Annotated in this window: 41 protein-coding genes and 2 tRNA genes; 21 read left to right on the top strand and 22 right to left on the bottom strand. The window is 48.1% G+C overall.

Going from position 1 to position 43,485, the window contains the following annotated elements; genetic code table 11:
* Positions 1–841: 841 nt before the first annotated feature.
* From ACFS7Z_RS24650 to ACFS7Z_RS24625, 6 genes are all read left to right on the top strand, one after another.
* Positions 842–1,576, top strand: coding sequence for a 3-keto-disaccharide hydrolase (locus tag ACFS7Z_RS24650; RefSeq protein WP_377491176.1), 735 nt, complete (start codon positions 842–844; stop codon positions 1,574–1,576).
* 1,105 nt (positions 1,577–2,681) lie between these two features.
* Positions 2,682–3,938: a BNR repeat-containing protein gene (locus tag ACFS7Z_RS24645; protein ID WP_377491173.1), complete on the top strand. Its 1,257-nt coding sequence runs from the start codon at positions 2,682–2,684 to the stop codon at positions 3,936–3,938.
* Positions 3,939–3,959: 21 nt separating this feature from the next.
* Complete coding sequence (locus ACFS7Z_RS24640; RefSeq protein ID WP_377491170.1) at positions 3,960–4,598, top strand: hypothetical protein; 639 nt, start codon at positions 3,960–3,962, stop codon at positions 4,596–4,598.
* 217 nt (positions 4,599–4,815) lie between these two features.
* Positions 4,816–5,685: a helix-turn-helix domain-containing protein gene (locus ACFS7Z_RS24635; RefSeq protein WP_377491167.1), complete on the top strand. Its 870-nt coding sequence runs from the start codon at positions 4,816–4,818 to the stop codon at positions 5,683–5,685.
* 69 nt (positions 5,686–5,754) lie between these two features.
* Complete coding sequence (locus ACFS7Z_RS24630; protein ID WP_377491164.1) at positions 5,755–6,123, top strand: MBL fold metallo-hydrolase; 369 nt, start codon at positions 5,755–5,757, stop codon at positions 6,121–6,123.
* Positions 6,124–6,267: 144 nt separating this feature from the next.
* Positions 6,268–6,543, top strand: coding sequence for a hypothetical protein (locus ACFS7Z_RS24625; RefSeq protein ID WP_377491161.1), 276 nt, complete (start codon positions 6,268–6,270; stop codon positions 6,541–6,543).
* Between the two features lie 588 nt (positions 6,544–7,131).
* Here ACFS7Z_RS24625 and ACFS7Z_RS24620 read toward each other — a convergent pair.
* The 11 genes from ACFS7Z_RS24620 to ACFS7Z_RS24570 form a co-directional block, all read right to left on the bottom strand.
* A complete protein-coding gene (locus ACFS7Z_RS24620; RefSeq protein ID WP_377491158.1) occupies positions 7,132–10,203 on the bottom strand; it encodes a beta-L-arabinofuranosidase domain-containing protein in 3,072 nt (1,023 codons plus the stop codon).
* Between the two features lie 319 nt (positions 10,204–10,522).
* A complete protein-coding gene (locus ACFS7Z_RS24615) occupies positions 10,523–10,681 on the bottom strand; it encodes a hypothetical protein (RefSeq protein ID WP_377491155.1) in 159 nt (52 codons plus the stop codon).
* A gap of 250 nt (positions 10,682–10,931) precedes the next feature.
* Positions 10,932–11,022: transfer RNA gene (locus tag ACFS7Z_RS24610), tRNA-Ser, on the bottom strand.
* A gap of 77 nt (positions 11,023–11,099) precedes the next feature.
* Positions 11,100–12,167 (bottom strand): asparaginase, encoded by a 1,068-nt coding sequence (locus ACFS7Z_RS24605; RefSeq protein ID WP_377491152.1) that lies wholly within the window; start codon positions 12,165–12,167, stop codon positions 11,100–11,102.
* 2 nt (positions 12,168–12,169) lie between these two features.
* Positions 12,170–12,937, bottom strand: coding sequence for a TatD family hydrolase (locus tag ACFS7Z_RS24600; protein ID WP_377491149.1), 768 nt, complete (start codon positions 12,935–12,937; stop codon positions 12,170–12,172).
* Positions 12,938–13,228: 291 nt separating this feature from the next.
* Positions 13,229–14,320 carry a glycosyltransferase gene (locus ACFS7Z_RS24595; protein ID WP_377491146.1) on the bottom strand — a complete coding sequence of 364 codons (1,092 nt, stop codon included), beginning with the start codon at positions 14,318–14,320 and terminating at the stop codon, positions 13,229–13,231.
* Positions 14,317–14,907 carry a polysaccharide deacetylase family protein gene (locus ACFS7Z_RS24590; RefSeq protein WP_377491143.1) on the bottom strand — a complete coding sequence of 197 codons (591 nt, stop codon included), beginning with the start codon at positions 14,905–14,907 and terminating at the stop codon, positions 14,317–14,319. The genes ACFS7Z_RS24595 and ACFS7Z_RS24590 overlap by 4 nt, the downstream gene beginning before the upstream one ends.
* A gap of 146 nt (positions 14,908–15,053) precedes the next feature.
* The gene (locus ACFS7Z_RS24585) at positions 15,054–16,277 is read right to left on the bottom strand and encodes a PP2C family protein-serine/threonine phosphatase (protein ID WP_377491140.1); all 1,224 of its coding nucleotides are present in this window, start codon (positions 16,275–16,277) and stop codon (positions 15,054–15,056) included.
* Positions 16,278–16,521: 244 nt separating this feature from the next.
* Positions 16,522–16,779, bottom strand: a complete 258-nt coding sequence (locus tag ACFS7Z_RS24580) for a hypothetical protein (RefSeq protein WP_377491137.1) — start codon at positions 16,777–16,779, stop codon at positions 16,522–16,524.
* Positions 16,776–17,909, bottom strand: coding sequence for a glycosyltransferase (locus ACFS7Z_RS24575; protein ID WP_377491134.1), 1,134 nt, complete (start codon positions 17,907–17,909; stop codon positions 16,776–16,778). The genes ACFS7Z_RS24580 and ACFS7Z_RS24575 overlap by 4 nt, the downstream gene beginning before the upstream one ends.
* A complete protein-coding gene (locus ACFS7Z_RS24570; RefSeq protein WP_377491131.1) occupies positions 17,906–18,895 on the bottom strand; it encodes a lysylphosphatidylglycerol synthase domain-containing protein in 990 nt (329 codons plus the stop codon). Before ACFS7Z_RS24570 ends, ACFS7Z_RS24575 begins: the two co-directional genes overlap by 4 nt.
* Before the next feature lie 25 nt (positions 18,896–18,920).
* Here ACFS7Z_RS24570 and ruvC point away from each other — a divergent pair, with 25 nt between their 5' ends.
* From ruvC to ACFS7Z_RS24550, 4 genes are all read left to right on the top strand, one after another.
* The gene (ruvC, locus tag ACFS7Z_RS24565) at positions 18,921–19,493 is read left to right on the top strand and encodes a crossover junction endodeoxyribonuclease RuvC (RefSeq protein WP_377491128.1); all 573 of its coding nucleotides are present in this window, start codon (positions 18,921–18,923) and stop codon (positions 19,491–19,493) included.
* A gap of 548 nt (positions 19,494–20,041) precedes the next feature.
* Positions 20,042–20,860: an MlaE family ABC transporter permease gene (locus ACFS7Z_RS24560; RefSeq protein WP_377491125.1), complete on the top strand. Its 819-nt coding sequence runs from the start codon at positions 20,042–20,044 to the stop codon at positions 20,858–20,860.
* Positions 20,861–20,863: 3 nt separating this feature from the next.
* The gene (locus tag ACFS7Z_RS24555; RefSeq protein ID WP_377491122.1) at positions 20,864–21,643 is read left to right on the top strand and encodes an ABC transporter ATP-binding protein; all 780 of its coding nucleotides are present in this window, start codon (positions 20,864–20,866) and stop codon (positions 21,641–21,643) included.
* Entirely contained in the window at positions 21,644–22,681 is a 1,038-nt protein-coding gene (locus tag ACFS7Z_RS24550; protein WP_377491119.1) for an MlaD family protein, read from the top strand.
* Positions 22,682–22,869: 188 nt separating this feature from the next.
* On the opposite strand, the gene ACFS7Z_RS24545 is transcribed toward ACFS7Z_RS24550, so the two are convergent.
* From ACFS7Z_RS24545 to rsmA, 5 genes are all read right to left on the bottom strand, one after another.
* Positions 22,870–23,268 carry an HIT family protein gene (locus ACFS7Z_RS24545; protein WP_377491116.1) on the bottom strand — a complete coding sequence of 133 codons (399 nt, stop codon included), beginning with the start codon at positions 23,266–23,268 and terminating at the stop codon, positions 22,870–22,872.
* 3 nt (positions 23,269–23,271) lie between these two features.
* Positions 23,272–23,745 carry a transcription elongation factor GreA gene (gene greA / locus ACFS7Z_RS24540; protein WP_377491113.1) on the bottom strand — a complete coding sequence of 158 codons (474 nt, stop codon included), beginning with the start codon at positions 23,743–23,745 and terminating at the stop codon, positions 23,272–23,274.
* Positions 23,746–24,153: 408 nt separating this feature from the next.
* Complete coding sequence (locus tag ACFS7Z_RS24535) at positions 24,154–25,104, bottom strand: NAD(P)-dependent oxidoreductase (RefSeq protein ID WP_377491110.1); 951 nt, start codon at positions 25,102–25,104, stop codon at positions 24,154–24,156.
* Positions 25,105–25,336: 232 nt separating this feature from the next.
* A complete protein-coding gene (gene mgtE / locus ACFS7Z_RS24530) occupies positions 25,337–26,692 on the bottom strand; it encodes a magnesium transporter (protein WP_377491107.1) in 1,356 nt (451 codons plus the stop codon).
* Positions 26,693–26,696: 4 nt separating this feature from the next.
* Positions 26,697–27,476 carry a 16S rRNA (adenine(1518)-N(6)/adenine(1519)-N(6))-dimethyltransferase RsmA gene (gene rsmA, locus ACFS7Z_RS24525; protein ID WP_377491104.1) on the bottom strand — a complete coding sequence of 260 codons (780 nt, stop codon included), beginning with the start codon at positions 27,474–27,476 and terminating at the stop codon, positions 26,697–26,699.
* A 156-nt stretch (positions 27,477–27,632) separates the two neighbouring features.
* Here rsmA and ACFS7Z_RS24520 point away from each other — a divergent pair, with 156 nt between their 5' ends.
* The 6 genes from ACFS7Z_RS24520 to ACFS7Z_RS24495 all read left to right on the top strand — a co-directional run bounded on the left by ACFS7Z_RS24520 (position 27,633) and on the right by ACFS7Z_RS24495 (position 33,095).
* Positions 27,633–29,066, top strand: coding sequence for a leucyl aminopeptidase family protein (locus ACFS7Z_RS24520; RefSeq protein ID WP_377491101.1), 1,434 nt, complete (start codon positions 27,633–27,635; stop codon positions 29,064–29,066).
* Between the two features lie 7 nt (positions 29,067–29,073).
* On the top strand, positions 29,074–30,096 hold the full coding sequence (gene pdxA / locus ACFS7Z_RS24515; RefSeq protein ID WP_377491098.1) for a 4-hydroxythreonine-4-phosphate dehydrogenase PdxA: 1,023 nt from the start codon (positions 29,074–29,076) through the stop codon (positions 30,094–30,096).
* Positions 30,097–30,163: 67 nt separating this feature from the next.
* The gene (locus tag ACFS7Z_RS24510; RefSeq protein ID WP_377491095.1) at positions 30,164–30,709 is read left to right on the top strand and encodes a YceD family protein; all 546 of its coding nucleotides are present in this window, start codon (positions 30,164–30,166) and stop codon (positions 30,707–30,709) included.
* 47 nt (positions 30,710–30,756) lie between these two features.
* Positions 30,757–30,954: a 50S ribosomal protein L32 gene (gene rpmF, locus ACFS7Z_RS24505; protein WP_377491092.1), complete on the top strand. Its 198-nt coding sequence runs from the start codon at positions 30,757–30,759 to the stop codon at positions 30,952–30,954.
* A 52-nt stretch (positions 30,955–31,006) separates the two neighbouring features.
* Positions 31,007–31,948: a phosphate acyltransferase PlsX gene (gene plsX / locus ACFS7Z_RS24500; RefSeq protein ID WP_377491089.1), complete on the top strand. Its 942-nt coding sequence runs from the start codon at positions 31,007–31,009 to the stop codon at positions 31,946–31,948.
* Positions 31,949–32,090: 142 nt separating this feature from the next.
* A complete protein-coding gene (locus tag ACFS7Z_RS24495; RefSeq protein ID WP_377491086.1) occupies positions 32,091–33,095 on the top strand; it encodes a beta-ketoacyl-ACP synthase III in 1,005 nt (334 codons plus the stop codon).
* 637 nt (positions 33,096–33,732) lie between these two features.
* Here ACFS7Z_RS24495 and ACFS7Z_RS24490 read toward each other — a convergent pair.
* Both ACFS7Z_RS24490 and ACFS7Z_RS24485 read right to left on the bottom strand, forming a co-directional pair.
* Positions 33,733–34,701, bottom strand: coding sequence for a DPBB and LysM peptidoglycan-binding domain-containing protein (locus ACFS7Z_RS24490; RefSeq protein ID WP_377491083.1), 969 nt, complete (start codon positions 34,699–34,701; stop codon positions 33,733–33,735).
* A 9-nt stretch (positions 34,702–34,710) separates the two neighbouring features.
* Positions 34,711–35,490 carry a DUF4905 domain-containing protein gene (locus tag ACFS7Z_RS24485; RefSeq protein ID WP_377491080.1) on the bottom strand — a complete coding sequence of 260 codons (780 nt, stop codon included), beginning with the start codon at positions 35,488–35,490 and terminating at the stop codon, positions 34,711–34,713.
* Positions 35,491–35,586: 96 nt separating this feature from the next.
* On the opposite strand from ACFS7Z_RS24485, the gene ACFS7Z_RS24480 reads away from it, so the two are divergent.
* The 3 genes from ACFS7Z_RS24480 to kdsB all read left to right on the top strand — a co-directional run bounded on the left by ACFS7Z_RS24480 (position 35,587) and on the right by kdsB (position 38,397).
* Positions 35,587–36,942, top strand: coding sequence for an NfeD family protein (locus ACFS7Z_RS24480; protein WP_377491077.1), 1,356 nt, complete (start codon positions 35,587–35,589; stop codon positions 36,940–36,942).
* 34 nt (positions 36,943–36,976) lie between these two features.
* On the top strand, positions 36,977–37,318 hold the full coding sequence (locus ACFS7Z_RS24475) for a hypothetical protein (RefSeq protein ID WP_377491074.1): 342 nt from the start codon (positions 36,977–36,979) through the stop codon (positions 37,316–37,318).
* 344 nt (positions 37,319–37,662) lie between these two features.
* Positions 37,663–38,397, top strand: coding sequence for a 3-deoxy-manno-octulosonate cytidylyltransferase (kdsB, locus tag ACFS7Z_RS24470; protein WP_377491071.1), 735 nt, complete (start codon positions 37,663–37,665; stop codon positions 38,395–38,397).
* Positions 38,398–38,618: 221 nt separating this feature from the next.
* Here kdsB and ACFS7Z_RS24465 read toward each other — a convergent pair whose 3' ends face one another.
* The 4 genes from ACFS7Z_RS24465 to gap form a co-directional block, all read right to left on the bottom strand.
* Positions 38,619–38,966, bottom strand: coding sequence for a translation initiation factor (locus tag ACFS7Z_RS24465; protein WP_377491068.1), 348 nt, complete (start codon positions 38,964–38,966; stop codon positions 38,619–38,621).
* Between the two features lie 2 nt (positions 38,967–38,968).
* Positions 38,969–39,859: a diacylglycerol/lipid kinase family protein gene (locus ACFS7Z_RS24460; RefSeq protein WP_377491065.1), complete on the bottom strand. Its 891-nt coding sequence runs from the start codon at positions 39,857–39,859 to the stop codon at positions 38,969–38,971.
* Between the two features lie 224 nt (positions 39,860–40,083).
* Positions 40,084–40,935: a universal stress protein gene (locus ACFS7Z_RS24455; protein ID WP_377491062.1), complete on the bottom strand. Its 852-nt coding sequence runs from the start codon at positions 40,933–40,935 to the stop codon at positions 40,084–40,086.
* A gap of 176 nt (positions 40,936–41,111) precedes the next feature.
* The gene (gap, locus tag ACFS7Z_RS24450) at positions 41,112–42,104 is read right to left on the bottom strand and encodes a type I glyceraldehyde-3-phosphate dehydrogenase (protein WP_377491059.1); all 993 of its coding nucleotides are present in this window, start codon (positions 42,102–42,104) and stop codon (positions 41,112–41,114) included.
* Between the two features lie 177 nt (positions 42,105–42,281).
* Between gap and ACFS7Z_RS24445 the strand changes: the two genes are divergently transcribed.
* A tRNA-Glu gene (locus ACFS7Z_RS24445) sits at positions 42,282–42,353 on the top strand.
* Between the two features lie 990 nt (positions 42,354–43,343).
* On the top strand, positions 43,344–43,485 hold a 142-nt coding region (locus tag ACFS7Z_RS24440), incomplete at its 3' end, for a transposase (RefSeq protein WP_377485143.1).

The following is a 43,485-nucleotide window of genomic DNA, read 5'->3' as shown; positions in this document are numbered from 1 at the left end:
CTCAGCCATATGAGACATACATGACGGCCTACACCTACAAATACAATGGCGAAGGCTTCCCGACTGAGGTCACTGAGGAAGAAGATGATGGTGAGTTAGAAACAACCACTTTCACTTACGATTGCAAGTAGCCTGTTAAAGTTGTAGGTGCATCAACACTTGCTTCATCAGTATTCAATTTTTACAAAAAAGAGGGAAGCAGACGCTCCCTCTTTTTTTGTGCCTTATTTGGCGTCTTGCAAAGCAGAATTCAGGCACATAAATATCACCTCTTGCCAGGCGCTGCCTGATATTAGCGTCTTCGAGGTGGGTTTTCTGGTGCGACTGAATGCAAACCATAGCGTTTCCCCCGGGCTGATATGAGCAGATGGGAAAGTAGAGCACATGCCCCAAAAGGAACTCTTTACCCACCTCAGGGGCTTTGACTTTATTGTAGGAGTGGATACAGAGGTCCCCGCGTGAGGTCTTACGACGTATACCAACCCGACCAGCAGCGCAGGGAAATCTGTAAGGAGGCGAAAGCCAGACACTGGCAGGGGGAGGAGTGCTTTCGCGCCATCAATCAGGAGTGCCATCCCCAGCAATTATTTGCCAGGCAGCCGCAGGCCATAGAGGATCATATCTCTTGCATGCTAGGGGCTTTTCAAAGGCGCACGAGTATGAGTCAGGACAGCATCATTGCGGATGTCCATGCGCTGCAGAGAAAACTTTTCCTTCAAGTTCAAAGTGAATTCATATACAACTAATCGTAACTCCTACTATATTAGAGACTTCAAAATTATTTTATCAATTGCTTTCATCTCTTTTCTAAATAAAATTTTAAAAAAATTCCCAAATTCCCATGAACAAAATTCTTCTGCTATATATACTCTTGCTGGGTTCATTGCCTTTTACAATTTCTTTCCAAAGTCCAGCTTTACCCTCTGAAAAATTGGGTGAAAAGCCAAAGTCTAAAAGTCTTTTCAACGGGAAAGATTTAACCGGCTGGCATGTGGATGTACCTAAAATGGATAATGACCCTACTGCGCATAATCCTTTCATTGTCCGGAATGGGTTGCTGGTTAGTTTAGGTACGCCCGGTGGCCACCTGATAACCAATGACAGCTATAAAAACTACCGCCTGGAAATAGAGTACCGGTTTGCCGACAAGCCCGGCAACTGTGGGGCGCTGGTGCATGTTTCTACCCCGCGGGCGCTGTACGAGATGTTCCCCCAATCAATTGAAGTACAAATGATGCACGGGAATGCAGGTGATTTTTGGTGCATACAAGAAGACATTGTCGTACCGGATATGGAAAAAAGGCGCGGGCCAAAAGAAAAGTGGGGAGTAAACGGCGATAAATTGCGCCGGATTCCGAATTTAACTGATGGTTCGGAAAAACCGCTGGGAGAATGGAATGCCATGACGATTGAATGCGTGGGTAAGGAGGTAAAAGTTTGGGTAAATAACGAGTTGGTAAATCATGGTTTTGATGCTACCGTGCAACATGGCCAGATTGCATTGCAGGCCGAAGGCGCCGAAGTTGAATTCAGAAAACTCTTATTAACTCCGATATCTAAATTGGAAGAAAAATAAAACCTCTAATGAGCAGCAGCACACAGTCGCTGTCATTGACCTGTTTCATGAAATCCTTGATGTTCTGCTTGTATTCCAGGTCACGCACGTCTCAGACAAGCTTATGTCAGACCGCCTCCCAACACTTATCCAGTGTATCGGCAACGTCCTTGTTCTTCCAGTTGTAGGAGATGAGTATCTGTGGCTGCATGCTTACAAGTTTTTCTATTGTTTGATTTTTATTAATAATATAAAAGCACCTCTTAAATGGCTGTGTTTTGTTCAACAAAGGGCGCAACAGAAAGCTTTGGCTAGAGGAAGTTACAAGTTAAGCAACAAGAAGCAACCTTTAAATTGTTACTCGACTCGTCTATGAAACAAGCGGTAACTTAAACGTTTTCTGTGCATCCACATGCCGTCCAGTCCGCTCAACCCGCCGCTTCTGAACTGTACAAAACAGCACCCCTTCCACACCCCAAGTGAGTTCCGCTTCCCGAAATATTCTCTTGACACATATTATACAATCGCGGCTCGTTAATTAAAATAGGATTTTTAGCTCAAGAGGCTGTTCGAAGAGGGCAGTCTGCTTTGTATATCACAAGCCAGGAAAGCGGCAGCTTTCAAGGCCGTATAATGTCATTATAGTAAGTAACTGTTACAGGGTCGGCTCTCTGGCTACAGGAGTACCAGGAAGTGTGATGGTGATCTCAGAAGTCTGTAATAAAGCGGGAGATGTTGAGGTCTTTGAACATGCAGGCCAAGGTAGGAAGGGAGCCCCCAGCTACTCCTGCAGCCCGTGCAGGCGGCGCATGAAACAGGTCTTGCCTTTCATCCGCACCCCTTGGTGCTGCCGCAGGTAGCAGCAGACCGAGTGGAGGTTGTCGTGCAAGGAGCGGGCAACCAGAGGCGCCGGAATCAAAAGCTCAGCGTCTGATAGCTTACAGTGCGCGACATCTTTCTGACCACGTCAATCAAAAAGTCGTCGATAAAACAGTATATTGCTATGGTCTGTTCTAGCATGACTCTGGGTTTGCGGTAACTCAAAATCGTGTAAGGGCAAATGGCAGAATAGATTGCTGAAGCCGCAAGCATTATCTCATAACTTAAAGTTAGTGATTGATTTTATATGAATAGGACCGTTTTTCTTTTACTCTTTTATTTTACAGTAGCCATAAGCTCATTTAGTCAGAGCACTTCTTCGGATGTTCCCACCCCAGATTTTCAGACCAACACCATCACAGATAAGGGAGCCTGGTGCTGGTTTGCCGATCCGCGGGCAGTTCATTTCAAAAATAAGAAAGGGACCATTGATAACACCTATATCGGCTACATCGATACGCACAGGAACATCAAAGCAACGCAAATCAACCATTTAACAAATACAACTAACGAAGTACTGGTCCGATCCTATTTTCAGCCGGATGATCATAACAATCCTACCTTCCTTGTTTTGCCCGATGAGCGTATCATGATCTTCTACTCCCGTCATACGGATGAACCCTGTTTTTACTACCGCATTTCCAGCAAAAAGGGTGACATTACAACACTGGGAAAAGAAGTAAGGCTGGTAACAGCAGACAACACCACCTATCCCTCTCCTTTTATTCTGTCGGATGATCCGGAACATATTTATCTGGCCTGGAGGGGAATTAACTGGCACCCCACCATTGCACGGCTAACCTTGCCTGATGCCGACGGGAACGTAAAATTTGACTGGGGGCCTTACCAGATGGTGCGTTCCAAGAAAGGGCAGGGTGGCACAAGACCTTATGCAAAGTACTTATCGAATGGTAAGGACAAAATTTACCTGGCGTACACCACTACGCATCCTGACAACCAAAGCGTTAATTATATATATTTTAATTATTTAGATATAAACACAAAAGAGCTGAAGGATGTGAAAGGAAACAGCCTCTCTGTTATTGGCGGTGCTGAACTGCATGACATTGACGCGACAAAGGCTTACAAGGACAGCCATCCCTATGCTGTTGTAGATGATAGCCCTTTCCGCAACTGGCTTTGGGAATTATCGGCAGACAAAGCGGGAAAGCCTGTGATTGCGATGGTAAGCATCAGTGAAAACAAAAAATCGCACGATTACCACCATGTCAGATGGACCGGGAGCGAGTGGCAGAAAACATTTATTGCAAATGGAGGTGGACATTTTCATCAAACACCCGAGATAGAACAGTGCTACAGCGGTGGTATGGCGATTGATAAGACAAACCCGCAGGTAGTTTACGGTTCTGTCCCTGTAGACGGCAAGTATGGGCGTGTGTATGAACTGAAGAAGTACACAGTAGGAACTGATGGAAAAGTGGGCGCGGTACAGCAGCTAACGTTCGATTCTCCGAAAAACAATGTTCGCCCCTATATGACGTAAGGTGCGAAGGGCGACAAATCATTGAGCTGGATGTACGGTGACTATTACGACTGGATTGTCAGTGCGTCCCGGCCCAAAGGCTATGCTACCGGGATACGTACCAATATGGCCATTCCTACAGGCAATATAGACTTGAAAAAAAGGCTACTGAAAACCAAAACTTTTGCGAAGGTTACTCCAGAAGACAAGTATAAAATAGCGGTGCCCAAAACCAAAGCATTTTCGCTGACTTTAACCTTGTTGCTTGACTCTGCTGCTTATTATGGCCAGCTTGTAAAGTTTGCAGGTCTCACCTATCATGTTCCTAAAGAAGAGCGGGCAAAACCTTACCTGCAGTCAGGAGGCAAAATATACGCCAGCACCAATGTCCTGGGAAACTCTGATGGGTGGCAAAAAAAGGCAAGAGGAACCGGTGGGCAGTGGTACGCGCCAGAGAAATTGGAAACATTCCAATTAGCGATTTCTTACCAGGACGGGGTGCTCAGGACTTATATCAATGGATTAGTAGATCAGTTTGTAGAAATACCAGCCTTGCAACTTTCTGAAGTAACGGTTGGCGGGTTTACAGGTGCTGTTCATGATGTAAAGATTTACGGTCGCGTGCTTTCTCAGGATGAAATAAAAGCCTTGAGAAAGAATCAGATTCCAACAATTAACTGATGTTACGCTTAATAACAGTATCGCAGCGTAGCTAACCTTGTAGGGGAAAGTCTGCACTGGCAACCATTGCCTTCGCTCCCATGCAATGCTCGTTGTAGTGGTTTTACTTTGTAAGGGCGCTACAATGGGTTATTCTTCCGAGCTGTTATCTGGTGTTCAAAGCATTTTTAGGTGCTATGACTGTGTTAGAGGCTACAGGAAAAAAAGATTTTGAAGCTTGAAAACAGTTAAATTCAATAAAACAGAATGCGGTGTTGATTTCTTAATCAACGTCATCAACGGCGCGGACGTGGCATTGGAATATTTACTGCCCTCTGTTCATAACGCGGACTATTTTGAAATCCTGATTTTTCGTAGTGGCAATGGGCAGCTTCTTTTAGATAATAAGCTGCTTCAGATTGAAGACAATACAATTCTGTTTGTTTCCACTTTCCAGCGAAAGAAGTGGAACGTTGCGCTCTCCGCTTTGGATTTCACTATCCTGATATTTCAGGAAGACTTTTTAAACGAGTTCTTCACCGACAAGTTGTTTACTTACCGCCTGCTATACTTCTACCAGCACGACTATCCGCTCATTCTTCATCCTACCCATGAACAGATTCAAAGCATCTATAACATTCTGGCAGAAATAAAATCAGAGCTTGTTCAACCTAACCTAGATAGTGCCCATATCATCCGTTCGCTGATATATTATTTATTGCAACGCCTGAATCGTGAATACGCGCTCCAAAACAACTTGCCTTTCCAGATTGACACATCCAATCATGCCTATGAGTTTAAACGATTGATGGAATCGCACATAAAAGAAGCAAAGCGCATAAACGATTATTGCAAGTTGTTAGGTATAAGCCGCATTACGCTGAATGCAGCTGTAAAAAAGCAATTCAACCTCACTGCCACAGAACTTTTAAAGCAGCGGTTACTCACAGAGATAAAGAACGAGTTGATTTACTCTGATAAAACAATTAGTGAAGTCGCGTATGAGTTTGGCTATGCGGGGCCCAACCATTTGATGCGGTTTTTCAAGAACCAAACCCGTATGACCACTTCCGAGTTTTTAGCTGCTTATCAAAAAGGTATTAATTGAGTTATAACTGGTAGCAACCTCCTTTGATTGGTGAAGTAACTTTGCATTAGTAAATTAAAAAAGAAAGTTATGTCATCGAATATTCAATTTATCAGGAACGCTACCGTAGTTTTAAACTATGCAGGCAAAAGATTATTGATGGACCCCTTCTTTGCCGAAAAGGGAAGATACCCTGGATTTCCAGGAACCGCCAATTCACATTTGAGCAATCCCTTGGTGGAAATGCCGGTCAAGCCAGAAATCCTTATTGATGTAGATGCAGTTCTGGTTTCGCATTTGCATCCTGATCATTGGGATGAAGTTGCGGTACAGACTCTTCCCAAAGGCATTAAGATTCTGGCTCAGAACGAAGACGATGCCAAAGTCATCCAGTCCCAAGGCTTTACGAATGTCGAGGCACTGGGAGAGGACGCCAGTTTTGAAGGCTTGGATTTTTAGAAAACATACTGCCAGCACGGAACAGACGCTGCCTATTCTATCCCTGACTTAGAAAGTTTTCTGGGATATCCTTCAGGTTATTTCTTTGATGCCGAAGGCGAGAAGTCCATCTATTTCCTGGGAGATACGCTTCTGATTGATGAGGTGGAGAACAATCTGAAAACGTGGCAACCGGATGTCGTGGTGGTAAATGCCGGATACGCGAGTTTAGCCATTGACGAATTAGGGCCTGTGACCATGGGCAAAGAAGACGTCGAAAGAATTAACTATCTATTGCCTGATGCTACCATAGTAGCCATTCACATGGAGGCATTAAACCACTGTGTCTTGAGTAGAAATGAACTGAAAGACTTTGTTGCGGAAAAGGGAATCGAGGACAAAGTTATTATTCCTGAAGACGGCCAACTGATTTCTCTTTAAGCCGCCTTGCATTGCCAAATGAATACTGAGGATAATAAAGAACTGGTTCGTAAATTTAATGCGCGCTGGAAAAAGAAGATTATGACACGGTAGCTAGCTTTTGCCATGAAGACTTTGTCTTCTACTTTCAGGTTGATAGCCCTCTATAAGGTGCTGAAGGCTTCGTGGGTTTGAGAGAAAGAACTTCAATTCATTCAAGAGCTTTAGGATGCGGATTTACCAATTACTCGCTGAAAACGACAAAGTAGCCACCTATATGATTTTTGAAGGCAGGCATATCAGTGCTCCTATTTTCGGCACTGAGCTAAAGGAAATTTAGTCCGACCTTTCTTTCTGCGCAATACTCGAGACATTTGCCGCGGGTTTCAGGCTGGCTACCCAAACAGGATCCGGTCGTCCGTAAAGACAAAAATACAACCGTCGTTGCGCTGCTTCTGAATGTAATAACCTGTCCGCTGTACCGAAAATAAGTGGATAGGTTAGTGCTAACGCCCATCTTCGGTCTAGTTCTACATGACGGACAGCAACGCTAGAGGAAGTTGTCGCTTCTTGAGCTACGACCCCATCTAGCATTGCTGTCCTCAATGCCTATTTTAGCTTAACATCCAGGTAAACAGAATGACGCCCGTACGTTTTATAAAATGGTTTGAAAACCACATCATCAATTGTGAATTGTAACTGCTGTGGATCTCCTTTAATGGATTTGCCTAAATCTTCAGCATCCAAAGTTACTTTACGCCATTCTTTTCTTGCTTCTGGCTCCTGCGCGGCCAGCAATACCGGTCCGTAAAACAGACTGGCTATGTTCTGCTGATCCATCACCGAATCTAGGTGAAACTGGAAGGGCATTTTCAGCTCTATAACATCGCCATCTTTCCATCTGCGGCTTATTTTCATGTAACTGCCCGGCTTAGCCTGAAGCTTTTGCTCTTTGCCATTTATCTTCACAAAGAACCCTTTGGTAGCCCAGCCTGGCACCCGCACATTCAACTCAAACTTCCCATTCCCCTTGATAGTGAGCCGGGTGTTGTCTTCCTGTGGAAAATTTGTCTTCTGCTCCACCGTTATGTCGCGTTCTGTCCATTCCAGAGTTGAGGGTATGTAAAGATTGACGTAAAGCGCTTGGTTATCCTTGCTTTTAAAGTAGATTGTATTTTGCAGTTTGGTACTACTCTCTATTGCTGTACCGTTACAACACGTAAAGCCTGCCATGTTCGGATTGCCAAATTGTTTGGTAGCCCCTGGTCTGAGCGGTACGTGATAAGTATTGGCAGGACTATTCTCGGCTACAGAAGCCAGAATATGGTTGTACAAGGCCCGCTCGTAATAGTCCATAAATTCTGCCCGCTGGTCGAAGAGAAACAGGTCGCTGGTCAGTTTCAGCATATTGTAGGTGGCACAAGTTTCGTTCTGTCCTCCAGCGGCGAAGCCGTTTTCATACAACGTTCCCGGCTGAGCAGTAAAACATTCCGCGTTGTTTGGATTACGTGCACCTGCAACACCTCCTATGCTGTACATATAATCATTGACCATCTTATACCAGAAGTTATCAGCCACTCTGTAATACTCTGGGTTGTTGGAGACACGGTACATTTCCATACTCCCGACAATCTGAGGAATATGCTGGTTGGCATGCAATCCACGAAAAAGGTCAACGTTTTTAGCCAGCCCATGCGAATGTGCAGTATCGCCAAAGAACACTCTGATGTTATCAAATAATTGCGCTGTTTTCAGGTGATTCGGATTACCGGTAACCCGGTACAGACGGGCCATTGCCTCATTCATGCCTCCAAATTCACCGGCAATATAGGTGTTCCACATTTTTATTAACGTATCTGTAGGCACCTGGCTCAAGCGTGCATGTACCCAATCGCCCATGCCGGCAGCTGTTTCAAGGGCTTTTTTATTGCCGCTCACTTCATGTACATCCATCAGGCCAGCCAGAATCTTGTGCAAGGTATAATACGGTGCCCAGACCTGGTGCTTCTGTCCTCCGTACTTGGCTCCGTTTTCCAGCATGATAAACTGATCCGGGGGATATGCGCTGATATATCCCTCTCCCCAATTCCAATAGTCAGTACGGATGCCCGCATCACTCAAATCTGAATCATATGTAGATTTTCCAGGGCCATGCGGCACTGCTGTCGGATCGGACACATGAGTGCCTCCTGCTTCTTTCGCCTTTCCGGACAATAGGGATAGCTCGTAGAGAGTATTAACCATATACTCCATTTTATTGGAGAAACTGGACTGAAGTGCCTTGTCATACCCAGTGCCGGCATAGGCTTGTGCAATGGCCGTGAGGTAGTGACCTGTGGCATGCCCTCTTAATTTGGTGTCCTGGCTGTCCCATACACCCAAAGGCTTTGCTCCTTCAGGTTGTTTCTGCCCAAAGGCATGGCGGAACATATAGAGAAAGGAGTTAGGGTCGGTTTTAGTCAAGGTATTAATAAACTTGTCGCGATTCTCAATAAACTGGGTTTCATGACCATGGGCATCGGTTTTTAGAGAAACCTGGGACAAGGCAAATGCCTGCAGCTTTAAACCTGGTGTAGTTGATTTCTTGCTCGCTTTTACTGTGACAAATGCCTTTGGTTGGAAATCCGTTCCGGCAACACGCCCCGTAACGGTATAGCGTCCGGGGGTAAGCACTGCGCTGTTATCGATAGCAGCAGGCCACAGCACACGTACTTTCGGACCTTTTCCCTGCATCTCATTTTTGTACGTTCCCTGTACGTAACCTGGCAATCGTGGCAGATTTCCTACATCTGTTTCCACTTCCACATCGGATACCTGAACTAAGTAGGTCGTATACAGTTGTGCCTCGGTTGGCGAAAAACGAGGAAGATCATCCTCAACTTGCTTACCCGCCGTATTAACCGAACCTTCGTTCACGCCTCTGCCTTTCTGGCCATTGGTATAGATTCCGGCGATCTGTCTGCCACTCAGGGGAACACGGTAAATACGAAAATCATGTACCATGGCATCCAGATTGGGATCTTGCGGCACAAGCGATTTTCCGATATAAAGCACTGGTTGCTGCCCGAATACCGCTGTTAACTCCTGTGGTATATCCTTAGCTTCGCCCACAGGCTTACCATCAACATACGTAATTATAGCTTTTGAAGGAACATCTATCACGATGGTAAGATAAACCCACTTATTCACTTCTATGGCCGGAGAAACCGCTCCGGTTTTACTACCTTTTCCCGCTGTTATCAATGCCTGGTAGCCCTTATAGGCCTTTGTGCCTACAGGGGCCGCAAAGAAGTGTTTGGTGGCATCCTTTCCGAAATCAAAAAAGCGTTGGCCAGGTTGCTTTGAACGCAGGTATATCCATCCTGATATACTAAGCGATTCCAAATCCCTTAGCGCTTCTCTTGGGATTGTAACAAAAGCATTGTTATCCCCGGAAAGCGACAGAACCTTTCCAAACCGGTTGTCATGGACAAAGGTGGGTTTGGTGCCTTGATATCTCGCGTGCAGATTATTCCGGGACCAGTCTTTAAGGTCTCCGTTAAACACGTAGCGCGCCATCATTCCCGTTTCACCAATCCCATCCAATATCTGGTCTCCGCCTTGTGCCTGAGCGGTGTTAATACCCTGGGTCAGAACAGCAACAAACAGGATGAAACGCAAGAATACTTTGTGTATTTTCATATTTAAAACATATTTTTTATCACTTAACACCAGGATAAGAGTAGATGTAATCCAAATGCATTGAACAAATATTTTTTGCTCTACATATTTACTTTAAGAAGGAGTGATTTCACAGGATTTTACCATCTAGAGGTTTTCGATTAAAACCACAAATAAAGGAACAGGCTTATGTAAATCAATCGATTCAAGTGGATAATCCATTGGTTGTTAGTTCTCGATAAAACTATAAAGAATCTGTGTGTTTCAATAAGCCTATTTTAGCTGATAATCATATGATATTAACAAGTGTCCTATCCCAGAGCCAAAGTCACGTGTTGGTTTAGACTTCATGAGGATACAATGCTTTCAAAGACGTCACACAAGCCGGGATTTCGAACAGCTTTCCGTCGATGGTGACACGCAGGAAGCTGGGCAATAGGTTGTCGCTGGTGGTCCTAGATTTTTTGCCGTAGAAAAGGATGCTGATTATCGTGTCCATTTTACTTGCTCCTTTCACTGTTCAAGTAGACATTCATTTTACAAGCGCCTCAAGTTGTATAAACGCTTCACATCTTGCTGTAAAACAAAAGGATATATCAAACTCGGACACCAAAAGCAGAAGCCGCCCTTGATACCTGAATCTGGCCTCCTTAGGAATGAGATAAGCTGAATGATTTAGCAGGGGGGCAGAAACGAAAAGCACGCAAATCGCTGATTTGCGTGCTTTTAACTCTTTTTAGTATTGCTACTGGCAGAGAGAGCGGGATTCGAACCCGCGATACCCTTTTGAGGTATACACACTTTCCAGGCGTGCTCCTTCAACCACTCGGACACCTCTCTAATTGGTAATGCAAATATACAGCAATTGCCGGCAACTTTGCAAATGTAATGTGTGGGCTCTTTTCTATTAGAGCGTATTATAGCGTTATTTCGCCGCGCAGGTTCTGCATGAGCAGGTCTATGGTTTGAGCCGGAGCCAAATCCTGCCCCAGTACGAACATTAATTTAGTAATAGCAGCCTCCGTTGTGATGTCGGCTCCCCCAATCACGCCCATCTCCAACAAGTACCTGCTGGTTTCATAATGGCCTTGGTCCACACGCCCCTCATCACACTGCGACACATTCATGATCAGGATGCCGCGTTTGATGGCATCCTGCAGTAAGTCCAGCAACCACTCCGAGGTCGGGGCATTACCGGCACCAAAGGTCTCCAGCACTACACCCCGCAGGTCAGGAGTTGTTAAAATGCTTTTGACCACCTGGGGCGTAATTCCCGGAAAGAGCTTTAGAATCGCTACTCTGTAATCAAGGTTATAATGCGCTTTGAAAGGTTTTTTAGGTTGCGGCCGTATAGCGGTCCAGTAATAATCCATGTTTACGCCTGCTTTGGCCAGTATGGGGTGATTTTCTGACTTAAAGGCGCTGAACTGCGTACTCTCTACTTTTTTAGCCCGGTTGCCCCGTAACAGCAGGTTGTGGAAGTAAATGCACACCTCTGGCACTGTCCCTCCCCCATCATCCTTTGTAGCGGCAATCTGAAGAGCTGATATCAGGTTTTCCCTTGCATCTGTACGCACACGACCAATCGGTACCTGGGCCCCGGTAAAAATCACCGGCTTCTGTAAGTTCTCCAACATGTAGCTTAGGGCGGAGGCGCTATAGGCCATGGTATCCGTGCCGTGCAGAATCACAAAACCGTCGAAGTCGTTATAGTTCTCCTCCACCAGGCGGGCCATCATCATCCAGTCGCCCAGATTTACATTAGACGAATCGATAGCAGGCTCTATACTAACTACCGTAAGCAGGTAATTGAACTGCTTCAGTTCCGGCATTTTCTGCAGAATCTGGCTGAAGTTGAAAGGAACCAGGTGCTTGTGCTCCTCATCGAATACCATACCGATGGTTCCGCCGGTATAGATGATCATGATGGAAGCCTCCGGGTCCTGGGGTGTTGACGGGCCTATGTTTACTCTTACAATTTTCATGGCTAAAGCTTAAATAGATTAAGCGCATTGGCAGCTGTTTTCTCTGCCACCTCTTCCACTGGCTTCTGCATCAGTTCCGAGATCCGTTTGGCTACCAAAGGCAGGAAAAATGGTTCATTGCGCTTTCCACGGTGCGGGGCAGGTGCTAAATAGGGGCAATCCGTTTCGAGCACCAGGCTGTCCAGCGACACATGCGGCAGCACTTTGTCCAGGCCGCCGTTCCTGAAGGTAGCCACACCGCCTATTCCCATCAGAAAGCCCAGCTCCTTCACCTTCTCCGCCTCCTCCTGTGATCCTGAAAAGCAATGAAAGACACCTTCCAAGGTGCCATCCTGCTCAGCCGCAATAATTTCGTAGGTCTCATCAAAAGAGTCGCGGGTATGCAGCACGATAGGCAACTGGTGTTTCTTTGCCAGCGCCACCTGCACCCGCAAGGCCTCCTGTTGTTGCGGCAGAAAGGTCTTGTCCCAGTACAGGTCAATACCACATTCGCCCACCGCCGCAAATTTTCGTTTCTCCAGCCACTCCTCAACCAGGTATAACTCCCGCTCAAAATCTTTGTTCACAGAAGTGGGATGCAGGCCCATCATCGGTATACAGTGCTGCGGGTACTTAACCTCCGCCTCCAGCATGGCATCTATGGAAGTGTGGTCAATGTTGGGCATGTAGATGCGGGATACTCCTTCCTGCTGCGCCCTTGCCATAGCATCGGCTCTGTCTCCGTCAAACTTTTCTGAATAGATGTGTGCATGCGAGTCAATTAAATTCATTGGGTGCGTAATTTTATTACCAGGCGATGTTCACAGGCAAAGGTCATACCTACGGCTGAAGCGTGCAAGTAGCCAGCCGTCTGACTGAAGATTAAAATTAATGTAGCTACCCGAATATTGCTATCTATTATTCCTTTTCCCGCAAAACATGACCAGAACAGTTTTTTTGTCCTTATGTTAGAGGCCAATTATAATTAGCTGCAGCTGGTAATTCACTCATCAGCAGGAGGCTCTTCCTGTGGTATTTCCCTGTCTAATTTTCTATCCCTCAAACTCTCTCGATTCTGACTCTTAATACTTTCTCCCTTTCCAGGAGATACGAAGCGGCAGGAAGAAATAAACGATGAGGATGACAGAGGAAACAACAAGGTAAATTTCAAAAGCAATGTATAACCACCAGGGAGCCGACTGCCCTACCCTACGCAGGCAAACGTTTACGTACAGGCTTTGCAGCAACAGCTTGAACATAAATATAGCAAAAGCCAGCCCTACTGATGTATACGCAAAGAATGGCAGCAATACCGGGTAGTAAGCAGAATGCAGTATAAAGATGATTGCCATATAGAGTGGCAGGTGCATGGAGCCGCGCATCCAGCGCCTGCGCTGGTGCAGGTAGTCTTTAAAGCTGATAGTAGGTGTTGAAAGCGCTAAAACACTTTTGTCGTAGATGTTCCGGAAGTCCCAGCCCTTTTTGATGATGGCATTGAAGATGGCAATGTCTTCAGTAATGGAAAAGTTAACACCTTCAAAACCTCCCACTCCCTCATATGCCTGTCGGCGCAGCAGCATATTATTCCCCATTGTGGAAACAGGCAGTTTCAGGTCCGACACCACCTGCATCAGGCCGAGTGCGTACAGCCAGTCCATGGCTTGGAGCCGTGCCCAGAAACCATCTCCCGCTATAGAGGTAATCCCTGTCACCACTCCTGTGTTTTCCTTTACCTCCGATAGCATGGCCCGCACCCACTGGGGTGGTACGGCAATGTCGGCATCAGTATAAAAGAAGAAGTCGGAGGTGGCAAAGGTTGCCAGTTGCGCCAGCACATTTGCTTTTCCTTTTGTGCCTGCTGTGTTTTGTTTGATGGAAATGCAGCAGTAGCCGGGCCTGCCTTGAATAAATTCCTCCACCACGGCACGCGTGGCATCCGTGGAGGCATCATCTCCGATAAGCACTTCTATTTTCTCAGCAGGGTAATCGAGTGCGGCTATTGCCTGCAGGCAGCGTAGAATGGTATGTTCTTCGTTCCGGGCGGCAATCAGGATGCTGATGCGCGGCTGGTGCGACAGTTCTAGGTTGTAGCGCTTGCGGTTAAGGATCAGAAGGCTCAGCAGCCCTAGGAAAAGCAGAAAATAAAGTATAAAGTAGACTACAGATACGATCATAAAGTTTCGAAGGCATAACCCAGCCGTGAGAAGTGCTCCAGGAAGCGCGGCAGGGCATACATCATATTCCGTTTTGCTTTCAAGCTGTCGTGAAATACGATGATACTGCCGCTTTGGGTATACTTAATCGCCATCTGCAGACATTTTTCCGGTGAAAGGGCGGCATCGTAGTCGTTTGTGAGCATGTCCCACATAATGAGCTCGTACTCTTCCCGGAGTGCTGCGGCCTGTGCTTTGGAGATGCGCCCGTAAGGTGGCCTAAAAAGCTTTGAACTTTGATTTGGTTGTAGTCGCTCCAGCACCTCCTGGCACTGCGCCGTATTCTGCAGGTATGCCTTCAAAGAAGCTCTCCAGCCCTTCAGGTGATTGTGCGTGTGGTTGGCCAGCAGGTGCCCCTGCGCCAGCGCCTGCTGCGCCACCTCCGGGTGTTTTATGAGGTTCTCGCCTACACAAAAAAAAGTGGCTTTTGCGCCATACTTCGCCAACTGTTCCAATACCCAGGGCGTCACCTCCGGAATTGGCCCGTCATCAAAAGTCAGGTAAAGCTTTTTATCCTGCCCCAGCCGGTGCCAGGTATATCCGGGCATCAGTTTCTTCAGTAGGTATGGGGTTTTGTAAAGGCGGATCAAGACTTAACTGTTGATGGTTTAATTGTTATCAATGGACAAGAAGTAAGACCTGTCCAAACATGCTGAACCAACAATTAAACAATCCAGCAATTAATCAATGTAGGTTACTTAAAACGGCAGGAGAGCAGCGTGATATCATCGTTGAAGCGAACTTCTTCGTTGTAGAGGTTTATTTCGCGAAGCAGTTGCAGGTGCATCATCTTTGAGCTCAGAAAACGGTTGCGCTTCAGGAACTCAATGGTGCCCTCGATGCCAAACTCCGCCTCGTCCTCATCAAATACCTCTGTCAGGCCATCGGTGTAGCAAAGCAACACGGCATTCTTAGGCACCGTGACTTTGGCCACAGACATAAACGGCAGCACATCGAACACCCCCAGCATAGTGCAGCCTTCGTTCAAGAGCAGGTGGGTGTTGTTCTCGTACAGCAGAATAGGCGAGTTGTGGCCGGCGTTCACATAAGACAGCTCCCGCGTCTGCCGGTTGTAGAGGGCCAGAAAGGTGGTGATGAACTTCTCGGCAATCGCGTTTCGGTAAATCAGGTTATTCAACTCCGCCACTACCGTGTTCAAATCTGAGGTCTGCCGGAGAATAGTCCGCAGCCCTGCCTGGAAGTTTGACATCAGCAGGGAGGCAGGCACACCCTTACCAGATACGTCGGCCACACAGAAAAGGAACTGGTCCTGGTCTATTTCGATAAAGTCGTAGTAATCGCCACCTATGGAGGAGTGCGGGATATAGCTGGCATGTATGGCTACATCAGAATCATTGGGGAGCGACTTCGGAAACAACATCGTCTGCACCTCGCGCGCAATCTCTATTTCTCTTCTGATAGACTCCTGCGCCAGTCGCTGCCGTGCCATTTTATGATTCTCGATGGCTACCAGCATGATATTACTCACCGTCTGCACAAAGCCTAATGCACCCAGGTTATGGTAGTAAGGCTGTATTTTCCCTATCATCACAAAGGCCAGTACTTTGCCATTGTGCACAATCGGAATCACGATATCGAAGGTGCGCCACTTTTTATCTACCTGCAGCTTCGCCGTTTTGGTTATCTCTCTCAGATTCCGGATAACGTCAGGGAGCGGCTGCTTCGTGAAATCCTGCTCTGTACCGAAACACACTTTACACTCCCAGCTTTCATCGTGCACAAAGAGTACCAGGCGGCTTATCTGCAGCTGTGCCAGCAGCGTGAAGCGGTAAATCTTATATAGCGCCGGCTCCGGCAGGTTATCGTTGATAGCTTGCGTGATTTCAAGAAGAGCCGAAAGCTCCAACTTCTTAAGATTCAGTTCCTGCTGTGTATTCGGAGTAGTGATATCAGGCATTAGTATTCATTCTATTTGAAAGGTGTGTGCCGCTGCAGCAATTGATCCATTAACTGAAAGTAACTACTCCCACAGGAGGGCATACACCCAGTAAAACTACTAAAAAAAGATTAGCACCGGCAGCATTCAACCAAAAACCTTCGCACCTTTTCATTCCAACTCCCAAAACAGTGCCTTGCTTACTAGCTGTAACAGGAGGCTGCACATGAACAATAGACATCTTCTCTTTTCTTAAAAGAAAACCTTAGATGGAGTTATGTACGACCAAGCCAGCCTTGGTTGCCAGAAAGTAGTAGTCCTGGCAATGCTGCCCAAAGGTTGCCTCCTCATAGTCATGCTCTGTATCCTGGTCAGGGTATAAGATTTTCACATAGCCACGCCTTATCAGCGACTGCAGCGCTGTACAAAGCTCTTCATCTGTGAGGGAGAGGGTGCTCCTGAGATCGGGGTAGGAGACGACAAAGTATAGTTCGTCCAGTACATCGAATTCGTTATCTGTCATGAGTTACGGATTATTCTTCCTTTCCAGCGGTAACGGCCCAGCAGGCCGCAGGTACCGGTAAATACTACATAGGGAACGTATACAAGTTGCAGCGGCAGCATATACCACAGGTACTGTTGTTTGCCCAGAAAGCCGAGTATGCGCTTTAAAAATAAGAAATCAACAGCAAATTTGGTAGCATAGGCCCCTATAAACATCCATAGGGGAATGCTATCGGTTATGACAAGCGGGATGGTTAGGAACAGCAGGAAGTTGACCAGGAAAACCACCACGGCAATCAGCTGCACCGGCAGGCTCTGATAAGACTTCCACTTGCTGGCCCACCTCACCCGCTGCGACACAAAAGAAATCAGTGTTTTACAGGCCGATGTATAGACTATCGCTTTAGGGTTTTTCAGGAAGGCGACCCGCCCCGGATACAGCTCGTGCACCTTGTGCAGCAGGAACTCATCGTCGCCACTGGCAATGCCTTCGTTGCCGGCAAAGCCTGCTACGCTGTTAAAAATATCTTTGCGGTAGGCCAGATTGGCCCCGTTGCACATATTAGGGGCTCCCACACCAATAGAGGCTCCTCCTATCCCTATCAGGCTGGAGAACTCCACCAGCTGCATCTTCTCAAAAGCTGAACTAGTTTGATGGAAGCTCACAGGGCCGCTGATGAAGTAAGGTTGCTGCATCCGGTACACGTACGCATACTGCCGCAGCCACTCCGGCCCCACCCGGCAATCGCCATCGGTTAGCACCAGCAGTTCCCCCTGTGCCAGCTCCACCCCTTTCTGCACCCCGGCTTTTTTAAGCTGCATAGCAGGGTACTCCTTCAGCTGCAGGATCCTGATACTCATTGTGGAACCTGCCTTGTATTCACTTACCAGTTCAACGGTGCTATCTTCTGAATGATCGTCCACTACCAGCACCTCCACGAGCTCTTTCGGGTACTGCTGGGCTTCCAAATCGCGTAAGAGCAGAAGGATGTTCTTGGCCTCGTTCCGGACAGGTATGATGACAGAGAGCCTTACATCGGGATAGTAAGAAGCTGGGGCATCCGAGACTGGCAAATCCTGCCAGGCATCCCATCGGCGCAGGATAATCCAGGCATAGGATAGCAGTGCCACAGAAAGCAATACAATCATGCCGCCACTCCCTTCTTCCTTAACCGGAGGCGCAGCACAAAGACAAGCCCTACCGCACTTGGCACCGCTATGTTCAGCAGCCAGAGGCTAAGGCTGGCACTCAGTACCTGCAGGCGCATCTGCCCCAATAATCCGAACAGGTACATGGCAGAAAGCTCCCGCACACCCAGGTCTGAGATCAGGCTGATAGAAGGGACGACAGACTTGAGGAAGAAGGTGCCTGACACACCACTGATGTACTCCAGGGGCGTGAGTTGCACTCCAAACAGCACCAGTAACAGCACAAACTGCAACAGGAACACAAAATAGCGACCCAAAGAAAGCACCAGCAGCCTCGTCATCTCCTCTGAAGTATAAGCGGACATAACAGACACATATGGTACGAACTTCCGCAAAGGCTTAATGGCGCCTACTACCGCCACCATGGCATTCGCATTGTAAAGCAGCAACACCGCAGCTACACTTAGCACCAGCAGCAAGAACATAACACTCATGGAAACAGCAGGATACTCCATCAAGTAAAAGCGAAAGATGAAGTAAACCAGACCAGATGAGCCAGCCAGAATTGTGGCTACCAACTGGCAGAACCTGCCGATAAAGATTGCCCCGATGGACTTCAGGCGATCTTCACTCTTTAGCTCCAGCACCCGCCCGGCATAGTCGCCGATGCGGTTGGGTGTTACAAAGCCCAGTGTCAGGCCCACCATCACAGCGCGGTAGGCCCGCAGAAAAGAAATCTTCTCGATCTTCTTTCCGAGCAACTGCCACTTTCTCGCCTCAAAGGCCCAGTTAACAGGTATAAGTATTGCCGACAGGAACACAAGGAAACGCAGCGGACTCTCGATGGCATGCTGCAGAATGCCTTCCCAGGTCAGGAGGGTGTCCGGTTCCGTGAAAATAGTGGAATAGAGCAGGTAGAACGTGAGCAGCACGACCAGCGCCTTCGCCGAGAGCAAAAGGAATTTTTTATTGAGATTGATGTTCAAGATAATGTCTTAATTTTGCAGACCTATGGTTTACTCTTCCGCACTACCCCCTAACAAGTTTATTCTTGGCATTGACCCCGGCACGCAGGTAATGGGCTACGGCCTCATTGAGGTGACTGGTTCAAAGGTACAGGTAGTGCAGTATGGTGTTATCCATTTGAAGAGCTACAGCAACCACGCCATCAAGTTAAAGAAAATTTTTGACCGCATGATACAGCTCATCGACGAATACCTCCCCGATGAACTGGCTATCGAGTCGCCATTCTATGGCACAAACGTGCAAAGCATGCTGAAGTTAGGCAGGGCCCAAGGTGTGGCCATTGCCGCTGCCCTCTCCCGCGACATCCCGTATGTGGAGTATGCCCCAAAAAAGATAAAGCAGTCTATAACCGGAAACGGGAATGCTTCCAAGGAACAGGTGGCGAGCATGCTGATGCAAATCCTGAAAATACAGGACGCGCCAAAGCTGCTCGACGCAACCGATGCCTTGGGAGTAGCCCTTTGTCACCACTACCAGAAGGGCAACAATGCCAAGCAGGGCGGAAAGTCCTGGAAGAGTTTCCTTACCGACAACCCGGAGCGGCTGGCCAGCAAGTAAGAAAATTACAGCCGTTTCAGAAGCGCCCATTTAGGTTCTCACTGGTGCACACCATACCTCCCGCGCCACTTCCTTTAACCCACAGCAAGTCAGTGCTCTGACGAGCAACCGCTGCAGTAAATATGGAAGTACTTTTCCTCTTCTGCCCTTCCCTTACAGATTGCGTAAAGCAACTTTATCTTTTGGTTAATGCGACCATAGCCCTTATTTTTCCAAATACAGATACACCATAACTGTTCCAGTTAAGCCCAAATAGGGTGCTCGTTCTATTTGAAAATCAGCCTTTCCTGTACCTGCAGGTAACATCAGGGGAAGGCATACGTTAGGTTTGGTAGAAACAAAATTCGAAAAATACGCTGTTGGCTTTTCCAAGTATCATTTCAGCCATACATAAATTTCTGTTACATTTACGCTATTTCATATACAGCCGTCGTCTTTTAAACCCTGTGCTTCGCCGAAGTAGTAAGCAGAGGTGGCTTTTTTTTAGAAGATGAAGCCTGTTGTTACCGGTTTTATTACTGATAAAAACGGCCATCATTAAACAGCTAATGGATCAAAGAGATAAGAAGACAGATACCAGCACCCGAACGCGCCGCTACTTCGTTTCAAGAAGAGTAGACCGCTTCTTTCTGAATCTGTACCAGATCTGGGCTTTCAATGCCCGCTTTTTCAGGGAAGTACTCTTCCCGCCGTATGAGTTCAGAGAAGTCATCAAGCAATGCTATGAAGTTGGGGTCCGTTCACTCCCGCTCATTTCAATCACCGGATTCATCATAGGCATTGTATTCACAAACCAGTCCCGGCCATCCCTTGCAGACTTTGGGGCAACCTCCTTGTTACCTGCCCTTATTTCTGTGGCAATTGTGCGAGCCATGGGCCCGCTGGTTACCGCCATTATTGCTGCAGGCCGCGTCGGCTCCAGTATAGGGGCCGAGTTAGGCTCTATGCGCGTTACAGAGCAGATAGATGCTATGGAGGTATCGGCCACCAATCCCTTTAAGTTTCTGGTAGTAACACGTGTGCTTGCTACCACCTTCATGATCCCGGCCTTGACAATGTATACCACGCTGGTCTCGTTGTTGGGCGGCTACCTAAACGTGCACCAGAACGAGCAAACAACCATTACCACTTTCTTCACCCAGGTGTTCGATGCCGTTACGTTCCTTGACATCATTGCTTCTTCTGTGAAATCAGTTTTGTTCGGGTACACCATCGGCATGGTGGGTTGCTACAAAGGCTTTTACTCCTCCAAAGGGACAGAAGGCGTAGGAAAGGCCGCCAACACCTCAGTGGTTACAGCCATGTTCCTCCTCTTTATAGAAGAGCTTCTGGTGATGCAGGTAATTAATGCTATTCGGGGCATATAGACTATGACAGAGAAAGAACTAAATCCAAATATCGACAGAAGCAAGAAGGTTATCTCTATAAAGGGGCTTGAGAAAGCCTTCGACGATAACGTGATTCTGAGAGGGGTTGACCTGGATCTGTACAAAGGCGAAAACCTGGTCGTGCTGGGCCGTTCCGGAACAGGTAAGTCGGTATTGATAAAGATCATTTCAGGTTTGTTGCGTGCAGACTCCGGGGAAGTGAATGTGCTTGGGCAGGATGTCTGCTGCATCACACCCAAAGAAATGGATGCACTGCGGCTAAAGATCGGTTTCTCCTTCCAGAACAGCGCCCTGTACGATAGCATGACTGTGAAGGAGAATCTCGAATTCCCCCTGGTACGGCATGCAAAAGGCATGGGCCTGGCTGAAAGAGACAAACTAATCGATGTGGTACTGGATGCGGTAGGACTAAGAAAGGCTATCAACCAGATGCCCTCTGAGCTATCAGGCGGGCAGCGCAAGCGCATAGGCATCGCCCGCACCCTTATCCTGCGGCCAGACATCATGCTATATGATGAGCCCACAGCAGGCCTCGACCCTATTACGTGCATAGAGATCAATAACCTGATAAACGAGGTGCAACGGCGGTTTAACACCTCCTCCATTATTATTACACACGACCTTACCTGTGCCCGGGCGGTAGGCGACCGCCTGGTGATGCTGCTGGACGGGGAGTTTAAGCGGGAAGGTACCTTTGAGGAGGTTTTCGCTACAGATGACGAGCGAGTTCAAGCATTTTACAATTACAACTTTTCAGAATAAATGAGCACTGCAGATAATAAACGTTCTATCATAGTAGGAATTTTCGTGTTCCTGGGTATCGTGATTTTGGTAACCGCTATTTTCACACTGGCTGGTCAGCAAAAGCGTTTTATCAGTTCTATTTCCCTCAATGCTGTGTTCGATGATGTAGGGGGACTGAAGGCAGGAAACAACGTGTGGTTCTCCGGCGTGAAGGTAGGTACCGTTAAAAGAATACAGTTGTTTGACGAGGCACAGGTGCTGGTAACCATCAACGTGGAGGAAAGCGCACAAAAATATATCCGTAAAAACGCCGTTGCCAGGATCAGCTCTGAAAGCTTTATCGGAAACAAGACCATCGTGATTGAAGGAGGAACGCTGGAGGCGCCCCCTGTAGAAGATGGCGATAGGATTCTGGCAGTGAACCCGCTCGACACCGATGACCTGATGGAAACGCTGCAGCGGAACAATGAGAACCTGGTGGAAATTACAGGTGACCTGAAGCAACTGACTTCCAGGCTCGTGCAGGGGCAGGGCACCATCGGCAAACTGCTGACAGACTCTACCATGGCAAATGATTTTGAAGCGATGGTTAATAACCTGCAGCAGACCTCCCGAAACGCAGTTGGTGCATCTAGGGAACTGACGCAATTCACTTCTAAATTGAACACCTCTGGTGGCCTGGCAGATAACTTACTCACAGATACAACCGTCTATAGCCAGCTCAGAAGGTCTATGGCACAATTAGAGGAAGCGACTACCTCAGCAGCAGCCCTGGCAGATAACCTCCGCGAAACAAGCACCAAGCTCAATAATGAAAACAATGCCGTCGGTGTTTTGCTTAGCGATGAGGAATTTGCCCGCAACCTGAAAGGCACGCTTCAGAATCTGGAGACCAGCACAGAGAAGTTCGACGAGAACATGGAGGCGCTCCAGAGCAACATCCTGTTCAGGGGCTTCTTCAGGAAAAGAGCAAAGGAGGAAGCCAAACAGCTGGAAGAGCTACAGGAACAGCAACAGATACAGCCGCAGCAAATACAGCAGCCGCAGGAACAGTAATGGTTCAGCATATAAAAGAGAAAGGGCTGGCATGTAGTTACATGCCAGCCCTTTCTCTTTTAGGGACTTGCGTCTGTAATACTCTCAAATTCGTAAAACTACCTGGCTGTCTCAGAAAACTGTTGTTGAAAGCAAACATCAGCTGTAGTTAACTATTCTGACTATATGCTTTTATTACACGTCGGCCATCAGCCTTTGTAGGCAGCTTTAATTTTTTCTGCTGTTTCCTCAAACTCTTCCTTGGTGAACTTCTGCTTATTGGCAAAGTTCATGTCCTGCATGCTGTTCAGCGGGATAAGGTGTACATGTGCGTGCGGCACCTCCAGGCCTACCACCGCTACTCCGATTCGTTTGCAGGGAACGGCCTTTTCAACAGCAACTGCCACTTTTTTGGCAAAAGCCATCAGGCCAAGGTACAGGTCATCTTCCAGGTCGAAGAGGTAGTTAATCTGTTGCTTCGGTATTACCAGTGTATGGCCTTTGGTAGTAGGGAACACATCTAAGAAGGCGAGGTAGCGGTCGTCTTCTGCTATTTTATAAGCAGGAATCTCGCCGTTCACAATCTTTGTGAATATCGAAGTTTCCATGGCTTAGCGGCTTATCTCTAATATTTTAAACTCAATTTTACCGGCAGGCACCGTAATCTCGGCTACATCGCCCACCGACTTACCCAGCAGGCCTTTTCCGATGGGCGACTTTACAGAGATTTTGCCTGCCGCCAGGTTCGCCTCTTCTTCCGCCACCAGGATATAATCTACCACCATGTTGTTCTTCAGGTTCTTCAGCTTCACCTTCGACAGGATCAGCGCTTTGCTGGAGTCCAGGTTTGACTCGTCAATCAGGCGGGCGTTACCGACAATCTCTTCCATTTTGGCAATCTTCAGCTCGAGGTGGCCCTGTGCATCTTTTGCGGCATCGTACTCCGCATTCTCACTCAAATCACCTTTGTCGCGCGCTTCAGCCAGCTGCCGCGCCACCTCTGAACGGCCTTTTGTTTTGAGCTCAGCCAGTTCGTCTTTCAGTTTCTGCAAACCCTCTGCTGTGTAATAGGAAATCTTGCTCATAGTAGTTCTAACGTTTAAAACACAAAAGCAAAAAGAACGGTTATGGCCTGCATAACCGTTCTTTTTGCCAACTATTTAAGTTTCTTTAATTAATCTTCGTGGCGGCAGGCATCGTGTAATGCACAGCCGACAACGTATAACATACGTTTTGAATTAATCCGACAATATAGCCATGGGCAACTCCCAAAGGCTCGCTGTTTAGCAAATATACAAAATTTGGAACACAAGTAGCAAGGGGCTAAAATTATTGTTGGTTGTTGGTTGCTGGTTGTTGGTTGTTGGTTGTTGGTTGTTGGTTGTTAAGTTATATGTTTAGATGGTGCAATAGATTCTGTATCGAAACTTCGTGTTGTCTTTGGCATGCTTTGCTCCATCCCTCCCGTAACAAACAGTCCCGGCAATCAAAAACTAAAAACCGGCAACCAATGCTTTGATTTTCTCCACCAGCACCTCGTTTATTTTGATGTAAGACTCATGCGTCCAGCCGGCAATATGTGGTGAGAGTATAACATTGGCAGCAGCAGCCAGGTAACTGAAGTTCTCCTGCTGGGAAGCGGTAAGCGTCTGCAGCTTTTCGTTTTCCAGCACATCGAGGGCAGCTCCTTTTATTTTACCGGACTTCAGGTGCTCCACAAGTGCTGCCTGGTCCACCACGTCTCCACGGGAGGTGTTCAGGAACCAGATTGGCTTCCGGAAGCCACTGAAGAAGGAAACATCGGCTAAGCTGAGGTTTTCTGGTATGTAGGGTATGTGCAGGCTCACAATATCTGCTTCGGCCTGTATGTCTTCTAAAGAGGCACGCTGCACAGGGGCACAAACGTTATCAGGTGCAAACCGGTCGTAAGCCAGGATGCGGCAGCCAAAGCCACCTAGCACACGGGCAAAGCTCTGCCCCATATTGCCATACCCGATAATGCCTACTGTCTTACCGCTCACTTCTTCGCCCCTGTTCTCCTCCCGCAGCCATACCTTCTCCCGCACCTGCTTGTCGCTGCGGCTAATGTTCCGCACCAGCGACAGAAGCAACCCTAGCGTAAACTCCCCCACCGCCTGCCGGTTTCCCTCGTTTGCCCCCAGCAGGGCAATGCCCCGCTCCTGCAGCGCCTGTGCGTCTATGTTATCAACGCCTGCCCCTGCCCTTGCTACAAACTTCAGCTGACCTGCCAGTTCCAGGTTACCGGCTGTGATGTGCATTTTGCTCCGAAGAATCAAACCGTCGAAACCCGCTAAAGCTTCCCGAACGTCAGCCGGTTTGATATCAGGCCTGTAATCCGCCTCGGCTCCAATGCGTTCCAGCAGTGGAAAAATGCTGGGGTGAATTTCGTCGATGATCAGTATTTGCGTAGCGGGTGAAGCCATATAACAACGAGTATAGTTTGATTCGGCTGTAATTTATATGCTCTCAGGGAAGATACCAAGTTCCGGTTAGCTGGAAGAGCCTGACCAGCCTTAGGCAGACCAGGTAAAGTACCCCAATTATAGTTGGCAGGAAGAAAGCCTCTCCCTCTTCTCTGGTGCAGAAGACATCTAAGCATTTCTCTTATATCAGCTGCTGCTACTCCGCACATGGGTTCTTATAAACATTCTGCTCCTACAGACTATACAGCATGTGCGCAACTCCAAAGTAGATGGCAAGCCCCAACAGGTCGTTGGCGGTGGTGATAAAAGGGCCTGCCGCCACGGCTGGGTTAATGCCGAACTTGTCCAGGATCATTGGTGTAATAGTACCCATCAGGGAGGCCAGTATCACTACGGAGAAAAGTGCTACTGACACCACCAGGGACAACTTCAGTTCATGCCGGAAAAGGTAGGAAAAGGCAAAAACGAGTATGGAGATAATAAGGGCATTGAGTAGCGCGACCAGCACCAGCTTTAGTATTCGCTGCGCAAAATTCTCGAATATGACCGTGTTAGACGAAAGCGTTTGGATGATGATGGACGAAGACTGTATACCCACGTTTCCGCCTGTTGCTGTAATGAGCGGTACAAAAAGAGCCAGGGCAGGCAGTATGGCAATATCGGCCTCAAACACACCCATAAACTGTGCTGCCAGCAGACCGCCCACCATGCCGATAATGAGCCAAGGCAGGCGTGAACGGGAAATGCGTAACACGCTGTCGTCCTCTTCCACGTTCTCTGTGATACCCGTCATCAGCTGGCGACTCAGCTCTGCCTGCTCCTGCATCACGTCTACCACGTCGTCAATCGTGATACGGCCTAACAAGCGTCCCTGAATGTTCACCACAGGTATTGCCTCCAGGTCATAACGCTGCATCACGTTCACCACCTCGCTTTCGTCTCGGAAAGACTCTATCGAAATAACGTCCGGGTTATAGATTTCTCTTACAGGTGTGTCGTCCGGGGAAAGCAGCAGTCGCTTCACGCTCACCCGCCCTACCAGTTTGTCGCGATTTTCAGTAACGTACACAGTGTAAATGCGCTCCACGTTTTCGGCCTGCCTGCGAATCTCCTCGATACAATGCCGCACGCGCCAGTTCAGGTTTACTTTAATAAGCTCCTTTCCCATCAGGCCACCCGCGCAGTCTTCCTCGTAGTGCAGCAGGTCCAGGATGTGCTCGGCCTTCTCTTCGTTGTCCAGCAGGGCAATCACTTCCTCCCGCGTCTGCACCGACTGCTCGTTCAGAATGTCCACCGCATCGTCGGAGTCCATCAGGTTTATGTAGCGGGCTATTTCAGCACTTGTAAAGTGTCCCAGGAAGTCTGTGCGGATGTCGTAATCGAGGTCGCTGAGGATTTCGGCCCCCACCTCTGGGGGCAGCAGGTCCATCACGTACTTCGACTCGTTTGTATCCAGCTCATAGAGCACGGTGGTGATGTCGGCCGGATGCATCTCGGCCATGGTGCCCAGAATAAAGTCGCTATCTTTTCGTTCGATAGCCTCCTCCACCTCTTCAATGTACTCGCGCGTAATCTCTACCTGCTGCATTGTGTTAGGTATTCTGCTCTACTAGTTGCGTTAGGGCCACAAAATCAGCTACAGAAAGCTGCTCTGCCCGCTTGTCGAAAACAGGCTGTGCGGTTACCTCCGGAGGAAGGTTAAAACTGCGGAGAGAGTTGCGCAGCGTTTTGCGCCGCGTACCGAAGCCCAGCTTTACCACTTGCTTAAACAGCACTTCATTGCAATCCAGCCGCTCCACCTCATTCCGTACCAGGCTGATAACAGCCGATTTTACTTTTGGCGGTGGGTGGAACACATGCTCGTGCACAGTGAACTTGTAATCTATCGTATAAAAAGCCTGCAGCAGTACACTCAGTATACCGTAAGCCTTAGACCCCGGGGGCGAGGCCAGCCGCTCTGCCACCTCCTTCTGAATCATACACACCACTTCCGGCACCACATCGCGGTGCTCCAGCACCTTGAAGAATATCTGGCTGGAGATGTTATAAGGAAAATTTCCGATGATGGCGAACCTGCCCGGGAACAGGCTGCTCAGGTCTGTCTTCAGGAAGTCGGCAGAGATGATGCGGTCTCCCAGCACCGGGAAATGCTCCTGCAGGTAAGCAATGGATTCTCGGTCAATGTCCAGCACGGTGGTGCGGTACTCCGGGTGCTGCAAAAGGTACTGCGTGAGCACACCCATTCCCGGCCCTATCTCCAGCACATCCTTCACCTCATGGGGCAGTATCAGCTGGTCTACAATCTTTACCGCTATGTTTTGGTCTACCAGGAAATGCTGGCCCAGGTGCTTCTTTGGACTTACTTTGCTCAAGTGGTGCTTTTTTAAGGATTCGAACTCAAAAATATACTTCCTGGCTCAATTGCGTTATGTCAAAAATGTATGTCAGCTACAAATCAGCAGCAGCAGCAGGTTTTCGGTTTACGTATTATACTTACTATATTGCAGGCTCAAAGATACAAACGACAGATGCCAACACAACTGAAATACGATACAAGCTTACGTAATAATACTGATCTGGCTATTATTGTAACCAAAGACATGATAGCCCAACTGTCAGAACTGCAGCCGGAAGAGCAGCAGTATGTACAACAGCAGGTGGAGCAGGAGGCAAATTTAATCTCCCTGAACCGCTACTCGCACCGCATATACGTGGTATTGGCACCTGACGGCAAAACAGAGTCCTTAAAAAATGAAAAGCTGCGCCAGTCAGGTCATGCCCTGCTCAAGCAACTTAAAAACGACAAAACAGCCCACATCACTGTTCTGGATAAAACTGAAACTGAAGCAAGCCTGTACCTGGCAGAAGGCCTGTACCTGAGTAACTACCAGTTTCAGAAGCATAAAACAAAAGACGCCAAACCCAGCCCGGTTCAAACCATTACGGTTGCAGATGAAAAAGTAAGTGAGCAGGCCGTACAGGAACTGTCTACTGTACTGGAAGCAGTATATAAAGTGCGCGACCTCGTAAATGAGCCACACAGCCACCAAACTGCCACACAGCTGAGCGAAGAGCTGGATGCCTTAGGTCAGGAGGCAGGCTTCACAACACAGGTATTGGATCTCATCAAAATCCAGTCGCTGAAAATGGGAGGGTTAATTGCCGTGAACCAGGGAAGCGAGGAACCTGCTACATTCAACATACTGGAATATAAGCCGGAGAACGCGAAGAACAGCAAGCCTTATGTACTGGTTGGAAAAGGTGTTGTTTACGATACAGGCGGCTTAAGTCTGAAGCCGACACCAAACTCCATGGATTACATGAAGTCTGACATGGCCGGGGCCGCCGCCGTTACAGGAATTCTCTATGCTATAGCCAAAAACAAGCTTCCGCTGCACGTGATATGCCTTATACCCGCTACCGACAACCGCCCGGGTGGCAATGCGGTGGCACCTGGCGATGTGATTACGATGCATAACGGCATGACAGTGGAAGTGCTGAACACCGATGCCGAGGGCCGCCTGATACTGGCCGATGCCCTGAGCTTTGCCAGGAAATATGATCCGGAACTGGTAATTGACTTCGCTACCCTGACAGGCTCCGCCATGCGTGCTGTAGGCAAAGAGGGATTAGTGGTGATGGGCACAGCAGCCGACGAGGTGATGGCCGCTTTGAAACAGGCTGGAGACAACGTATACGAACGCACAGTAGAATTCCCGCTGTGGGATGAATACAAGAAGCAACTGGAGTCTGACATAGCCGATCTAAAAAACCTGGGCGGTGCGGACGCAGGGCACATAACGGCTGGCAAGTTCCTGGAGTCCTTCACCTCCTATCCTTGGGTGCATTTTGATATTGCGGGCACAGCTTACCTGCACAGCGAAGACTCCTACCGCGGCAAACTGGCCACTGGTTCAGGTGTACGCCTGGTTTACAATTACCTAAGCGCACTGGCTCGATAACGACACAATGGATAATAGATTTAAGATAAAACTCGGTATCAGCATCGGCGACACCAACGGCATCGGGCCAGAGGTTGTGATTAAAACCCTTGCAGATCAACGCATCCTCAACTTTTGCACTCCTGTTATATACGCTTCAGCTGACCTGCTGAAACAGGTAAAGGAAGGCCTTCGGGAAGACCACTTTCAGTTTCAGCAAGTGGACTCGGCGCAGGCATTGGTGCCCCGCAAGGTGAACGCCATTGCCTGCTGGGAGCACGAACTGGAGGTAACACCGGGCAATCCGACACCTGCATCAGGCAAGGCTTCCTTAGACTCCCTGCAGGCAGCCTGCAGGGATTTGAAAGCCGGACTGCTGGACGGACTTGTAACAGCTCCTATAAATAAAGACAACATTCAGTCAGAAGATTTCCGCTTTCCGGGGCATACCGAGTTCCTGACATCATACTTTGATGCTCCCGAGAGCCTGATGCTGCTCGTGAGCGAAGGCCTGCGGGTAGCCACCGTAACGGGCCATATGCCTGTGAAAGACGTCTCTGCCAAGCTAACGGAAGAACTCCTGATCAGGAAAATGACCATTCTGCTGGACTCCCTGCAGAAGGACTTCGGCATTTTGAAGCCCCGCATCGCTGTTCTTGGGCTCAACCCGCATGCCGGGGAGCAGGGCCTGCTGGGGTGCGAGGAAGTAGAGATCATTCGCCCTGCTGTGCTGCACATGAAAGACCGCGGGTACCTGGTGTTTGGCCCCTACCCTGCCGACGGCTTTTTCGGAATGCGCCAGTTCCAGCAGGTGGATGCTGTACTGGCCATGTACCACGACCAGGGACTTATTCCGTTCAAGACGCTGGCCTTTGAGAGTGGGGTGAACTATACAGCCGGTTTGCCGATTGTGCGCACCTCCCCGGACCATGGTACTGCCTATGACATTGCTGCAAAGCACACTGCCAGTGAAACCTCTTTCAGGGAAGCGCTGTTTCTGGCCTACGACATTATCAGAAAGCGCCAGGCGGCGGCAATGCCGGCAGTATAAATAGGACAGAATATTTTATTTCTCAGAAATATGTTCTAATTTTGCGTCTTGCAATAAAAAGTCGAGTGTGAAAAAGGAAAGAGACTACGAAATCGGCATTGCCAAACTCAGCAACAAGACGCACTTGTATGAGTTTGAACTGGATGATTCCTTCTTCGATCTTTTTGGAAGAGACCTCATCCTGGGCGGCAACTTAATTGCACATGTGGAGTTGGATAAGACAGAGTCTATGCTGACTTTCCACATCGATATTAAAGGGCAAGTTCGCCTTACCTGCGACAGAAGCCTGGATGAATTTGATTATCCGATTGATGTACAGGGCACATTCCGCATCAAATACGGTGATGAAAACGCCGAACTTGATGATGATCTGTGGCAGATAACGTCAAACACGCAGTCCATCAACATTGCGCAGCACCTGTATGACTACATTGGGCTGGCTGTGCCGATGAAGAAGCTGCACCCGCGCTTTGTGGAGGAAACGGACGAAGAGGACGATAAGCAGGGAGATATCCTGATTTACTCCTCCCGCAACACGACAGAAAGCGATGAGGATGACGATGACGACGAGGATGTTGACCCGCGCTGGGATGCCCTCCGGAACCTGAATTAATGAATTTAAGAAGTATAAAATAAACACACGTTAATTACTAACAACAAATGGCACATCCTAAACATAAGATTTCGAAGACCAGAAGAGACAAGAGAAGAACGCATTACAAACTCTCTGAGAAAGCCATTGCCCTTTGCCCGACTACGGATACTCCTCACCTGTACCACCACGCTTATGTGGTAGAAGGCGACCTGTACCACAAAGGCAAGCTGGCAATCAAAAATTATACAGCTAACGCGCAGTAAGTTTAGCCTGCTTTAGTTTTAGTTCTGTATAATCCCCAAACACTCCCTGTAAATGAGAATCGCTTTAGACGCCATGGGCGGCGATTTTGCACCTGAGGCTATTGTCAAGGGTGCCATAATGGCTGCGCAGGAGCTAAAAAATGATGAGGTTATCCTGCTCATTGGTAAGGAAGACGTTATTCATTCGCAGCTCAAAGAAAACGGTTACACAGGCAGCAGCATCTCGGTGATGCATGCTTCCCAGGTAATTGACATGGGTGAGCACCCTACCAAAGCACTGACACAGAAGCCTGACTCCAGCATCGCGGTTGGTTACGGCTTGTTAAAGGCTCACAAAGCAGATGCTTTCTGCAGTGCCGGCAACACGGGTGCCATGCTGGTGGGTGCCATGTTCAGCGTTAAAGCGGTTGAAGGTGTACTGAGACCATCCATTGCAAGCTTTGTTCCGAAGCTGAGCGGAGGCCTTGGTGTGATACTGGATGTTGGAGCTAATGCCGACTGCAAGCCGGAGGTACTGGAGCAGTTCGGTGAGTTGGGTTCTCTTTATGCTGAGCATGTGCTTGATATAAAGAAGCCGAAGGTTGGCCTGATGAACCTTGGAGAAGAGGAAGGCAAAGGCACCGTGAACACACAGGCCGCTCACCAGCGCCTGAAGGTGAACAGGAACATCAACTTTATAGGTAACATCGAAGGACGTGACCTTTTCAATGATAAAGCAGATGTAATTGTGTGCGACGGCTACACAGGAAACATTATCCTGAAAATGGCAGAGTCGCTTTACGATATCCTGAGCAAGAAAGGGATAGAAGACCCCTTCTTCGACAAGTTCAACTACGAAGCTGCCGGCGGAAGCCCTATTCTGGGTATAAACGGAAATGCGGTGATAGGCCATGGTGTATCCAGCCCGAGAGCTGTGTGCAATATGATCCTGCAGGCCCAGAAGATGGCAGCATCAAATCTTTCAGAACGGTTTAAGAAAAACTATAGCAATTAAGATCACCTCCTGCAGCGTGATTTACATTATAAAGCTGGCATAATCTGTATCGGTGATTCTTTTTAAGAAACTGGCAGTTTATGCCAATTTTTTTTAGTTAAATTGCCCCCCTTAATCATCATTACCATAAGAATAATCAGAAATGACTAAAATTACTGCTGCTATAACAGGCGTGAGTGGCTACGTCCCGGAATATGTGCTCACCAACAAAGAACTTGAGACATACGTCGAGACGAATGATGAATGGATAACATCCCGCACTGGCATAAAAGAGAGACGGATTCTGAAAGGTGAAGACATGGGCACCTCCCAGATAGCCGTACCGGCAGTAAAAGAATTGCTCAGGAAAACGAATACCAATCCTGAAGATGTTGACATGCTGATTTGTGCCACGACAACCCCGGACATGGTGTTCCCGGCAACAGCCAACCTCATCACAGCTGAAGTGGGCGCAGTGAACGCCTTCGGTTACGATCTGCAGGCAGCCTGCTCAGGCTTCCTGTTTGCCCTGGCCACCGGTGCTAAATTTGTGGAGTCTGGCCAGTATAAAAAAGTGGTGATTGTTGGGGCTGATAAAATGTCCTCCATCGTGGATTACACTGACAGAGCAACCTGCATTATTTTTGGCGACGGCGGTGGCGCTGTGCTACTGGAACCAAATACAGAGGGTCTGGGCATACAGGACCAGGTGCTGAAGTCTGATGGCACCGGAGCCCCCTTCCTGCACATGAAAGCAGGCGGCAGCCGCAGACCTGCCACCCACGAAACAGTAGAGGCACGGGAGCATTTTGCCTTTCAGGAGGGGCAGCAGGTATTTAAGTTTGCTGTTAAAGGCATGGCAGATGTATCTGCAGAAGTTATGGAACGCAATAACCTAACAGGAGACGACGTGGCCTGGCTGGTGCCGCACCAGGCAAATAAGCGCATTATTGAGGCTACCGCTAACCGCATGGGCCTGAACAACGATAAAGTCATGCTGAACATCCACAAATACGGCAACACGACCAGCGGCACTATTCCACTTTGCCTGTGGGAGTATGAAAGCCAGATGAAGAAAGGGGATAATATTATTCTCGCAGCTTTCGGTGGTGGCTTTACATGGGGTTCTATTTACCTGAAGTGGGCTTACGATACAAAGGAGGACTAAAACAGCATCTATAGATATAGGTAAAGGCGGCTTCTGAAGGGCCGCCTTTTTCGTTTTGCTGTCAACAGGATTACTTGCCCCCTGCTTTTAATTGCGCAAGTTTTCCAACTTGTGTCTTGGAATGATGTCGAGTTTGTAACTCGACTTGACCAGCGGCATAAAAAAGCTCACACTTATAGAGCGCGTGCGATGATAGTTGAATAACAATGCAGCCCTGACATATGTATGTGTTCCTCGTTAAAGGTGCTAGGAATGGGTATAAGTTATGTTTTAATATCACATGAATCTGCCGTAGCTACGGCTTATCCAGTGCCTTCTCACCTATAGTTTCATTTTATCTGTCTTGTGCTCTCTAGGCCGAGAGGCCTCGTCTTTGGGCATCGCGCTGGGAGTTTTTTGCGCCAGGGCGCTGCCGCGCGAGCGGCACCAAAAATCTCCAAAGGCGCTCAACCCAAAGACTGGAAACTCATTCACTTCGTGCTGACAGATTCTGCAGTGTGTATAGAAGAAATACTTTTGCTTTGTCATGCAGTGGTGGAATTTTAGAATGGTGTCTGGTACTTGTACCTGTAAAAGCAGCAGGGCCCTGTGTAATTGAATACACAGGCCCTGCTGCTTTAGGCTATGCTCGTGATAACTACGGCATGTAGGATACATCTACCCTGAACCTGGAGTCGAGGGCTCCGAGCTTCTGATAGGCCTTCTTGGAGATGCGCACAACGACTTTATCGTTTGCTCCTGTCTCTGGTAGTTTGCCAATTACGCGCACATATACAACCTGTCCGTTCATGGCGTTCTTCACCTGCATAATCGTGCCTACAGGCGCAGTCTTATGAAGGGCCAGGTACTTGTTGGTATCTGCCTTCGGATCGATCATTTCGGCCATACCACTTTCTACTATTTTTTTTACGCCAGAGGCACTTTCTTCAGCGTCTTCCTCTGCTACTGCTGGTGCTGTAGCGGCCGTTGTAACCGGAGCAGGCGCTGAAATACCAGAGGAGGCTGTGGTGGTAACAGGTGTAGTTACCGTCTCAGTAGATTTTGCCTGCACCATCTCATCATCTGCTTCAGGCATGTATACCGGCTGCTTCGTTGCCTGCGCTGCACCTTTTCCTACTATAAGCTTGGAGCCAACGCTAATGCTGTTATCCGGCAGATTGTTCCAGCGTTTGATATCTTCCACGCCCACGCCATGCATCTTGGAGATGGAATAAAGCGTCTGTCGTGGCTCTACCGTATGTATTTTATTCCCTCCCTCGTTCACCGTATAGGTGCGGCTGCTGGCAGCAGGGGCAGCCGGCGTTGCCTTTGCAGCTGATGCTACAGCATTAGATGGAAAGGACTTGCGGGGAATCAAAACGACTTCACCAATCTTGATGGTCGTTTCAACGGTTGGGTTTGCTTCTACTATTTGAGAAACCGGCACGCTGTACTTCCTGGAAAGTGCATAAAGGGTTTCTTTCGGGTCTACTTTGTGCTGCACAAAGAGCTTCCCATTTTTGCGCTCCACACCTATAGAATCACGAACAACCGACACATCGAGGGCGTTGGCTGAAAACGAGAGAAGGGGTGCTACTAAGAGGGCGGTGAAAAAAGTTCGTACCATGGCTAAAATCTACTTGGCTGAAAGTCGATGTACCTCTAAAAGGACTTTATTCCGAATAAAGTATAAATCGTGCATAAAGATAAAAAAAGTATCCGAACCAATGCCACTTAATCCGTCTGCGAGTTGCTCTTTTAACCTTAAATTTCCCTCCAGGTCAAACACAGCAATATAATTTTTCAAAGTGTCGCCGGCTTCCTGTTCATAATAGCTAATGACCAGTGCCGCCTCCGTTTCGGCATACTCAATGCCTTTTACTGCTTCTGTGTTCAACTGCGTTTTCAGAAAGTCCTTTAAATCGTCGTAGTAAGGTTCTCCTTTAAGGTAGAGCGCCGGAAAAACAGTATCGCTGAAGCGGTTGTTGCTAAAGCCAGACACTTCTTCTGCTGCCTGCAGTTGCGGAACGGCTGTTTTAAGTGTTCTGCCGGTATGCAGCTGCAGCTCCTGAAAGGGCGTATCGGGTGCAGCGGCGGGATAAGCCAGTATTCCAGCTGCAGAGAAGCCATAGAAAGCAAGCTCAGACGTCTCCCACAGTACATCCCCTGTGTCAGCAGCAATAGCCTTGATGCCTTTGTGCTGCCCTATCTTGCGGTCGCCGTATCCGTGCAGGAAAAGAATGCCCTCTTGTGCATCCTCCAGCCCCTGCCACCAGTTCTGAACCTGTGGCAGGGGCAGCTGCTTTAAGCTGAAAACAGAGGCATCCAAGGTATAGAAGGAGGCCAGCAACAGATCAGCATCGCGCACTTCCAGTGCCAGCAGGCTGGCAGCAGTATCGAGGCGGATGCGCCACACTGCAGCGCCAAAATCGTATTTAAACTGTAGCGGAAGAATATGCCGTTAAATTTTAGTATCTTATCTCCATTATCGGACATCAACAGCCCCTAATTTATGAAAACCATTCCAAAGCATGAGCATTTCCTGGGCACGTATCTGCTACTCTGCTTTTTTATGCTGCCGCTGTTTACATCTGCTCAAACCAGCAAGCCGAAGGTATTCGTGATGGAAGTAAAGGCGGAGATAGACCCTCGTACCAACCGCTATACCAAAATGGCTCTGGAGAGAGCGACAGAGGTGGACGCAGATCATGTGCTGCTGGTAATGGACACTTTCGGCGGTGCGTTGCAGGACGCAGACGAAATCAGGAAACGCATCCTGAATTATCCGAAGCCTGTGTATGCCTTCATCGATAACAATGCCGCCTCAGCAGGCGCCCTAATTTCACTTGCCTGCGACAGCATTTACATGTCGCCAGGGTCCAGCATAGGTGCCGCCACGGTAGTGGGTGCTGACGGACAGGCAGCCCCGGGCAAATACCAGAGCTACATGCGCTCCATTATGCGCGCGACAGCTGAAGCCAACAACCGCGATCCGCACATGGCAGAAGCGATGGTAGAGCCCAGTGTTGACAGTACGCTCTCTGCGGGTCAGGTGCTCACGTTAAGTACAACAGAGGCGTTGAAGTATGATTTCTGCGATGGGGTGGCCACAGATGTGGAAGGTGTTCTGGCAGAACTGAACTTAATGAATGCCGAGGTCATTTACTACGAGACCAGTGTTACCGATGATATCATTTCTTTTTTCCTCAATCCCTTCATCAGCGGTATCCTGCTTTTGATTATTGTAGGAGGCCTTTACTTTGAGTTACAGACGCCGGGCATCGGCTTTCCACTGTTAGCCGCTATTGTAGCCGGCCTTTTTTACCTTGTGCCCTATTACTTAACCGGGCTGGCAGAGAACTGGGAGATCCTGATGTTTGTAGCTGGCTTCATTCTGATAATGCTGGAAGTCTTCGTGATTCCTGGCTTTGGTGTTACGGGCATCAGTGGTATCCTGCTGGTCGTGTGCTCCCTGGTGCTGATGATGCTGAACAACTACAACTTCGACTTTACGTTTGTGCCCTCTGATAACCTGATGAAGAGTCTCATTTCAGTGGTGTTGGGCATTGTTGGCGCGGGAATACTCATTGCGCTCAGTTGGAACAGGCTTGTCAGCAGCACTGCCATGGACCGGGTGGTACTCAAGAACAGCTTCCACAGCAAAGAAGGCTACCGCTCTGCCAGCACTGCGGAGCACCTGGTGGGCAAAACAGGCTTTGCCCACACACGCATGACACCCACCGGCCGGGTGATGATTGACGACACCTTGTATGATGCCCAGGCGCGCGATGGTTTTATAGAAAAGGGAGAAGCAGTGCAGGTGATTGACCACAGTACCTTTTCGCTTCGGGTAAAGAAGGTTAGCTAACACCGGTTCTGACGATAACCTATGGTTCTTTTCCATGAAATTTAACCTGCTCAGAATTACGCTGGTTACCGCTGTTGCAGCATCCCTGGGAAGCTGCCAGACGCAGGCCGGAAATGACCATGAGACGGCTACGGCCACCCTGCTTTGGACAGGGGAAGTAGCCGCAGATGGGTGCGGCTTTGAAGTGATGATAGACGGAAAGAAATATTTACCAGCCAATGAAGCCGCCATTGATGATGCTTTCAAAAGCAGCGATAGCACACGGGTGCAGCTGGAGTTTGTAAGGCTGCAGGAACAGATTGACCGCCGCTGCGGTATGTTGCCCCAGCCCCGCATTATGGATGCCGTTCGTGTCATTTCCATAACGCCGCTTTAGGATTCGTTCTGATACCTTCCGGTTAGTCTGACGCTACATTTTCCTCAAAAACAGGCACTGCAGATAAAAGCGCAAAAGACCTATAAGAGGAGAATTCATCCTCTGCTTTCTACCTTTTCTTCCCTCCTGCTGCTGGATTCCTGCAATTAAGCCAAAGCAGCATGCCTATCCGTAATATTTTCCAGTTGAGGTAAATGTAATGGCACCATTCATGAAGAAAGCAGCTATGCTTTTACTCCGGCTTTGCTCCTGATTTCTTCGCATAATTCGGAATTAAACCAAGTGTTTCTGTAAATTTGGAGAGCAGCTACTACGTCAGTAGCAGGTTCAAAAGCAGAGACAAGATGGATGTTTTAGGAATCATTCCGGCACGCTATGCCAGCACCCGCTTCCCGGGAAAACCGCTCACCGATATCAAAGGCAAAAGCATGATTCAGAGGGTGTACGAGCAGGCACAAAAGTCCGGATTATCAGAAGTGCTGGTGGCTACAGATGACCAGCGCATAATGGAACATGTGGAAGGTTTTGGGGGAAAGGCTGTGATGACGGCAGCACACCACCAGAGCGGCACCGACCGCTGCTTCGAAGCCTACCAGTTGCACAATGCTCCCTACGAGTACATCATCAACATTCAGGGGGACGAGCCATTTATTAAGCCTGAGCAGATTGATTTAGTATCTTCCTGCTTTCAAAAGCCACAGACACAGTTGGCCACGCTCATAAAGAAAATAGATTTCCCTGAAGAGCTTCATAATGTGAACGCACCCAAAGTGGTTATCAACCAAAACAAAGAGGCCTTATACTTCAGCCGCCAGCCTATCCCCTACTGCCGCAACGTGCCCCACGACATCTGGCATCAGCAACATACCTACTACAAGCACATTGGCATTTACGGCTACCGGGCAGACATACTGGAGCAGATAACGCAACTGCCGCCTTCCGCCTTAGAACTTGCTGAATCGCTGGAGCAACTGCGCTGGCTGGAGCACGGCTTCCGCATCACCACCGCCCTCACCGAGTTCGAAACCATCGGCATTGATACACCCGAAGACCTTCTAAAGGTGCAACAGCACCTTTAGGAATTAAGAATTCCGGGTTTCGAATTGTTTTTAGTGAAAAGGGATATGAACCCCGAGGCCACTCTAATTGCCTTTCGGTTATGAGAGTGGCCGCTGTGTGTGGTGTTGATGGGAACAGGCAATGTACAGGCAAAGCTAAAACAGTAAAAGGCTATACTTCTTTCAAAAGCTACTTGCTGTATTACTCCCCTCCATTCGTTACCCGGAATTCGTAATTAAACCTAGCCTCCCGCTTTTTTTACTTTGTAGCCGGCTGCCTGTAGTACTTGCAAGGCTTTGTCGCGGAAATCACCTTGGATAAGGATTTCGCCATCTTTAGCAGAGCCGCCTACCCCACATTTGCTTTTCAGCATTTTGCCCAGTTCTTTCAGGTCCTCCTCTGTTCCCACAAAGCCAGCCACCAGCGTGACCTGCTTTCCGCCCCTCGACTTTTTATCCAGCATCACCTTCAGGTTTTGCTGTTGAGGAGGCAGCGTTTCTGCAAATTGCCCCTGGTCGTACTCATAGTTAAAATCAGAGTTTGTAGAGTAGACCACTCCCTGGCGACCTTTCTTGTTTTTATCTTTCATCTTTACTCTTTTTTTGGGATAACCACTCTCAATGACAAAGGCTGTACATGCACATCGAACGCAGACACCTTCCCAACATACTCACCATCCGCATGAAACATCATCGGCTCTTCCGTTTCTACTTTTATGTGTTTTGTCTTGAAGTACTCGGCACTGTCGGCATGTGCCAGCTGGTTGGTAAGCATGCAGTAGCTGAGGTTTAGCGCTTTAATCAGGTCCAGCCTTCGCACCAGGCAAACATCCAGGAGCCCATCCTCAATGTCGGCTTCCGGGGCTATATAGGCGTTGTTACCGTATTGGGCAGCATTGGCAAACGCCATGACAAAGCAATCTGTATCCAGCTCTCTCCCGTTGATGCTCACGTTTACAGGCAGGTGCTTGTAGTTGCGTACCTCCTTCATAATCAGTTCAACATAGCTCTGCAAGCCCCGCTTTTTACTTCCGGCAAAAACAGAGCTGATGTAGGCGTCAAAGCCAATGCCCGCCGTGGTAACAAAAGGGTGGTCGTTTATGGTGCCGCTGTCTATGGCAGTGACATGCCCTTCATTCAGTACACGCAGCGCGCCTTCCGGGTCCATAGGAACTTTCAGGTGGCGCGCCAGACCGTTTCCAGACCCTCTCGGAAGAATGGCCATAGCCGTATCTGTGTGCAGAAGCCCGCGTGCTACTTCATTCACGGTACCATCCCCCCCCACAGCAACCACAGTTTTACATCCCTTTTCCGCTGCCTCCCTGGCAAGCTCCGGGGCATGGCCCGCATAAGCAGTATAAACAATCTCGTGGCTGTACTTCTGGTGGTTGAGATGCAGCCTGATGCGTGCTGCCACATCCACTTTACTTTTTGGGCCAGAGGTCGGGTTAATGATGAAACGTATATCCGGGTGTTTGCTCATGCTTTTGGCCTTTGGGCTGCTACAAAATTACCTTTTCCGGGCAAGAATAAAAAGGCGCCGCACTTCGTGCAAGGATGATTAACCATTCGGAATGATGGGTTAGGAATTGCCCATTTCGGGGAGGCAGCACCTGGCCTGGTAAGGTACAACTCCCCTCCTTGTTTCAGGAGAAGTCAGGGGCAGTTAAGTTTTTTCTCTTCAGGCTACTACTCCTGCCCCACTGCCTACTTCAACTGAAAGGTTAGTACCGGAATAGAAGTATGGTTGACAAGGTCTTCGGCAATACTTCCGCTTAACAGGTGAGACAGGCCGGTTCTGCCGTGGGTCGCCATCATGATAAGGTCAGCGCGTATGTCATTTGCAAAATGCAGGATGCCATCCTCTTCAATGACATCATTGTATATGTTCACGCTGTAGTTCTGCAGGTTATACTTCTTGGCAGTGTCTTCCAACTTGCTAAACAGGTTGCCACTCGACTCAAAGGCACCGGGCGTGTTGATGTAAACAAGGTGCAAGCGGGCGCCGAACAAAGCCTGAAAAGATTTAAAACGCTCCATAGCATGTCCTACTTCTCTTTTAAAATCAGAGGCAAGCACAACTTCACGCACGTTGAAATCCGGGTGCCGGTGCTTTACAGTTAGTACCGGACACTCTGCTGTGCGCACCACCTTTTCTGTGTTAGAGCCGATCAAAAATTCGTCTAAGCCGCTGGAGCCTTTTGAGCCCATCACCACCAAATCTACGTTGTCTTCCTTTATTGTTCTCTTGATTTTGCTGATTGGTCTGTCCACATCCAGTTCCTGCACAACAGGCACTCCCTCGTGATCTACTGATTTTAAGAATTTATTCATCTGCACCTTCATCGCCTCCATCAGTTGCAGCACATACACCTGCTGCATGTTGTTTCCGGTGAGCACATCGCCGGTAGCACTAAAGCTGGGTGAATAAGAAACACTCTCCACCACGTGTAGCAGCTTGATGCCAGTTCCTGCTTTACGGGCAACAGATACGGCCACTTCATATGCGTGATGTGCCTCTTCTGAAAAATCTGTGGGTACTAATATTCTTTTCATCATAAAGGTTAGGTTTGGAGGTTTAACTACAGAGTAAAAGTATCGCTCTATTCTAATATTACAGATGATATTTATCACTTTATACTCCTGTGCCTGCAAGTAGTTTAGCAGTTGTACAAAACAAAAGCCCACCTCTTGCGGGATGGGCTTTGCCTTTATTTTCAGAAGGTTATTATTGCTTAACCAACAAGCGTAATCAGATCAGCAGCACGGTTAGAGTATCCGGCCTCGTTATCATACCAACCAACTACTTTTACAAGCGTTCCGTTAGCAGAAGTCATTTCTGAATCGAAGATACAGGAGTGCGTGTTGCCCACGATATCTACTGAAACAATCGGATCTTCTGTATACTCCAAAATACCTTTCATTTCGCCTTCAGCAGCCTTTCTCATGGCAGCGTTGATCTCTTCTTTTGTTACCTCTCTTTTCAGAATACAGGTAAGGTCAGTCAGAGAGCCATCCGGAATAGGAACACGCATGGCTACGCCATCCAACTTGCCTTTCAGGTGAGGCAACACAAGACCTACGGCCTTGGCAGCACCTGTAGAAGTTGGCACAATAGAAAGCGCAGCAGCACGTGCTCTGCGCAGGTCTTTGTGCGGTGCATCCTGCAGGTTCTGGTCAGCAGTGTAAGCATGCACGGTAGTGATATATCCTTTTTCCATTCCAAAGGCATCGTCCAGCACTTTCGCCATTGGCGCAAGGCAATTTGTAGTACAAGAGGCGTTCGAGATAAGGTTATCGTCACCTGTCAGTACATCCTGATTTACACCAAGCACAACAGTTTTAACATTACCAGTGGCAGGAGCTGAGATAACCACTTTGCGGGCACCAGCCTCTAGATGCGCACCGGCGCTCTGGTCGTCTGTGAAACGGCCGGTAGACTCCAGCACCACGTCGACTCCTAACTTGCCCCAAGGCAGGTTCTTTGGATCACGCTCAGCAGTAATTTGAATTTCCGTACCATTTACTACAATACCGGTTTCGGTGGACTTTACAGTGCCGTTGAATCGTCCGTGTACAGAATCATATTTCAGCAGATGCGCCAGCGTCTTCGTATTTGTAAGGTCGTTGATAGCAACTACCTCTACATTTTCTTTTTCAAGCAGCGCCCTAAATGTAAGTCTGCCGATACGGCCAAAGCCGTTAATTGCAACTTTAATTTTAGACATGATATCTAGTTCTTTTAAGTTTTATTTATTGATGCGAAGTTACACTATACCATATTGTAAAACCAATATTTTTTTTATACTGATTTAGAAGCGCTTACGTTTTAATTAAAAAAAATAAAATCAGATGTTTTGCCGGAAGCAAAATAGCCGTATCTTTGCACCGCAATACAGCAACATGGCCCGTTCGTCTAGGGGTTAGGACGCTAGATTTTCATTCTAGTAACAGGGGTTCGATTCCCCTACGGGCTACACTAAACGCCTCCAGATAGCTCTGGAGGCGTTTTTTCATTTGCTTCGGACACTATTCGGACACTAAAACCGCCACCTGTAGATTTTACACCTCTCGATTTAGCCAAATACTACTTCTTTGGAGGGTAAAGCTTCTGTTGTTTACCTTATTCTCTTTGGTGCCCTCCCCTATTATTTGCCTTTAGATAAATCTATCTACTAGCCTTTGACACACTGTTCATGATACTATGTACGGTCTCACTTACTCATCTCTTAAAACCAATCATTAGTTTAATTTTTGAGACGGCAATATGAGACGCCATACAGGCTCTAGGGGCAGATTCAGCTGAAGGTTCCACGATGTCAAAATTCCCACGTTTTTTGATGTATGCAAAATGACTGACTAGTGCTGATAAAATTTGGGGCTATTTGAAACATATGTACGACACTTTTTTTTAATACATTACGTATAATTAATAAAATATTTTTTATAATATTTCAAGCAAACAGTAAGGTTACATCATCATTTAAACTAGCCTCACCCTGTACACTCTTCCCACTCCTAAATAAATTAGGTTCAGTCTTTCCTTTGTTTTTGATAAAAGATTTCATTTCACAACCTCCTGATTATTACGAAAACATATGAATCATCCTAGTCTATAGCAATAGCTTGTCTATAATGGCTGCGGCTGTTCTTTTTCCCACTGTCTTTGAGCCACTGCGGTTTTGTAGCAACAGGGTAAACAAATCAAAATAATCTAACCTTCGGAGGAAATGGTATTGATCTTCTATCCTCTCTTCAACAGACAAACGATGGAGGCTACAACTTATATGGTTACTCCTTTTCAGATGCTAATAGGGATAAAATTCAACATTGAGAGAAAGTGCTGATTATATGGTAGCTAAGTTGCAGGAAGAAGTATGCGCTCCTCTGACCTCCCCCCGAAAAACCGGACCGTTGTAAAGTAGAGAAAGCGGGCAATAATCGTATAGTCTTAAAAGCGAATTGCCATGAAGAAATCAAAGTTCACCGAGGCGCAGATCATCTTCGCCATCAAGCAAGCAGAGACGGGTGTCAAGGTAGAGGAGGTGTGCCGCAAGATGGGCATCTCGGATGCCACCTTCTACAACTGGAAGAAAAAATACGGTGGTT

Source organism: Pontibacter toksunensis, assembly GCF_042686245.1.
Classification (GTDB): Bacteria; Bacteroidota; Bacteroidia; order Cytophagales; family Hymenobacteraceae; genus Pontibacter; species Pontibacter toksunensis.
The sequence above is the reverse complement of the archived record's forward strand: the minus strand, read 5'-3'. Positions and strand labels throughout refer to the sequence as shown.

Excerpts from the sequence above, each read along its gene's own strand:
- ACFS7Z_RS24650 (WP_377491176.1), top strand. The coding sequence starts at position 842 with ATGAACAAAATTCTTCTGCTATATATACTCTTGCTGGGTTCATTGCCT.
- ACFS7Z_RS24645 (WP_377491173.1), top strand. The coding sequence starts at position 2,682 with ATGAATAGGACCGTTTTTCTTTTACTCTTTTATTTTACAGTAGCCATA.
- ACFS7Z_RS24630 (WP_377491164.1), top strand. The coding sequence starts at position 5,755 with ATGTCATCGAATATTCAATTTATCAGGAACGCTACCGTAGTTTTAAAC.
- ACFS7Z_RS24620 (WP_377491158.1), bottom strand. The coding sequence starts at position 10,203 with ATGAAAATACACAAAGTATTCTTGCGTTTCATCCTGTTTGTTGCTGTT.
- ACFS7Z_RS24615 (WP_377491155.1), bottom strand. The coding sequence starts at position 10,681 with ATGGACACGATAATCAGCATCCTTTTCTACGGCAAAAAATCTAGGACC.
- ACFS7Z_RS24605 (WP_377491152.1), bottom strand. The coding sequence starts at position 12,167 with ATGAAAATTGTAAGAGTAAACATAGGCCCGTCAACACCCCAGGACCCG.
- ACFS7Z_RS24600 (WP_377491149.1), bottom strand. The coding sequence starts at position 12,937 with ATGAATTTAATTGACTCGCATGCACACATCTATTCAGAAAAGTTTGAC.
- ACFS7Z_RS24595 (WP_377491146.1), bottom strand. The coding sequence starts at position 14,320 with ATGATCGTATCTGTAGTCTACTTTATACTTTATTTTCTGCTTTTCCTA.
- ACFS7Z_RS24590 (WP_377491143.1), bottom strand. The coding sequence starts at position 14,907 with ATGCCCGGATATACCTGGCACCGGCTGGGGCAGGATAAAAAGCTTTAC.
- ACFS7Z_RS24585 (WP_377491140.1), bottom strand. The coding sequence starts at position 16,277 with ATGCCTGATATCACTACTCCGAATACACAGCAGGAACTGAATCTTAAG.
- ACFS7Z_RS24580 (WP_377491137.1), bottom strand. The coding sequence starts at position 16,779 with ATGACAGATAACGAATTCGATGTACTGGACGAACTATACTTTGTCGTC.
- ACFS7Z_RS24575 (WP_377491134.1), bottom strand. The coding sequence starts at position 17,909 with ATGATTGTATTGCTTTCTGTGGCACTGCTATCCTATGCCTGGATTATC.
- ruvC (WP_377491128.1), top strand. The coding sequence starts at position 18,921 with ATGGTTTACTCTTCCGCACTACCCCCTAACAAGTTTATTCTTGGCATT.
- ACFS7Z_RS24560 (WP_377491125.1), top strand. The coding sequence starts at position 20,042 with ATGGATCAAAGAGATAAGAAGACAGATACCAGCACCCGAACGCGCCGC.
- ACFS7Z_RS24555 (WP_377491122.1), top strand. The coding sequence starts at position 20,864 with ATGACAGAGAAAGAACTAAATCCAAATATCGACAGAAGCAAGAAGGTT.
- ACFS7Z_RS24550 (WP_377491119.1), top strand. The coding sequence starts at position 21,644 with ATGAGCACTGCAGATAATAAACGTTCTATCATAGTAGGAATTTTCGTG.
- ACFS7Z_RS24545 (WP_377491116.1), bottom strand. The coding sequence starts at position 23,268 with ATGGAAACTTCGATATTCACAAAGATTGTGAACGGCGAGATTCCTGCT.
- greA (WP_377491113.1), bottom strand. The coding sequence starts at position 23,745 with ATGAGCAAGATTTCCTATTACACAGCAGAGGGTTTGCAGAAACTGAAA.
- ACFS7Z_RS24535 (WP_377491110.1), bottom strand. The coding sequence starts at position 25,104 with ATGGCTTCACCCGCTACGCAAATACTGATCATCGACGAAATTCACCCC.
- mgtE (WP_377491107.1), bottom strand. The coding sequence starts at position 26,692 with ATGCAGCAGGTAGAGATTACGCGCGAGTACATTGAAGAGGTGGAGGAG.
- ACFS7Z_RS24520 (WP_377491101.1), top strand. The coding sequence starts at position 27,633 with ATGCCAACACAACTGAAATACGATACAAGCTTACGTAATAATACTGAT.
- pdxA (WP_377491098.1), top strand. The coding sequence starts at position 29,074 with ATGGATAATAGATTTAAGATAAAACTCGGTATCAGCATCGGCGACACC.
- rpmF (WP_377491092.1), top strand. The coding sequence starts at position 30,757 with ATGGCACATCCTAAACATAAGATTTCGAAGACCAGAAGAGACAAGAGA.
- plsX (WP_377491089.1), top strand. The coding sequence starts at position 31,007 with ATGAGAATCGCTTTAGACGCCATGGGCGGCGATTTTGCACCTGAGGCT.
- ACFS7Z_RS24495 (WP_377491086.1), top strand. The coding sequence starts at position 32,091 with ATGACTAAAATTACTGCTGCTATAACAGGCGTGAGTGGCTACGTCCCG.
- ACFS7Z_RS24490 (WP_377491083.1), bottom strand. The coding sequence starts at position 34,701 with ATGGTACGAACTTTTTTCACCGCCCTCTTAGTAGCACCCCTTCTCTCG.
- ACFS7Z_RS24480 (WP_377491077.1), top strand. The coding sequence starts at position 35,587 with ATGAAAACCATTCCAAAGCATGAGCATTTCCTGGGCACGTATCTGCTA.
- ACFS7Z_RS24475 (WP_377491074.1), top strand. The coding sequence starts at position 36,977 with ATGAAATTTAACCTGCTCAGAATTACGCTGGTTACCGCTGTTGCAGCA.
- kdsB (WP_377491071.1), top strand. The coding sequence starts at position 37,663 with ATGGATGTTTTAGGAATCATTCCGGCACGCTATGCCAGCACCCGCTTC.
- ACFS7Z_RS24465 (WP_377491068.1), bottom strand. The coding sequence starts at position 38,966 with ATGAAAGATAAAAACAAGAAAGGTCGCCAGGGAGTGGTCTACTCTACA.
- ACFS7Z_RS24460 (WP_377491065.1), bottom strand. The coding sequence starts at position 39,859 with ATGAGCAAACACCCGGATATACGTTTCATCATTAACCCGACCTCTGGC.
- ACFS7Z_RS24455 (WP_377491062.1), bottom strand. The coding sequence starts at position 40,935 with ATGATGAAAAGAATATTAGTACCCACAGATTTTTCAGAAGAGGCACAT.
- gap (WP_377491059.1), bottom strand. The coding sequence starts at position 42,104 with ATGTCTAAAATTAAAGTTGCAATTAACGGCTTTGGCCGTATCGGCAGA.